Here is a 50,917-nt window from a genome sequence, read left to right on the forward strand (position 1 = left end):
TCAACAGTCAACAGTCAACAGTCAACAGTCAACAGTCAACAGTCAACAGTCAACAGTCAACAGTCAACAGTCAACAAATTATTGATATTGACCGCTGATTTCGTAAACGATCGCGCCCAAAGACGCTAAGCTAGCTAAAATTAGCATTCCGGCTGGCATGAATTTTTTAGTTTTAACAAGGCGCACAATAAAGACTATTACTAAAACAGCCGAGATGGCTGCTGCTAATGTTAAACCCCAACTTTGTCCCATAAGCTGTGCGGTGCCGGCAAAAATTAGCAGCGAACCGCTAATCAAGCCCGAAATGAGCGAGGCTTGGCTTTTGGCCTTGATATAACCCATGATGCCGCCAACCAGTGTTAAAATGCCGTAGCCGATCGCCGCTGCTGTACCTAAATTCATTTTTAATCCTCCCGATTTCACAAGTGCATCTAAATTTATACAGCGCAGCCTGCAATTAATGTCACGAATTGTTAGAAAATTTATTAAACCCAGTCAGGATATCTAACTGTTATACAATTGCCATTATGTCAGCCCTAACTTCTGGTGCGATCGCCCAAATCCGTTACCTCCAGCGCCTCGCAGCATCCCTGCTGCTGTATCAATCGGTTCTCAAAAGCCCCGCCGGCCAAGCCTTTCTCGATTTGCTGCAAGCCCTCCACCACAGCGAAGTCAGCGGTTTGGAATGTCAGATAGCTTACGGGAACTGGTTCAAACTTCAGGCTGCTAAAAATTTAAGCTGGAAAGATTCTCTGATTTGGGAAATTCTCAAAGACGAAAACCCCTTTTCTCGCCGAGCACAGCAAACAGATTTTGCAAGTTTGCCCCCCGCTTTGGTGGAGGCCGCCCGACATGATTTAGAAGTGCTGCAAAATATTTACGAATGCAGCAGCGAACAGTTGAGCAAGTGGGTGCGGGTAGCTGGTCAACTTGACGCAGTGCCTCCGATTTGGCATTCAGAAACTCGAGCAGAACAGGGAGAGTTGCCCCTGCACGGAAAACTGGAAAAATGGTCGAGCGCGGCAGAATCTTTGGCAGTTTATTACCGACAATTTGGCACGGGTTTGTTTGCCGAATATCGCGCTTTTGCGTGGCGGGGAGGGCAGTTGGCGACTATTTCGCATCCCGATCGCATAACTTTAAAAGAGTTGGTTTGCTGCGATTGGCAGCGGGATGCTCTGGTAAAAAATACGGAGTTTTTGCTGGCAGGTTATCCGGCTTTGCACGTTTTGCTGTACGGAAGCCGCGGTTCTGGCAAGTCTTCTTTGGTGAAGTCGCTGTTAAATGAATTTGGATCTCGCAATCTGCGCTTGATTGAAGTATCTAAATCGGATTTGCAAGATTTGCCGCTAATTGTCGAGCAGTTGCGGGGAGTTCCTCAAAAGTTTATTATTTTTGTGGATGACCTTTCCTTTGAGGAGGATGACGATGCTTTTAAAGCTCTGAAAGTTGTTTTGGAAGGAAATGTCACTGCTCGCTCTCAAAATGTGGTAGTTTACGCCACATCTAACAGACGGCATTTAATTCGAGAGTTTTTTGACGACAGGCCTCTCCCCCGCGACGGAGATGAAGTTCACGCTTGGGATACTGTGCAGGAAAAACTTTCATTTAGCGATCGATTTGGCTTGACTTTAACTTTTGAACCGGCCGATCAAAACACTTATTTAACTATAGTCCGACATCTGGCAGAACTCGCTGGAATTAAACTCGCTCCCGATGATTTGGAACACCGCGCTAAAGAATGGGCAACTCGCCGTAACGGGCGATCGGGCAGGACTGCGCGGCAGTTTGTTGATTTCCTGAAAGCAGAGTTAGCCCTTTTTGACAAATAGATGGTCTGCGCTGGGAAGGCGGGTTTTAACTGAGATGTTACATCATTCTCAATAAGTTTTTTATGAACAGGCTTTTCGGCCTGTTCCACAAAGAGTGAATTTTATTGTGGAACAGGCCGAAAAGCCTGTTGCTTACAATGGTGCAAGATGCCTGTTTTAGCCGATATATGGGAAGGCAATTCAGGATAGGAATCAACCAGCCATTGCAGCGCCGAAGGGCGAAATAAAAATTCTTAATTTTTTCATAATTTTCTTGATAATAAATAACTAACAAAATTTGATATAATTATCAAAATCTCCCAAGAAACCTCCAGAGCCAGAACCCATCCTGACTCCCTAAATCCACCACTAAATAATGAGGAAAATATCATGGGTTTATTTGATAAAGTATCGCAGACTCGCCAAGAAACGGAAGTAACGTTAGGGCCTGCCGAATCATTTGCGGCGATCGCGCTAATTGCCGTAGCAGCCGACGGTTACATCAATGACAGCGAAAGTAAAGCGATTAGCATGACGCTATCTCGGATGCAACTGTTCCGCAGCTATCCCGATGACGTGATGAGAAAAATGCTCGATCGCCTGCTGATGATTCTGCAACGGCAAGGAGTTGAGGTACTGTTTAATGCTGCTTTGGCAACGCTTCCCGACGAACTTAAAGAAACAGTTTTTGCTGTGACAACTGATATCGCTTTAGCAGATGGCGAGGTTTCAGAAGAAGAAGAACAACTTTTGAACGATCTTTACAGTGCATTGGGGCTTTCCGAAGATATTGCCCTCAAGATTATAGACGTGATGTTGATTAAGAACAAAGGTTAAGAAATCAGGGGAAGGAGTGAGGAGGGCGAGTTTGACAATATAAAAAATTAGCGCCTACTTACTTAGCTAATAACTTCTCCAAAAGTGCGGGTTTACGGATATGATGGTTGGTAAAATTCCGATCCAATTTGCGATCGCCAGCTACTACCTCAAATGCCTTTCACTTACACCCGCACTGTTCGCTTTCAAGATACCGATGCTGCTGGAGTCGTTTACTTTGCTAACGTTTTGGCGATGTGCCACGAAGCTTACGAGGCATCTCTAGCAGCCTCGGGAATCAATCTCAAAGCATTTTTCAGCAATTCCGAGGTTGCCTTTCCCATAATTCATGCTAGTGTAGATTTTTATCGCCCAATGTTTGCGGGCGATCGGCTGATAATTCAATTGACGCCCAAACAACTTACGGGCGATGAATTTGAAATTGCCTATCAAGTATTTTCTCAGGAAGTTGCAGGAAGAAGCGCTGCTAAAGCTCTGACTAAGCACGTCTGCATCGATGCCGTTAGCCGAACTCGAAAACAGCTATCTGAAGACTTGATGCAGTGGATGAGGAAATTTGAGATTGATATTTCAGATTAGTTTTCTCTTTAAATAATAGCAGGGAATGACAGTAAAATTTCTGTTTTGTTGATAATTATTTCTGAATTGTTGATAGTATGTCAAATCGCAATTATGCCATTGTGGGCACGGGAGCTTTAGGCGGATTCTACGGTGCTAGACTGCAACAAGCAGGTTTAGAAGTCAATTTTTTGCTACGCAGCGATTACGATCATGTCAAAAAACACGGTTTGATTGTCGAGTCTCCCGAAGGCGACTTCACCCTCCCCCACGTCCGCGCCTACCACGACGCGCACAAAATGCCTAAGTGCGACGTAGTAATTGTAGCGCTGAAAACAACTCAAAATCACTTATTGCCCAAAATTTTGCCTCATTTATTAAAGGATAACGGCGCGGTTTTAGTTTTGCAAAACGGATTGAATGCCGAACCGGAAGTAGCTAAAATTGTGGGTGCAGAACGAGTGCTTGGCGGGCTGTGTTTTCTCTGCTCTTATAAAGTTGGGCCCGGTCATATCTGCCACCTAGATTACGGCACTATCACCCTGGGAGAATATGCCCAGGACTACAAAGCAATCGGTATTACTGATAGATTGCACCAAATTGCTAAGGATTTTAAACGTGCTCATATTCCTATTAAGATGAGCGAAGATTTGCTATTGTCAAGGTGGAAAAAGCTGGTTTGGAATATTCCTTATAACGGGCTGTCTGTAGTGTTGGATGCGAGAACTGACGAACTGATGGCTAATCCCGATACTCTGATTTTAGTTAAGGAAATCATGGGGGAAGTGGTAGCGGCAGCCAAAAGTTGCGATCGCATTATTCCCGAGGACTTTATCCCACATATGCTCGACTACACTGAGAAAATGAAGCCTTACCGCACCAGCATGAAAATCGATTATGATGAATCGCGGCCCCTGGAAGTTGAGGCGATTTTTGGTAATCCGATACGGGTGGCCCTGCAAGCAGGTATTAAGTTGCGGCAAATAGAGGTACTTTACCGAATGTTAAAGTTTATGGATTTTCAAAGACAAGAAGCGGAGAGGACGAGGAGGCTGTTAGGTTTGTCGTAATTGGCAATTGGCAATTGGCAATTGGGCGGGGCGGGTTTGTGAGATTTCTCGCTGGTGTTGTAGATATTGGTGAACCCGCCCCTACAGGAATTACTGTCAAATCCGGTTAATTCTATCGATTCACCGGCGATGACACATCGCAATTTCTTGCAATTGTTCTCGATTGACTTTGCCTTGAGAATTGCGCGGCAATTGTTCGACGATTACCCAATATTTCGGCCGCTTAAACTTGCTCAACTTATCTTCTATTGCCGCTTGCAGATTTTTGACAGTAACTTCGGAATTAGCGGGAACGTAGATAGCCGTAACGACTTGACCCCAATCTTTGTCTGGCAAGCCAATTACAGCAATGTCCGCAACTAAATTAGTCGATCGCACAACGGCTTCGACTTCCGCCGGAAATACATTTTCTCCGCCTGTGATAATTTTGTCGCTGCTGCGTCCGACGATATTTAAGTAGTTATTTTTATCAAAAAATCCTAAATCGTCTAATTGAAAGTATTGGTCATCGGTAAAATTTTTAGGATAATAACCCAACGCCAAAGATTTAGCATTTACCACAATATTTCCGATTTGATTATCGCACAAAATCTCGCCATTGGCACTGCGAATAGTTATTTTAGCGTGCGGTAAAATCTTACCTGAACTGTTATTGCCAGCGAGAAAATCTTGGGGTTTTAGTGTAGCAATTTGCGAGGCGGTTTCTGTCATGCCATAACTGGGCGCTAATTTAATTTGATAGTTTCTAGCTGTTTCTAAAAGTTCCGGCCAAGCGGGAGCACCGCCCAAAAGTACGGCCCGAAACCGTCCCAGCCAATTAGCTGTATCTGGGTTTTGCAACAGCCGTTGCAGTTGAGTTGGGACTAAAGAAATGAAAAATTCTTCTGGTTCTATATCGCATTTTTTACCATTTTCTAATTCTTTAAATGGCTGAATTGCCAGTTTTCCTCCGGTAGTAAAGGAACGCATAAATTGCATTAAACCGCTGACGTGGTATAATGGTAAAATGCAGAATGAGTTGATTTTGTCAACTTGAAAATATTGTTGAAAACCTTGCACTGATGCTGTTAGCGTTTCCCAAGTGTGGATGGCAAAACGAATTTTTCCTGAAGAACCGCCGGTGGGAATCATGATTGTATCAAAACCGTTTTTAGTCGGCGAATAGAATTCGGGCGAATGGAATTCGCGGCTATACAAACGAAGTCCGCCTTCGCGGACTGGGAGATGGGGATTTTGGGGAAGCGGGTATTGTCCTAAAAATATGTCTGGTTGGACTAAATCAAAGACTTGTTGCCATTCTTGTTTTACCCAGTTGGGATTGCAGAGAAACAGGGGGCATTTGGCGGCACGGGCGGCGATGAAACTGGCCAGAAATTGCACGGGTTCTGGTTCGGCGAGGCAAATTTTTGGGGGTGTTTTTTGGGCGGGATTTTGGGTGAATTGTTGAAATAGCCGATCGACAATTCGGGCAAATTCGCGACTGTCGCAACCAATAAGCCAATCATCGGGCAAGCGATCCGCGATATCCCAGATATTTACTGTTAGATTTGTTGCCATAGATGCTTTCACCAAGTTTCTCGATTCAAAACAATTACAGGAGTTACGCTCTCCGACAAAGAAACCGGGTTTTTTACCGAATTTGTCGGCTGCAACGGGTCTTTTCGTAAAAAACCCGGTTTCTGAACCCCAGGAGTAATCTAAAATCTAAAATCTAAAATCCAAAATCGAATGGTTGTCATCGAACCAGGAATCGGTGCCGAAGCCGAGTGCTCTCTTATTTAAAGACAATTCGGTTGCTAAATTTAAGGCTGCTTGTCGGCCGATTTCGGTTTCAAATACTGATGAGAAAACGGCGTCTATATTGTGAGTTTGACAAAATTTTCGCAGTTGGGATGGAGAACCAGCAATCGCAGGTTTAATGACGAAAATGCCCCGCCAGCCTTGGCTGTAGCACTCTTGGATGCGATCGAGGTTGGCTGCGGATTCGTCTAGGGCGAGATCAGTTGCATAAATAGCATTCAATTCTACCATTTCCTGAAACTGTGTTACGGGCAGCGGCTGTTCCAAAAATTCAATGTCTGCGGAAAAGTCGGGAGTTGCTTTTACCTTGTCGCAAGCTTCCAGCCATGTTTTAGCCTGCGAGTAACTGAGTCCCCCGTTGGCATCTAACCGCAAAAATGCCGATTCTCGATCGCACAAATCGTGCATTGCTTGGATTAGCTGCTGAAAAATCTTTAATTCTTTTTCAATTGCAGCAACACCAATTTTCCATTTAAACGTGCGATATCCCTCTAACCAAAGCATTGGTAAAGCCTGCAAAGCTGTTTCACCTGCTGGCAATAAACCGCTGAACCGATTTTGCATTTTCTCCCCCTTTTGGGAAAGGTAAGTTAAATTTTCGCTTTTCTCCCCCCCTTGGCAAGGGGGGGCTGGGGGGGGTGAATTTTGTTCGTTTGATAGTGCTGACTCAAAGCCAAATTGACAAGCCGGCAATTCAGGGGAAATAGCAAAAATCATCTCTGATGAAATATTACCTGGCAACTGGTGACAAAAATCTAAAGCTTGCTCAAAACTTTCGGAACCAAACCAACTCAAAGGGGCAATTTCTCCCCAACCAATTCGACCATTCTCGCCAACAAGTCGCAGAATAATTCCTTCACGAATATCCCAGATGCCGTGACTTGTTCGCAAGGGGCGCTTAAATTTTCGCTGATAAGTACGAAACTCGAATTGATAAAGCATTAGTTTTTTAGTTAATCATAAAATTCTCTCACAACATATCCAAACTTATCAATATTTTCAAAATGGATATTGTGACCAGCTTTTGGTACAATTTCCAGACGGGCGGCCGGACACAAGCTGGCAATTTCGGTATTTATGGTTGTAAATTTATCATCATATTCTCCCGCTAGCAAGAGGAGAGGGATGGGATTTTGTGCGAGTTTTTCCCAGAGAGAGGGCTGGTTGCCGGTTCCCATATTGCGGAGTGATTTGGCTAACTCTACGGGATTGTTTGCTAAGCGGGTTTCTATGAGTTTGTCGAAGTTGGGAGAATTTTTTAAAGATTTGAATAAAGGGATCTCGTACCAATTTAATAAAAAATCTTTAATGTTGCTCTTTTCCAGCTTTTGTGCTAGTTGTAAATCTGCTTCCCGGCGGTGCGATCGCTCTTTTTCTGTTTTCAATCCCGGAGAAGCTGACTCTAACACTACTTTCTCGAATCTTTCAGGAAAATGTAATGTCATGTAAAGTGCCAATCGCCCGCCCATTGAATAGCCCAACAACAAACATTTGTCTATTTGTAAATCATCTAATAACTCGATCAATCCTTTGGCTGTATTTGACATATTGTAGCAACTTTCGTCGCCGATTACTCTGGTTTCTCCATGACCGGGAAGGTCAACTGCTAGACAGAAATAATTTTTAGATAGTAAGGAAATGACGCTGCTAAAATCTTGAAAGTTTCCAGTAAATCCATGCAAAAATAAAAGTTTTGGCGAGTTTTTATGAGCCGTTAACGAATAGTGAAAGTGATAATTATTAAAGTTGACCATTTTCGTTACAACATCACTGCTATGTTATCAGGTATCGAGCCAGTATACTCTATTGCGACAGATTTTCCATTCCTTAATGAAAGCTTACTATAAATTTCATCGCGTTCTGTTGCATGGGCTAAAACTTGACCCCGAATTACGTTTAATTCTTCATCTAATTCAGGATTGACGATGAGTACCCACTCATCAGGATATAGGCTAAAAATTTCTTCTAAACTCAATATTTTGTCAATTTCTGTTTGCGTACTCATGCTTTGATTCTCCTTTTTTACGATTCAATTTGAGGTACGGATTGCTAAATTAAAGAAGATTTTGAGAAGTCGCCCAACTCTGCCAACTCGCCCAACTCCCTCAGCTTAGCAAACCATACCTCCAGTTTACCGGAATTCTCGATCGCCCGAACTACAAGACAAACCCCAACGCCAGCAGCAATCCGCTCGAAAAATGCAGCGTAACTGCGATAAACTTAGAGTTGCTGACATGAGCAGGTTGGTCGTGATAGTCTGTGACATGGCGGCAAAGGTCGATCGCAAATGGCAAACTCCCAAAAATCAACAGCGTCCAAATTGGGAACATTCCCAAAGCCACAAATAGCACAGTCAAAGCATAAACGCTGCCGCACAACCACTGCAACAACTGGGCACCTTTCTTTGTACCGAGTCGCACAATCGGCGATTTTTTGCCTGCCGCCAAATCGTCATCAACTTGATGAAAGTGGGAACAAAATAAGATGATACTCGTAGTAATTCCCACGATTACCGACGCTGCAAAATTAGTTGCAGACCAAGTTTGAGTTTGACTGTAATAAGCAGCGGCTAAGGCTAGCGGCCCAAAGGTGAAAAAGCAGATGATTTCCCCCAAACCTTGATAGCCAAGACGAAACGGAGGCCCTTGATAAGTGTAGCCCAGAGCACAGCACAAAACTACCAGCAAAATGACTGTTGGGTCTTTTTGCCACCAGCTTATGGCGCAGATTCCCGACACTCCGACTGCTAAAAACAGATTTGCTAGCGCGAAAATTAAAGCTTTATTTCCGGTTAAGTTAACTAGGGAATGCGCTTTGTTTTTATCGATGCCTGTTTCCGAGTCAAATACATCATTGCTGAGATTCAGCCATGCTATAATCAAAATGGCTGACATTAAAAATGTCGAAAAAATTGACGAATTAATCGTTTGAGTTTCGGCAAAAGCAATTGCCGTTCCTACTGAAATAGGAATCACCGCAACGCTGTACATGGGCGGCTTGATTGCCGCCAGCCACAATTTACTATTTGGACGTTCAATTAACTTTGTTGTCATTACACAAACTTGATGCAATTGATAGCAGCGTAGTAATTTTACAATTTTATTGGTGAAGAAACTCTACTCTGTATCTGGTTGAGTGCGCGGGGGGCATCCGTTGAGAGGCTTTGCGGGCGATCGCGCGCCCGGTAATGCCCGTCTGCAAACCTCTGCGGGGTCGATCGCATAAGAGTCGAAATTGAGTCGCTCAATCTTAAAGTTTTATGTCTAAATGTTTCGATCGATCGCGCGTTGGCGAAAGCGTTGCGATCCGAAGGAAAGCCCGCCCCTACGGGGGCTACGCCAACGAAGAGGATCGTCTGTTTTCTGCCCGTCGCTGAACCCAAACTTTCCGGGAAACTCGAAAGGTCATGTTTTGCGATCGCCCTCCCGTGCTTAGATCGAAATAGGGGTTCTAGCGGAACAAAACCGCACTCTTTCTGACAAATCTGCTATTCTCGCTTTCATGACAGTAATACCGCACCGCGCTCATCTTTTACAAGACCGCAATCAACTGCATCAGTTTCTGTTAGATTGCCAGCAGTCTTTAACCGAAAAAGATCAAACAAAGATAGTTAGTATTTCTCAGGAGATTGCCCCCGTCGATCCGCTAGTTGTACTTCAAGAGATTTCCGAACCTTGCCAGCGGCACTTTTACTTTGAAAAAAGAGACCCGATTTCCGGCAACTGTTTTGCGATCGCCGCCCTAGATTCGGCCATCCATTTAACAGTAGCCGGAAGCGATCGATTTACCCTCGCTCAAAATTTTATTCAATCTTGTCTTGCCCGAACAATTACCATCGGTACAGAACGCTTGCCCTTCAGCGGGCCGCACTTTTTTTGTAGCTTTGCTTTTTTCGATGAGAATGTCGCCACCAATTCTTACTTTCCCCCTGGCACGCTATTTTTACCAAAATGGCAGATTACTCGCCTGAAGGATAGCTGCACCATTGTGGCAAATGCCATCATCAACCGAGACATAAATGTTAAATTTATTACGGATAATATTTGGCAAAATTTTGATAAAATTGCGTCTCCCCCTTACAAAAAAATAACTTCTCTTAGAAACAGCTCGATATTTTTAAAACAAATCCCTGTGAACGATGCCACTCACTTTAAAACATCAGTCAAATCGGCTTTAAAATTGATTGAGTCTAAATATTTCAGTAAGATTGTTTTGTCCCAAGCAATAAATGTCATTTCCCAAACCCCTTTCAGTTTAATAGATTCCTTAAATAACTTGCGCCTTACTTATCCCGGTTGCTACGTATTTTCCACCAGTAACGGCCAAGGTCAAAATTTTATCGGTGCCAGTCCAGAACGCTTAATCAGCATTCACAAAAATGAATTAGTAACAGATGCTTTAGCTGGTTCGGCACCGAGGGGGAAAAATGAAGCGGAAGATGCGAATTTAGGCAAAGGTTTACTCAACAGCGAAAAGGATATTCGAGAACATCGAGTTGTAATTGATTTTATAGTCGATCGCCTGTCGAGTCTCGGTATCAATCCCGACTTTTCTCAGGTTCCCAGGCTGCTGCAACTGTCAAACATTCAGCATTTGTGGACACCCATCAGGGCTAGAATTCCCCGTGATATTCATTTATTAAAGATTTTAGCTCAACTGCATCCAACGCCAGCGGTGGCGGGCGTACCGAGAGATATTGCCCTACAGCAAATTCGCGGCTGCGAAAGCTGCGATCGCTCTTTGTACGCAGCGCCCCTCGGCTGGATCGATCGCAGCGGCAACGGCGAATTTGCCGTGGGAATTCGATCGGCTTTAATCGATGGCGATCGGGCTATACTTTATGCTGGTGCTGGTATTGTTGCCGGTTCGGAACCAGAAAAAGAACTAGCAGAAATTCAGCTCAAATTGCAGGCACTTTTAAATGCTTTGGTTTAGCAATATATTAGAAAAATGATTGATTTTCGCAACACAAACACTCTCTGGTCTTCAATATTAGCAGAGACATTGCAGCGGTTGGGATTAACTACCGCCGTCATTTGTCCCGGTTCGCGATCGGCCCCGCTAACAATAGCCTTTGCCCTGAACAACAAGATAGAAACTATTCCCATACTCGACGAACGTTCAGCCAGCTTTTTTGCATTAGGAATTGCCAAGAAATCCGGTTTACCAACAGCACTAATTTGTACATCGGGAACCGCCGCAGCCAACTTTTATCCTGCGATAATAGAAGCAAGAGAAAGTCGAATTCCACTGCTAATATTCACCGCCGATCGACCTCCAGAACTGCGGGACTGTCACGCCGGACAAGCGATCGACCAAGTGAAAATATACGGCAATTATCCCAACTGGCAAGCCGAATTAGCGATACCTTCTGCGTCCAGAGGAATGCTAGAATATCTGCGGCAGACGATCGTGTATGCTTGGGAGCGATCGCAATTTCCAACACCCGGCCCCGTCCACCTCAACATCCCCTTTCGTGACCCGCTGGTACCCGTTCCAGACATAGCTGTAGAAGCTTTAGAAACACAATTCAATCCCGAACATTTCTTTGCAGGATTAGAACCAATTTTTGCCGGAGAAAGCTCTATTGTGGGGCAGGCATCTTGCCTGCCAATTTCAGGAGACGGGCAAGATGCCCGTACCACAACAAGAGACGGGCAAGATGCCCGTACCACAATACAAGTTATTGACTCCATAATTCAAAAATGGCAACAATGCAGCAGAGGGATAATTATTGCAGGCGTTGCACAGCCTCAATTTCCCGAAAAATACTGTAGTGCGATCGGCCAAATTTCCAAATCCTTAAACTGGCCAGTTTTAGCAGAAGGACTATCCCCAGTCAGAAACTACGCCCAACTAAACCCCCATCTAATTTCCACCTACGATTTAATCCTGCGAAACCGCGAACTAGCCGATAAATTAACCCCAGAAATCGCCATTCAAATCGGAGACTTACCCACAAGCAAAGAACTGCGAAACTGGCTAGAAAAAACCCAACCAAAACGCTACATAATCGACCCCAGCCACCACAACTTCGATCCCCTACACGGCCAAACAATTCACCTGCGAACCTCCCTAGAAAACCTCGCAACTAATCTCGCAACTATATTAACTCAAGTCCCCCCCCTAAACAAAGGCGAGTCAACTCTTGTCCCCCCCCTTATTAAGGGGGGGTTAGGGGGGGATCGAGCCACTGCTATCACTAATATCCCCCCTCAAATCCCCCCCCTAAACAAGGGGGAATCAACTCAAATCCCCCCCCTAAACAAGGACAAATCAACTCCAGTCCCCCCCCTTAGCAAGGGGGGGTTAGGGGGGGTTCAAACCTCTCCCTCAAGCGAATACCTCCAACTTTGGCACAACACCGAAATCCAAGTCAGACAAACAATAGACCAAAAAATATCAGCAATTAACCACATAATCGAGCCCAAAGTTTCCTGGCTGCTTTCCCAAATTTTGCCACCGGGAACACCGATATTTATTGCCAACAGTATGCCCGTCAGAGATGTAGAGTTTTTCTGGAAGCCGAACAACTTAGAAATAAAACCGTTTTTCAATCGCGGCGCTAACGGTATAGACGGCACATTATCAACAGCTTTGGGAGTTGCTCACCGCAATCAAAGCAGCATCATGCTAACAGGAGATTTAACACTTTTGCACGATACAAACGGTTTTTTAATTAAAAATAAATTTGTTGGTCATCTGACAATCCTATTAATTAATAACAACGGTGGCGGAATTTTTGAAATGTTGCCCGTTGCCAAATTTGACCCGCCCTTTGAAGAGTTTTTTGCCACGCCGCAGCAGATAAATTTTGCTCATTTGTGTGCAACTTATGGCGTGGAACACGAGGTAATTGAGGATTGGGAACAGTTCAAACAAAAATTAAATTTGCTGCCAAATAGCGGTATTCGCGTCTTAGAATTGCAAACAGACAGACGATCGGATGCTAAATGGCGGCAAGATAATTTAGGTAAATTTGCCAAAGATTTGTAGTCAGGACTTTTGTCAATAAGCCTTTCGCGGGCGGGCTTTCCGGCCCAACCCCTACTCCCCACAAGCCGAAAATTCACACTTTGTGGAACAGGCATCTTGCCTGTTCCGGGAAATGCTGCAATATCTCAGTTTAAACTGCTGGTTGAGCTAGCAGCGAATCTAACTCTCCATCTGCATCAAGTTTGTGAATGTCATCGCAGCCACCTACGTGTTGGTTATTAATGAAAATTTGGGGTACGCTGCGGCGTCCGTTAGCGCGATCGGCCATTGCCTTTCTAGCTGCTTCGTCGCCATCAATTTTGTATTCCGTGAAATTTACGCCTTTCCACCACAGCAAAGTTTTGGCGCGGATGCAGTAGGGACAGGTTTGCCAAGTATAGATTTCCACATTGGCTTTGATGCGATCGGGCTTGCGGCCCAAGATGGGATTGAGAAAATCAAGCATTTTCAGTACCGGGGTAAAAATTAAAGTGGTTGGGGGATTAACGATCATTTTAGCGAAATGCCATCAGCCCCACGTCCTACCCAACAATCGGCGCGGGATGGAATTGCCCGTGGCAACCTGTGGCCCTGTGACCCAAGTCACAACTTGACTCTACTCGGATCACTTGCTTTGACCCCTGACAATCACCTTCGCGGCCTCATTAATATCACCGATATTTTGAGGAAACCAGAAGATGATAAATATATCGAATTCAACCGCACTGCCATGAACCCCGTACAACTCCTCCCCGGCGCTATCTCTGAAATCCTCGCTTCTGTAACGGATACAGGCGTTTTGACTCTGGCGGATCGCTACGGTTTGATGGCCGCCACCTTCGACGACTCTCTGAATGACGAAGACAGAGGCTGTGTCAACCGCTTGTTGCGGGCGGTGCTCAGAGGCCGAGTCCAAGTAGTCAACGAACTTTCAGCAGCATTCTAATCGGGATTTGAAGTTTTGTTCTGAAGGCAAGGTGAGTCAGCGGTAGATAAAAATAGTGGAAACTCAGGCAGGAGTTGAAACAGCAGTAATTTGAATTCGATTTAAAGTTTTCTCCTCTAACTCAACAACGGTTTTTTTGTCAAAGCAGCCTTTACAGGCTGCTTTTTTTTTGATCTAATCGCGGATTTCCAGGTTGTACTGGCGGCAGAGGTCGATCAGTTCTTGTTGGAAGCGATCGCGCACATTCTGGGGCGAGACAATCACGCAGTCTTTGCCGTACCGAAACACCTCTCGGAACAGCCAGAATCGGCTGGATACCCGCTTCACTACATGGCGCACGTCTCCCACCATTTCATTTGCCACATCGTCCTCCTCTTTGGCTTCATAGTTTCCAGCCAATCCCCTTGAAAAGTGTAAGTGTACTTCCAGATAGTCTATGGTTTCGCGCCAATTTTCACTGGCAGGTAGCAAGTTAACAATCTTGTCCAAACGCAAACACCGATTGTGAGCTAATTCCGGGATTTCTCTGGGATCGGCATCGTCGCACCAGATTTCTAGGTACAGGCGCTTGTCGTAGAGGCGAATTTTGGCACTGCGGGCAGTAAATTCGCTCAATTTGTCTTTGCCTGACTGGTAAAACAGCCTGAACGGTTGGCGATCGTCAATCAGTTGATTGAGTCGAAGCCGCCACGCTTCGGCAGTTTGGTTGACTTGTTCGAGCAACTTTTGCCGGAAAGGGGTTTCCAGATTGGCTTTGTCCAAAAGTAATGCCATGACGATCTGGGCGGCTTCGACTTCGCCAGAGTCGTTGAGGAATTTGACGGCTTTGTTCAAGGATTGTACCTGCACTGAATTGAGGGTAAAGGGTTCGCCCACTTCGATTTTTTGTTGGGCGATCGCGACCAGTAACCCAGACACACTGGGACTTTTGCCCCATTTGATACCGAGGCGAAGGGCGATCGCCTCTAGCTGTTCCTTGGTTCCGGTCGGAATTGAAAGTGTAATTGTCTCTTTTTTGCGGGGCATTCAACAAATTGTAATTACACACTTGACAGATTGGGTTTTCAATGTAAATATAATTTTAGTGCAAGTACAAACATCCCAGAGATAACGAAGGCTATAAATTTCAGTCCTGGACGCATGGTAGTCAGAAACCGGGTTTTTTTACGAAAAGACGCGTTCTACCCGACAGTTCGAGTATAAAAACCCGGTTTCTTTGGTTTTATGCGTTCAGGACTGAATTTGAGAAACGTCGCCTGAGCCTGCAGTAGCACGAAACCGATTGTTGCTGAACGTCAATAATAGGGTGTAAGGCTATTTTGTCAGGGGATTGGAGGGAAGTTTTCTCCTTCTACCCCTGTAAAGATAGAGTGCTAGAGACAATTTATTATGACTAGAAAAATTTATCTGTCCTAGTCGTCGAATTTGTTTACCCTACAAAAGTTAACCATGCTCCAAATTTACCCAACGCTGACTGAACTTCAGGAAATTGCTTCACAACTTCCCGAACAAATTCCTTACCTCAAAATGCTCGTTCTCTTTGGTTCTCGTGCCAGAGGTGATACTCACGCAAAAAGTGATTGGGATTTTGCCGCACTTTACGATGAAAAGCTTAGGGAAGAATATTGCCAAGACCGGGGATTTTCTTGGTTTGAAGTTCCAGGAATTTTGGGTGAAGCTTTTAGAATAAATAGTGACGAGATTGATGTGGTGGAATTACATCGCTGTTCGTCGCTAATTGCTCATTTTGTAGCGCGAGATGGAATTTTACTGTACGAAACAGAATTAGGTAAATTTGAAGCTTTTAAACAACAATGTTTCATGACTGATGCAGAATTAGAAGTGCTGCGTCAGAATCTGCGACAAAAAATCGAGGTTGCGTTGCAAAGGAGGGGAGTATGAAGGAGATTGAGCCTGCCATCGTCCTAGCTAAGCTGGATTTTATGACAGACTATCTAGAGAGTTTAAGTTGTTTTGAGTCAATTTCTTTAGAAGAATATCTCACAAATCGAGGAAACCAGTTAATTGTAGAACGATTGTTGCAACTAATTATTCAAGTTGCAATTGATGTCAATCGATATTTGCTCAAGCGATTAGAAGTCCAGCAACCGAATAGCAACTTTGATGTTTTTATAGAAGTTAGCAACTGTGGCATTATAACAGCGGAGTTAGCTAGCATCTTATCTCAATCAGGTGTTTTGCGTAACCGTCTGGTACATCTGTATGACGAAATCGATCCTGTCAAAGTGCATCAAGCCATCGATATTGTATTGCAGAAATACCCGATTTATCAACGGCAAGTCACTAATTATCTAGATTCTCTTCGAGACAATAATAGATCGGGAATAGATTAAAAATGGCAAATTATTCTATAACTCTTAAACCCGTGTACTCATGTCCCGCCCAAACGCTTCCATCAGGCATTACCTTACCTCCGGGCTGGGACGGGCTCTCGCGGCATCAAGTCGAAACCTACGAAGCACTGCAAGACCCAAGCATTGATGTTGTCTTCAATACAGCAATGACAGGGGACGGTAAAAGTTTAGCAGCTTTTCTGGCAGCCGTGACCAATCGCACGTACACTTTAGCAATGTACCCCACAAACGAACTGGCGCGCGATCAGGAAAAACAGGTAAGAGGCTACAAAGCACTGTTTAAACCGGAAAACGACCCGCAAATTTATCGTTTGAATGCAGCGATTCTTGAGGATTTTATTGCAACAAATAAACTTTCTTCAAAATTAGCAGGATTGTGCGATCGCGCCGACAACTCAGAAATTTTGCTGACAAATCCCGACATCTTCCACTACATCCACGATTTCCGCTACTTGCGGCGAAACCAAAAAGGCCAAGGAGACAATGCCGATCGCCTGTTTGCCAAGATTGACGACACCTACAAACTCTTTGTTTTTGACGAATTCCACATCTTCTCATCTCCTCAAATTGCCAGCGTCATCAATGCCATCTTGCTAATTAAGCATACACTTCCTGGCAAAAAATTTTTATTCCTCTCTGCTACGCCAAACGAGTTGTTGGAAGAGGGGTTTTCCAAGGCTGGGTTAAAGTATCGCATAATCGATCCAGTCAAGCAGGGAGGTTATCAGTTTTCAGCAGGTGACAATTGGCGGCAGATTAGTTATCCGATTAACTTGAGTTTTCCCCAAAAGTTAGAACCAAATCTGCGTTCCAGCTATAATTGGATTGTCGAAAATGCCGAAACAACAATTTTCAAATTCTTTCAAGATAATCCTGGGAGTAAAGGTGCAATTATCCTTAACTCGATCGCCGCTGTAAAAACCTTAGTCCCCAAATTCAAGGCAATTTTTGAACCGCTGGGATTGAAAGTCCGAGAAAATACTGGATTGACTGGTGAGACAGAGAAGTCTAAATCTGTTGAAGACGCTGACTTACTTTTGGGAACATCGACAATTGATGTGGGGGTTGACTTTCGGATTAACTTTTTAGTATTTGAAGCGGCGGATGCGGGGAATTTTATTCAGCGTTTCGGCAGGTTGGGGAGACATCCAGGCTTTGAGATTTATCAAGCTTATGCTTTGCTGCCCCACTTTATTGTAGAGAGGCTGTTTGAAGCTGAAAACCATCCGCTGCAAGATGGCGAAACGCGCGATCGCATTAGTTTGTCCGACGCTATCCGCCAGCATTACGGCTATGTCAACGAGTTTCGACAGTATCCCAAACGGTGGGGCGGAATTCAGTCAGCTTGCGTGCATTTAGAGTTGGAAAAAAATTATCAGATGAAAACCAAGTATCCCGAAGCAGCGGATAATTTTGCAGCCGATATTGAGCAAGCTTTGGGAGTTACGATTAAACAGATGCGAGGGCAGCTTTTCCGCTGTATGGAAAAGGAGAAAAAGAAAATTATTGAGGAGGCTCGAAGTTTTCGGGGTATCAGCCAGCTAGATTGTGGGATTTATGACACGACTAATCCCGATGAGCCGGAGAAAGAACGGTTTAAAACTTACAATCTCCCCAGTTTGCTCAGTAACTTTCATTTTGATTTGATGACAAGCGCCGACTTTATGGAGAGAGCTAAAAAAGCTGGGTTAGCAGTCAGCCGTTTTGATAAAGCTTTGTGTTATTTGAAATTGACTGGATATCGGGAATTGCGAGAAGATTGGCAGTTTTATTGCTCGCGAGACGATTTGGATGAGATTGCTAAATCCGGCAAGGTGCAAATCCTGAAAGGTTTGGAAGTGACAGGGGGAACTAACGAGATTAGCGGCAAATTATCTAATCGAGGTTTAGTGTGCTTTGTTTCCGATCGCGATCGCGCTACTTTGCGAGCCAAGTGTGGATTGCCCGTGCATTTCCAAGCCTATGCTTTGAGCGATCGATTTGATGGTAAAGCAACTTACACCATCGCGTTTGGGCGATCGGCGCTGTTGCTGGAGACGCTGATTTGGCACTGGAAACCGCAGCAGGATGAAGGTTGGATTTGCTGAAAAGCTTGAGGAGAAAGGGTTTAGCCCGACATCAGAAGGCGACAGTGTTTCAATCCCTGATAGGTATTTAGGTATTTCTACTAATGCAGCACTGAACTGCGCCCTTTGCTCCTTACTCAATAATACGCGATGTTGTTCCTGGCGACTAACCATTAGTCTATAGTGACTCTTCATCAATAAGGCTACAGTAACTACTTGACATTCGCGAGGAGAGGATGGCACGATGAGAACAACCTCAACAGACTTCTTATGGATATTCATCTCAACGACAGCGATATCTCTCAGATGCCAGAACTGCTAAGAACTTCGTTTCTCGACTGGCTCCCCAAACGCCTAAATATCAATCCGTCACAGCCGCCCGATCGAACAGCCCTTCCCCAGCAGCCCAGTAAACCGGAGACACCACCGACTCAGTTAACTCTCGATTTGGCACTTGCCAGCCAGACTTCAGAGGAGAAAGCGGACAACTCCCATGTCAAGCTGACTCAGCTACTTGACGCGGGTATCACCAAGCGAGGAATGCCTGTGCGAGTCAAACTGAAGCGGGATGTTGCAAAAAAGTTAGGTCGGGACTATATCAATAGCCTGGAAATCTCCATGAAAGGAACCATTGTTTACGACGGACAAGATTTTGATAAACCGAGTCCCTTGGCAACAAAAATAAATCGCGGTTCAGCTAATGGCTGGGAGTACATCGAGGTTAAGAAGAATCACCAGTGGATTTGTTTAAATGAATTGCGCGAAACCTGGAGGAAGACCAATGACTAGAGATAATTTACTGTCCCGAATTTCGATCGATCCAAATATCTGTTTTGGAAAACCCTGCATTCGCGGCCACCGCATTTGGGTTTCCCTAATCCTTGACTACCTAGCTGGAGGCATGACTGTTGAGGAAATCCTAGAAGCATATCCAAGCATAGAAAGAGACGATGTATTCGCTTGTATTGCTTACGGTGCCGAAGTAACGCGAGATTATTATACCGACATTCCATTAGGAAAAAAGGAGGAAGCAACTACGTGAAGTTAAAGCTAGATGAAAATGTCGATCTTCGCGTTGTTACCTTTTTACGTTTGGCAGGGCATGACGTAGAAACAGTACCCAACCAAGGTTTGACTTCAGCACCCGATGTGGAACTGATTAATGTTTGTCGTCAAGAGGAAAGATGTTTAGTTACTGCCGATCGCGGTTTTGGCAATCGAATGCGGTTTAATCCATCTGATTATGCGGGGATTGTTGTAATTCGGCTAACATCTCGTGCGAATTTTACAGAGTGGAGAGAAGCAATAGAAACGTTAATCCTCGGATTAGAGCAAGCCGAAGTTTTTGGGAAATTGTGGATTATTCGACAGGGTACGATTCAGGAATATCAACCCACTCAACCAGAGGAAACATAATTATGAATGAAGATGAACTTTATAAATGGCTGCATTCTCCAGATGATGATGACAGTGAAACTCCTGCAAAATACGAACTTTTGACAGTTCGCTTATTTAAAGAAGCAATTCGAGAAACGGCAGGAAATCAGGGCGATCGCCTTTTAACATCTTTCGCCGAAAATGTCCTACCAAAACTGATTCAGCAGCTAGTTGGAGCCACAGCCAAAGGCGGTCAATTTACAGAAGATATGCGCGCAAAAGGCAACAACGTCGAGCGCAGCAAACACGATCAATCATTTACTTCTCACCTGCTTAACGGCTTATTCCCAACTTACCGAATTCTCAAGAAACTCAAGACAGATACACCTGAAACCAATCCTGTTAAACGCAACTGCGGTGAAACAGAAACAGCTTTGTTCGTAGCATCGTACATCCTGCACGACTTCGATAAGTTTCCAGATTATTGTAAATGGCTGAAAACTAACGATTTAGAGGGAAAATTTGCCAACCGAGACTGGCGAGACAAACCACCTCATAAAGACGAAGCCCCCAATTTTGGACGCGATTATGTTGCTCTCAAAATTCAACAACTTGGATTAGATAGTTTATTAGGCGAAAATTGGCGATCGCACATCGATGATCTCGTCTGGATGAGCAACAACGCCGGAGTCAAACATGATAGCGATCGGGGTCTGGAAATTCGCGGATTGCAGCCTAAACTCGATGGTAGAATCCGAGGAACTATAGCCAATTTAGTCAGACTCTCAGACTTATTCGCCTCAGTTATCAAACATCCCAGCGATGCAGAAGCTAACGGTTTATCTGAAGTTTTGACTTCCCTCAGCAACGGGCAACTTAAATTTAGCTATCACTCGCTCTCAGACAATCGCGGAGTATTGACAAATATCATTAACAATGCTCTGATGGATGCTCATCCCAGCGAGTTTTATACGCCACTGCTGTATTTGCCAGATGGTGCAGTTTATCTCGCTAAAACCGATGCACCGGCCATCGAAACTGCTGAAATTTCTAACCAAGTTATCGCAAAAATTCGCAAGCTTTGTGCCGAGAGATTGAAGCTCAAAACAATAGGATTTAGTCGAGACGGAAAAGGCTTTAAATTTGGTGAATTTTACTGGCTGTTTTTTGATATAATCGAACTCATGGGAGTTAGCATCGAAGCAGCTTGCAAACTCATTACCAGCACCAAAGCATCCTCTGCAAAAAAGCGCAGCGACAGCTTGCTAAGTTTCCAAAAAGATGGAGATTTGCCCGGTGAATTAACTCTTGAATTTCCAGAAGACTATCGGATTGATAGGCTAGCAGAATTTGGCGATATCCTGTGTCGGGGCATTTGGAATAAATGGCAGGAACGCTTGAGTGATTCTCAAAAAGAATTGCCCAAAGCTAAACGGCAAAGCCCGCCGGAATTAGATTTGACTCAAAAACTTGCGGAACATTTAGGTTTAGCCGACCAAATACCCGCTTTAAAAGCAATCCAATCTCTCAAAAAAACAGGCGGCGTTCCTCTGGATTGGTATTACTTAGCTGCACAGTATTTTGAACGAAAGAAAGGATTAGATGAAACTCAAGTGCGCGCCGTCTTAACCGATATGGTTGAATGTGCAGTCACTCTCATCAAACCCATCGCCGAAAAGTTTGAAATTCCCGACGGCTGGAACGATTTGCGGACTTATGTCAGCCGCATTGTTTCCTTGCCTACGGGGGCAGTTGTCAAACCAGAAACCGATCCGTTTTTACTAGAATTGGCGCGCTACAGTGCAGCCAAGATCACAGGGAGAGGACGCGAAAATGTTTGTGCGATGTCGAGTTCGGCTTACACTGTGACAGAACAAATGGAGGCGGCGACTTTATTTACTCCCCAAGTTTACAGCAACCGCCAAATTTTGTTTAACGCGCAAGCTGCCAAGCGTCAGATTTGCTCAATTTGGTCGATCGAGATTATGTTGAGACAAATTTTGATGAATCAAACCAATGCCACGGGAGGAGATTTTGAAGGGCGCAAATATCGGTATCTCTATCTTTACCCAGCTTACTTCTTTACTCCCGAAACCAACAAGTTTCTTCAGAAAGCTTACAGTTGGATTGCCAGAACGCGATTTGATGCTGATATCCGCAAGCATTTGATTACTGAGAAACAAATTGCTAATTTTACCCTTGACAATTATCAACAGGTTGATTCATTATTGATTCAGGAGAATTTGCAAGCCGAAGACGATCGCACTTTCAAGATCAGCTATCCAGACAATCAACCGCTGACCTTTTTCTTCCTAGCATTGCCACCAGGAAAAGATGCCACAGATACCGAATCTTGGGTAATGCCGGCTTGGTTAGCCTTTGCTTTACCGCTAATTCTCGATGTCAAAACAGTTGCATCCGAGTCGCCAGTACCGCCCTTTATTAGCGGTGCAGATTTTGAAAAAACCGTTGTGATTGATGGCGAACATCAAGCAATTCGTTCTCTGATTAAGCAAGATGAATATCGCTTAGACGGCATTTTGTCTCCGCCATCAAATCCGCCTAAATTTTCACCGCTAAATGCTCTAAGTGCTGCTTACTGCATTCACTTAGAAGTTAACCGCAAAAAAGATGGCAATCCCGACTGGGGGAAATTGTCAGATTTAGCACGCGATTTAGAAACCAGTCCTCTTTATGTCTTTCACTACCTGAATAAATGGCTGCGAAAACAAGACAAACTTGAGTCCGTACCCATTGCCAAAATCCGCCTGTACCTAAATTTTTACTACTACTTTGAACCCGAGGGAAAAACTGTGAATCAAATGCGAGAATTGACCGAACTGTACCGCCGCTTTTATCGGGCAAAAAGTCAATATGCGAAAGCTAATGCTGTGCTGAAACCTATTGACGAAGCTGCTGATGTTATTCTGAAATTTGATAAAGCTTTAGCCAACAATACTGAATCTTTAACAGATATTGTGGGGGGACGTTTATCAAAGCTGATGAATAACGTGCGGCGGCGGGCGGCGGAAGGAAAACCGACACTTGCTTTTGTTGATGGGAAGTGGAAACCTGCTTTGAATTCTGAGGAAGAACGGCAAGCAATTTATGATTTTGCTAAGTATTTTGTGGAGGTGATTTTTAATGGAAGTTTGAAGGGCGATCGCGCGCGTTTAGCAGGCACTCAACTCAACTTAATCCGGGATACTTGCGATTACCTTTATCGCTTAGAAGATGACAAAGAACGCAAGGAACGCAAGCAGGAAGAACCTGATGAAGTTCCCGAAACAGAAACAGAATCCGCCTAAATAGTCCCCATTTTTGCAATCAAATTGTACTGGAGAAACAACCATGAAATTTCTGAAAACCCTTGATTCTAAGTTTTTTCACGATGAAATTCCCGCAAAACCGATGGGAAAATACGCTCATTTTATCACCGTTCGCGTCACCGAATCTTATCCGCTGTTTCAGACAGACGGCGAATTGAATAAAGCCAGAGTAAGTGCTGGAATTGAAGACAAAACGCAGATCAGCCGTTTAGCAATGTTTAAGCGGAAACAGTCTACGCCCGAACGTTTAACAGGACGGGAGTTGCTGCGAAATTACAAAATTGGCGACTGGGAAAAGTGCGACTACAACGTCGATTTTAGCAAAACTACTCCTGATTGTATTTTGTACGGTTTTGCGATCGGCGATTCGGGTTCTGAGAAATCTAAAGTAGTCGTAGACACCGCTTATTCAATTACTCCCTTCGACGATTCTCATCTTAATTTTACCCTCAATGCACCGTTTGAGAGTGGAACAATGAGCCGCCAGGGAGAAGTTACCAGCCGCATTAACAGCCAAGACCACATTTTACCTCAAGTCTTTTTTCCCAGCATTGTAACGCTAAAAGATCCCACAGAAACAGGTTTTCTCTACGTTTTCAACAACATTCTCCGAACGCGGCACTACGGGGCGCAAACTACCCGCACAGGTCGAGTTCGCAATGAATTAATCGGGGTAATTTTTGCTGATGGCGAGATTGTTAGCAATCTGCGGTGGACGCAAAAAATCTATGACTTGATGAGTGCTGCGGGCAAAATTAATCCCCCAGATCCTCTCAATGAAGATGATGTTTTGACTCATGCGAATCGAGCAATTTCTGAACTAATGGATGGAGAGTGTATCTCACACCGTGATTTTCTCGGTGAATCTTTTAATCGCCTTTTGGCAGAGGTTAAATCGATTTCCAGCGATGAAACTCAATTACAAGCAATGCTGACTCAAGCTAATACCGAATCAACAGCTTATGCTCAGAAACATATCTTAAAAAGTTCTGAAAAAGGCAAGAAAGGTAAGAAAGCAGTTGCACCGACGGAGTAACAACAATGGCTTTTATTTACCGCTGTCAAATCGAGTTGCACGATAGCCTTTATTTTGCAACTCGCGAGATAGGGAGACTTTACGAAACAGAGCCGGTAATTCACAATTACGCGCTTTGTTACGCCCTCGGTTTGGTGGATAGCGAAATCTATTCCACCACCGTTTCTGAAGAACATTCCTATCGCTATTTCTGTCCCGAACAAGTTCCTAAATACGAGCCGCATTTAACGGCGCTCAACCAACAGGGGATTTATGTTACTCCGGGGCGATCTATTTCTCACTCCTCTACCCTCAACACTTGGAAATATGCCAACAACAACTATCACGTTGAGATGGAGAAAACTCAGAAAAATATCCCTAGTTTTGGCAGAACAAAAGAAATCGCGCCGGAAAGCAAATTTGAGTTTTTCATAATCTCAGAGAAGTCTCTGAAACTGGCAAAGTGGATACGGTTGGGAAAGTGGATGAGCAAAGCAGCAGTCGAAATCGTAGAACAGAAGGAAGTGAAGCGATCGACTTCTGAAGCTAACTTAAATTTTCCCTATCTGCTCAACCCTTTAGACGTGATGTTTTCCCATCAAGTGATTAGCTACGATGTGGTTAATATGCCTCCGGTTAGCCTCATCCAAAATGTCAAAATGCTAGGGCGATATTACGAGTTTGAGCCACTCAAAATTCCCGCTTGTATGGAATACCGCTTTCGGGCAGATTAATAGGAGGCAGAGCCTCTAGAAATGCGTTCCCAGGTAGAACCTGGGAACGAGCAATTTACCATAATTCCTGTAGGGGCGGGTTCACCAATATCTGTAATAAAAACGAGAGATTCTGTCAACCCGCCCCGATCTTCAATTATGGTCGATCGTTCCCATATCTTATCATATTATATCCCTTGGCTTGACCGTAATACCCCGACCGGGGCGGGTTTTTGAGATTGCCAATTATTGGCAGATATTGTTGGTAAACCCGCCCCTACAATATTATCGGTAATCGATCGCAAATCATATCATTTCCTGGTGGTCTGCAATGCTTTCAACAATCACCAACCATTAACCAAATATGCCACACAGCCTAGTCCTCAACATCCTGCCCCTGGCCCCAATTCCCCCCGGATACCTCACCGGAAGACACCTGCACGCCCTCTTCCTCACCCTCGTGAGCTCCGTTGACAAAAAACTCGGCGATCGCCTCCACGATGCCACCGCCCAAAAATCCTTCACTCTCAGCCCTTTGCAAACTAAAAAATGCCCTTTCAAAAAACACCATTTCCTCCAATGGGAACACACAGAACCGATTCCAGAACACACCCTCTGTTGGTGGCGAATTACTCTGCTTGATGACACTTTATTCGGCAAATTAACTAATCTTTGGCTGAATCTCAATCCCTCGAAGCCGTGGCATTTGGGGCCAGCCGATTTGATGATTACCAAGATTCTCGGAACGCCCCAAGTAGATCAGCCTTGGGCTAATGCTTGCGATTACTCTCAATTGTACGATCGCGCTTCTGAAACCAATCGTTTAATTGCCTTCAGCTTTGCGACTCCTACAACTTTTCGACAGGGAAAATTTGATTCCGTGATTCCTACTAGAGACTGCGTTTTTAATAGTCTCCTCAGTCGGTGGAATAAGTACAGCCCGATCGCAATTCCCGATCTTTCCTTCGATGCACTTTTTTCGAGCTTTGTCAATATCCGAAGTGAAAAATTGACAAACTATCAAAGCGATTTTGTTGGCATGGTTGGAGAGGTTAGTTATCGGATTTTGGGAGATGTCGAGCCCTTAGTGATTAAGCAAATTAATGCTTTGGCTGATTTTGCTGTTTACTGCGGGGTGGGGAGGAAAACTCCGATGGGGATGGGAATGACTAGGCGAATAGTTGTTAAAAAAGTTCTTGATAACTGAACGTAAAACCCATAGTCCGCCAGGGGTTGAAACCCCTGCCTAATAGCTAAAGTCCTCTGAAGAGGACTGCAACTATGAATGATTAAATTACTTCTTCAGTCGGTTTCAACCTTTGCGCTTACTGTTACCAATAAGCTCAAAATATCATCAATGATTAAATTACTTCTTCAGTCGGTTTCAACCGACTTTAGCTATGAGACAGGGGTTTCAACCCCTGGCGGACTGGCGGATCACTAATTCCTCAAATAACTGGTTCCTAGGCTCTGCCTGGGAACCGATATCCAGAGGCTCTGCCTCGCTTGCTCAGGGAGGAAAATTGGAGGCAGAGCCTCCGGATCTGTGTTCCCAGGCTCTGCCTGGGAACGAGTAGACTCTTGTGGAACAGGCATCTTGCCTGTTGCTAATTCCCAATTACCAATCTCTTACAAACCATCAAAAAAATGAACGATTCTGATTACATTTCGATCGCAACTCTCAACCAGTATTCTTACTGTCCTCATCGCTGTTGGCGAATGTCTTGTGCTGGAGAATTTACAGATAATCAGTATACCATAGAAGGGACAAGTTTGCACGATCGCGTTCACACGATGGGCGAGATTAATCGGGATGAAACTTGGCAGGTGCGGGCGATTTGGCTGAAATCCGAGCGCTACAAACTGATTGGTAAATCGGATTTGATTGAGTCGGCTGAGGGTGAGATTTACCCCGTGGAATACAAGCGGGGACGGAAGGGGGAATGGGATAATGATGAGTTGCAGGTTTGCGCTCAAGCGCTTTGTTTAGAGGAGATGACGGGGAAAACTATTGCGACTGGATATGTGTATTACGCGCAATCGCATCAGCGGCAATTAGTAGAGATTTCTGAGCAATTGAGACAGGATGCGATCGCCACCATCACCGCTATCCAATTTTTGCTGCAAACAGGCACAATGCCTAGACCTAATTATACCAAACGCTGTCAAGGTTGCAGCCTTTATCAGCAATGTTTGCCGCAAGCTGCTGATAAAGTCCTGCGCTATCAAGAAGCTAATTAATCCAAACTACAAATTTAGGAGTCAATCATGGGGACACTGTATATCAATCAAGATGATGTGTTTATTGGGAAAACAGATGAACGCCTCAATGTCAAGGCAAAAAATCAAATCTTACAGGATGTGCCTTTGATTCATTTAGATGGAGTGGTGATTTTGGGACGGGCGACTATTTCTCCGGCGGCGATCGCAGAATTGCTACAACGGAAAATTCCTCTGACTTTTATCACCGATACTGGTCACTATTTGGGTAAGCTAGAACCGGAATTAAGTAAAAACATTTTCGTTCGCAATGCTCAGTGGAAAGCGGCGGGGGAAACTTCCCAAGCTATTCATGTTGTCCGGGGTTTTATTCGCGGAAAATTGAAGAATTATCGCAGCAGTTTATCTCAAACTCAGCGGGAACATTCCGAACTAAATTTAGCATCGGCAATTATGCAGATTTCCAATGCGATCGCCAAACTTGACAAAACTGACAATATTGACTCTTTGCGCGGGCACGAGGGGGCTGGTAGTGCCGCGTATTTCGGAGTTTTTAACCAATTAATTCGCGCGGAAGGCTTTGTGTTTCAACCGCGACACCGCCCTGCTACCGATCCGGTGAATTCTTTGATGAATTTTGCTTACACGCTGCTGCGTCACGACGTGCAAAGTGCGATTAATATTGTGGGATTTGACCCTTATTTAGGATACCTTCATATGCAGCGCTACGGCCGCGTGGGTTTAGCATTTGATTTGATGGAAGAGTTCCGCCCTTTGGTAGCAGACAGTATCATTTTGAATGCGATTAACCGCCGGATTCTGACGCCGAATGATTTTACTGTGGAACCGCTGAGTAATGTGGTACGACTGTCGGAAACGGGACGTAAAGAGTTTCTGAAGTTGTATGAAAAGAAAAAGCAGTCTGAGTTTAAGCATCCTGTTTTGAAACGCAAGTGTACCTATCAAGAAGCTTTTGAAATTCAAGGGCGGCTGTTGGCGAAATATTTGATGGGCGAGATTGACAAATATCCACCTTTAGTTTTGTACTAGATATGCACATTCTGATTTCTTACGATATTTCGGAAGACAAGCGCCGGACAAAGATTCACAAAATGCTCAAGTCTTACGGGCAGTGGATGCAGTACAGTGTGTTTGAGTGTGCTGATTTGAGCGAGACTCAGTATGCAAAGTTGCGATCGCGCCTGAACAAAGTCATCAAACCCAACGAAGACAGTATTTTGTTTTTCCCGCTGTGCGCTTGCTGTCAGGGTAAAATCGAACGTATTGGTGGGGTAGTGCCTGCCGATCGCACAATATTTTTTGCTTAGTTTCCGTGAGTCGGTAGGTGTTAAAATAGGGGTATCAAATTTTTCGGCTCAAACTCATGTCCTGCAAGAGTTTGATGCCCCCAGTCTGAAAAAACCATTCACGGAAAGTCTGTAAGCTTTACAGGATAAGCTTTTGGAGGGAGTATGGAAAATTGGGTATTGACAAGCCGCAGGCTGGAATGGTACTTTTGTTTTAGATTCACGGAACTGCACCTTGAAAACCAAATACAGCAAGGCTTCTGGAACGGGCGGCCGAAAACAACCTAAAACCCTACCAGGGATTGAAACTCTGTTGGCGGAGATGTGGAAAAATCCACCGTGCTAGTAATGCCGAAAACAACCTAAAACCCTACCAGGGATTGAAACTCTACCAGTGCAACTAATTCCGTTAGTGGCATCTGCCGCCGAAAACAACCTAAAACCCTACCAGGGATTGAAACTGAGCTATTTCTACCCATTGCGGCTGTTGAGCTTGAAGCCGAAAACAACCTAAAACCCTACCAGGGATTGAAACTACATACCCAGTTACGAAATGGTACGGCAGCGGGCAGGCCGAAAACAACCTAAAACCCTACCAGGGATTGAAACTCCTCCTATTAGTCTTAGTTAAAAGTTATGCAGGTTGCCGAAAACAACCTAAAACCCTACCAGGGATTGAAACTGCGTGTTTGGCAAAACCCCATCCCACAACCTCCAGCCGAAAACAACCTAAAACCCTACCAGGGATTGAAACGTAGGTCTTTTCATTGACACCGTTGAGTTTGGCGAGCCGAAAACAACCTAAAACCCTACCAGGGATTGAAACATCAAGGCGGCAGTGTCTTGTGGCAACAACCTAATGCCGAAAACAACCTAAAACCCTACCAGGGATTGAAACGTTGAATAAGGATCTGGTGCAATAGCATTAAATTTTCTCGCCGAAAACAACCTAAAACCCTACCAGGGATTGAAACAACTACAACTGGAGTTCGTAGAATGTACGCACTAGCCGAAAACAACCTAAAACCCTACCAGGGATTGAAACCAGTGATTTGCAAGTAGTAATGCAGTGTCGCCGCCGCCGAAAACAACCTAAAACCCTACCAGGGATTGAAACCGGACTTGATTTGCTCAAGTAAAGCTGTACGCTGGCCGAAAACAACCTAAAACCCTACCAGGGATTGAAACAAATAAAATCGGTTGACAGCCCGGAAAGACGGGCAAAAGCCGAAAACAACCTAAAACCCTACCAGGGATTGAAACCTCCGAGGTATCGCTTTTTCGGTAGCGGAAATCCCTAAAGCCGAAAACAACCTAAAACCCTACCAGGGATTGAAACTAATTAACTCCCCGACTGGCGTGTTGAGTGTTTTCGGCCGAAAACAACCTAAAACCCTACCAGGGATTGAAACTTTGATTAACGACTGGGTAGCGGCTTGACCCGAAGGCCGAAAACAACCTAAAACCCTACCAGGGATTGAAACTTTGGTTGGGAATTTTAAGCTTTCCATTTGTGTTGCCGAAAACAACCTAAAACCCTACCAGGGATTGAAACTTTGGCTAGACCTAATTTCTCTTCTTTAATAATCGCGCCGAAAACAACCTAAAACCCTACCAGGGATTGAAACCCACGGCTTTTCCCCGCCGCCCTGAAGCTTCCAGCCGAAAACAACCTAAAACCCTACCAGGGATTGAAACACATTGAGTGCAGAAGCGATCGCCCAAACAGTCGGGCCGAAAACAACCTAAAACCCTACCAGGGATTGAAACAATCCTATGAAATTGCCCTCGATGGCAAGCGCTACTTAGGCCGAAAACAACCTAAAACCCTACCAGGGATTGAAACCAATCTCTTGACTGTTGGTTTGCGGAACTTTGCAGCCGAAAACAACCTAAAACCCTACCAGGGATTGAAACATCACCGAGACGGCAAGCTAAAGGGCAAGTGGCGCAAGGCCGAAAACAACCTAAAACCCTACCAGGGATTGAAACAGCGCTCATTATGATGTGAATGTCGTAGACCGTTGGAGCCGAAAACAACCTAAAACCCTACCAGGGATTGAAACGAGCCAAAAACTACGGACAGATTAATCCGCAATTTTGCCGAAAACAACCTAAAACCCTACCAGGGATTGAAACAATGTCACTACAACTCCGACTTTTTGGTGGCGGTAGCCGAAAACAACCTAAAACCCTACCAGGGATTGAAACTACAGCAAGTCAGCAGTTGCTCGGATGCTGAATAGCCGAAAACAACCTAAAACCCTACCAGGGATTGAAACTCTGAGTCTAGCATGGTCAGCGGTCTGCATTGTGCTGCCGAAAACAACCTAAAACCCTACCAGGGATTGAAACTAGCTTCACCAATCCCCGTCGCTTCCAAAATTCGATCGCGCCGAAAACAACCTAAAACCCTACCAGGGATTGAAACCCAAATATTGCTTCCCGACCAACTATTGCGATCGCAAGCCGAAAACAACCTAAAACCCTACCAGGGATTGAAACTAAAAAGTCGGTCGGTATCATACCGTTGAAATCGAGCCGAAAACAACCTAAAACCCTACCAGGGATTGAAACACCGCACCCGCTACCGCACTGATGCCACTTGTCACGCCGAAAACAACCTAAAACCCTACCAGGGATTGAAACCAAGCATTCATCACCCACTATCTAGGCAGTGAGTTGGGCCGAAAACAACCTAAAACCCTACCAGGGATTGAAACGCTCTGTTGGCTTAGTCAGCTCCGGCTTTGGTTTTGCTGCCGAAAACAACCTAAAACCCTACCAGGGATTGAAACTGGGTAGATAAGATGGCTGTGGTGCATCTACAAGCCGAAAACAACCTAAAACCCTACCAGGGATTGAAACAATATGGCTAACACAAAAACAGGAGTGCAAAAAGCCGAAAACAACCTAAAACCCTACCAGGGATTGAAACCGAGCTAGAATCCCCTAGAGGCAAGGAATGGCTGGGCCGAAAACAACCTAAAACCCTACCAGGGATTGAAACATTTTGATGCGACCCCCCCAGACGGCGCAGGAAGCCGAAAACAACCTAAAACCCTACCAGGGATTGAAACACGCAAAATACAGATGGTGCAATTAGTGGCAGTTTTGCCGAAAACAACCTAAAACCCTACCAGGGATTGAAACTGATGTTGCCGCAACCGATTACGGTAGCAAAGCAACGCGCCGAAAACAACCTAAAACCCTACCAGGGATTGAAACAAATTGTTTTCCGGCAAAAGGCTCGAACTTGAGGGCCGAAAACAACCTAAAACCCTACCAGGGATTGAAACTAATCAAACAACCGATAAGAACCCACGAATTACTACCGCCGAAAACAACCTAAAACCCTACCAGGGATTGAAACTAAGTAGCGTGTACTCATTGTCCTTAGCTCCCGGTGAAGCCGAAAACAACCTAAAACCCTACCAGGGATTGAAACAGTAGTAATTAGCTTACACTTATTACCTTCATGCCGAAAACAACCTAAAACCCTACCAGGGATTGAAACTATAAAGAAGAGATATGGGATAGTTGGGGATATTCGCCGAAAACAACCTAAAACCCTACCAGGGATTGAAACGGCGTGAGCGACAATTTCTTCTGCGGGTGCCGGTTCGGCCGAAGCCGAAAACAACCTAAAACCCTACCAGGGATTGAAACAAAGCAATTATTTTAGCTACGAAGAAGATCCAGAGCCGAAAACAACCTAAAACCCTACCAGGGATTGAAACCTCATACCCCTCAATGAAAGATGAAGAAATTCTGCCGAAAACAACCTAAAACCCTACCAGGGATTGAAACGTGCAAACTCTCGCCACTGACAGCATGATCGTATCGCCGAAAACAACCTAAAACCCTACCAGGGATTGAAACCCGGCCTCGTGATTCTAGATTACCTGCAACTACTCGCCGAAAACAACCTAAAACCCTACCAGGGATTGAAACTATTTTTATTATATTCCTTCTTCTTATGTAGCTCAGCCGAAAACAACCTAAAACCCTACCAGGGATTGAAACACATTCCCACCTTTCCCAAACCCACCACCAAGGAGGCAAAGCCGAAAACAACCTAAAACCCTACCAGGGATTGAAACTTTTCCATTCCTTGTAACTATACTCTCATTAAGGCCGAAAACAACCTAAAACCCTACCAGGGATTGAAACCTTTTTTGCCTCTAATGAGCAAGAATTTTTCATCTTGCGCCGAAAACAACCTAAAACCCTACCAGGGATTGAAACTGGTTGACAGTTTGTCAATCACATTGTAATCTTATGAGCCGAAAACAACCTAAAACCCTACCAGGGATTGAAACTCAGGTCGGCAAGCTCCGATCGCAACTGGGTAATTTCCTCCTCAGCCGAAAACAACCTAAAACCCTACCAGGGATTGAAACGACATTCGCAAGAAAATTTAGCTATCGTAGTGTACGAAGCCGAAAACAACCTAAAACCCTACCAGGGATTGAAACGGAGCTGATTTGGGAACCTGAAGACGAGGGTGGAGCCGAAAACAACCTAAAACCCTACCAGGGATTGAAACCCATCAGTTTGCCCCCGTCAGCTTGGCTTTAATCGCGTCAAGCCGAAAACAACCTAAAACCCTACCAGGGATTGAAACAAATGAAGAGCCTTATCGTCGTGTTAGCTTTACGCCGAAAACAACCTAAAACCCTACCAGGGATTGAAACCTCCCGATATCGACGACTTGAAACCCGAAACCGAGCCGAAAACAACCTAAAACCCTACCAGGGATTGAAACCTGGAACTCGACATCGAAAGTGCAGAGACTCAAGCCGAAAACAACCTAAAACCCTACCAGGGATTGAAACACTTTACTAGGGAGAAAGTTAGTATATGGGTAAGCCGAAAACAACCTAAAACCCTACCAGGGATTGAAACCTGATGCCAAGGAACGATAGACGCGAAAATTAGTTTTGCCGAAAACAACCTAAAACCCTACCAGGGATTGAAACTTGGCTTACGGGATACCGGGTGCTGGCAAAACTACTTTTAGCCGAAAACAACCTAAAACCCTACCAGGGATTGAAACCTGATAGTTGGCGGTTCTGTGGCCGGTTTTGTTAGGCCGAAAACAACCTAAAACCCTACCAGGGATTGAAACTGTAAACCTGAGATTGAATACCCTTTAATCCAAGGTAGGCCGAAAACAACCTAAAACCCTACCAGGGATTGAAACTCCGTCTATCTATATGGTCTTTTAGATCTTCAATCAGCCGAAAACAACCTAAAACCCTACCAGGGATTGAAACTTCGATGATGAGATAGACACCCATAAATAAAGGGCCGAAAACAACCTAAAACCCTACCAGGGATTGAAACGTGGTGTATTGGCTGCTTTCCTTGCGTAACAATTATCGCGCCGAAAACAACCTAAAACCCTACCAGGGATTGAAACATTAGGAATTGTATCGCCACATAAAAAGCCTTCATGCCGAAAACAACCTAAAACCCTACCAGGGATTGAAACAACTATTGCTAAAACGTTATTTGAAAAAGCTACTAAGCCGAAAACAACCTAAAACCCTACCAGGGATTGAAACTCCAAGTTTGCTTCAATCCATTGAGCGGTTTCGAGGCCGAAAACAACCTAAAACCCTACCAGGGATTGAAACCACCTTGCCAGTCGGGTGGGATTCTTGCCGGGATTATGCCGAAAACAACCTAAAACCCTACCAGGGATTGAAACAATACAACTTCTTAGTGTCTGAAACATCCTTTCTTTGCCGAAAACAACCTAAAACCCTACCAGGGATTGAAACACTGGCAAAAATCTCGACATGGAAAGCCTCGTATCGCCGAAAACAACCTAAAACCCTACCAGGGATTGAAACAATTGGTGACACTTACTACGTGGTTGATGTTATTGCGCCGAAAACAACCTAAAACCCTACCAGGGATTGAAACCAAACCAATGGAACAGAGAAGCTAAAGCTAGCAACGAGCGAGCCGAAAACAACCTAAAACCCTACCAGGGATTGAAACTGATGGGTTTATTGCTCCAACGCAATCTAGCTAGTCTGCCGAAAACAACCTAAAACCCTACCAGGGATTGAAACTTTGATGTATTCGGAAAGCTTGCACATTCCCAGCGCCGAAAACAACCTAAAACCCTACCAGGGATTGAAACTGAGGCAAATTCTCCCTCTAACTTTTGCTGAAGAAGAGCCGAAAACAACCTAAAACCCTACCAGGGATTGAAACTTAATTTCGTACTCGGACACCCACTCTTCAATATCGCCGAAAACAACCTAAAACCCTACCAGGGATTGAAACACAGACTCAATAGGTTTCCTAATTGCAAAAAGTTCTAACGCCGAAAACAACCTAAAACCCTACCAGGGATTGAAACCCCACAGAAAAACCAGAGCCGGAACAAAAATCGGGCCGAAAACAACCTAAAACCCTACCAGGGATTGAAACGGATTCCCGATAGTTTTCTCGCTAATTGTGATAGGGCCGAAAACAACCTAAAACCCTACCAGGGATTGAAACCCGCAAATTAACATCAACTTGGGCAAAAATGCCTCACGCCGAAAACAACCTAAAACCCTACCAGGGATTGAAACGGATTTTTCTTTTTTCTGCTTCAGTGTCTACCAGTAGCGCCGAAAACAACCTAAAACCCTACCAGGGATTGAAACCAACAGAAACAGCTTGACCAAGCTCGCAGCGCTGCCGAGCCGAAAACAACCTAAAACCCTACCAGGGATTGAAACCTCACACGGGTTAGGTGTGCGATGACGATTGGCGGGGTCGCCGAAAACAACCTAAAACCCTACCAGGGATTGAAACTTGGTTTTCCTACACCACCAAACACAAACGGTGAGCCGAAAACAACCTAAAACCCTACCAGGGATTGAAACACATATAATCGTAGGTAACGGGTAGGTAACTTATGCCGAAAACAACCTAAAACCCTACCAGGGATTGAAACATCATCGGTAAGCTGACAGTCGTATGCCAATTGCTTCAAGCAATCAATGCGCCGAAAACAACCTAAAACCCTACCAGGGATTGAAACTAGGCGATCGTGACGCTCTTGATCCGGCTCGTAAGCCGAAAACAACCTAAAACCCTACCAGGGATTGAAACGAAACTCGCAACGATTTGAATTTTAAGCAATTGGCCGAAAACAACCTAAAACCCTACCAGGGATTGAAACAAAAGTGTCTCTATCCCTCGAAAAGCTTCGTTTAGCCGAAAACAACCTAAAACCCTACCAGGGATTGAAACTTTGTGGCCAGCGATCGCGGCTACCTGTGGAATTGTGCCGAAAACAACCTAAAACCCTACCAGGGATTGAAACTTCGGGACTGCTGGCGGAAATTTTGGAAGAGACTGGCCGAAAACAACCTAAAACCCTACCAGGGATTGAAACCTCAAACCACATCGAACCCTGATCAGTTTTGGATTAATGCCGAAAACAACCTAAAACCCTACCAGGGATTGAAACTAGAAGCAAAAGCTTTTAAAAACTTTGCCATCCATTTTGGCCGAAAACAACCTAAAACCCTACCAGGGATTGAAACGAGTTGGCTGTTGTCTACGGCAGAAGTCGAGCAACTTATCAAAACGCCGAAAACAACCTAAAACCCTACCAGAAATTGAAACTTGATACACATATCTTTGTGGTGGTGAGTAGCTGCCGAAAACAACCTAAAACCCTACCAGGGATTGAAACGATAAAGATTTAAGCCTTCATCAAAAATTGCGTCATGCCGAAAACAACCTAAAACCCTACCAGGGATTGAAACTTACATTGCAGGTTAAAACTGTTTACGCTCCAGAGCCGCCGAAAACAACCTAAAACCCTACCAGGGATTGAAACTTGTGAGTCAGACCCTCCCATTTTTCCGGCGGCACCGACAGGCCGAAAACAACCTAAAACCCTACCAGGGATTGAAACGAATCTAAATGCGTTCACTTTGCAATCCTCCGAAACGCCGAAAACAACCTAAAACCCTACCAGGGATTGAAACAGAATATTGCAAGCTGTGGTAGGCGTAAAGCTTCGCCGAAAACAACCTAAAACCCTACCAGGGATTGAAACTCAGCAACCGCTTTAACGATTGGATTATTGTCAACATGCCGAAAACAACCTAAAACCCTACCAGGGATTGAAACTACCTTACACGCGAAATCGAGCAAGCGCTAATTGCCGAAAACAACCTAAAACCCTACCAGGGATTGAAACCTTGTTGATGATGTTCCCATTCTTTTTTTATTGCGCCGAAAACAACCTAAAACCCTACCAGGGATTGAAACGAGTGCTTCTCGCAAGATTTGGTAGCTCAAGCTGTGCCGAAAACAACCTAAAACCCTACCAGGGATTGAAACGTCGCCATTATCCGCGCCAACAACGAAGCCAGCGTCAAAGCCGAAAACAACCTAAAACCCTACCAGGGATTGAAACATCGCACGACGATATTTTCATCATTGTTGCTGTTGAGCCGAAAACAACCTAAAACCCTACCAGGGATTGAAACGCACGTCAGTAAGCGGACTCCCTAACGCTTCGCTTATGCCGAAAACAACCTAAAACCCTACCAGGGATTGAAACTGGAAAAAGGCATTAGGTTGTGATTATGATCCAAGCCGAAAACAACCTAAAACCCTACCAGGGATTGAAACTTGCAGGTTTCTGAATCCGTAGTAATTATTTAATGCCGAAAACAACCTAAAACCCTACCAGGGATTGAAACTGCGAACTCTCAGGGCTGCTACTGCCACAGACGAAGGCCGAAAACAACCTAAAACCCTACCAGGGATTGAAACAGAAGAAAATAATGTACAGAAAGTTCTTTGCAGGATAGCCGAAAACAACCTAAAACCCTACCAGGGATTGAAACGCAACTCAGTTACTGGCGGCCATGCTTGCATCGGGAGCCGAAAACAACCTAAAACCCTACCAGGGATTGAAACTCAAGCTTCCGTTTTGATGGTTTTCTTTTTAAGAGCCGAAAACAACCTAAAACCCTACCAGGGATTGAAACCACAGCTACGGGAACTTGCTTTGATAAGTCAACAGCCGAAAACAACCTAAAACCCTACCAGGGATTGAAACCAGTATCTGCAGGTAATATCGCCCGCCAGTTGGCGGACGAGGGAGGCCGAAAACAACCTAAAACCCTACCAGGGATTGAAACTGGTACGCACCACAGCCAACGGTGAAGAGCAAGGCTCGCCGAAAACAACCTAAAACCCTACCAGGGATTGAAACTTTCGGTAATTCCCGGTGAATAACAAACTCCGGGGCCGAAAACAACCTAAAACCCTACCAGGGATTGAAACTTGAAAAATAAAGCATAGTAAGAATTTAATATAAAGGCCGAAAACAACCTAAAACCCTACCAGGGATTGAAACTAAGGTAGAGTGAACTTATTAAACTGTTTAGCTACTTGCGCCGAAAACAACCTAAAACCCTACCAGGGATTGAAACTAGCTTTAAGCTCATTCAATAAAATAGCAGAATCGGGCAAGCCGAAAACAACCTAAAACCCTACCAGGGATTGAAACCTGAGGCTCTCCATTCCTGGAAACAGCGCATCCTTGAGCCGAAAACAACCTAAAACCCTACCAGGGATTGAAACCGGAAATCGCGCAACATCAAGTTAACCGCAGCATCAAGCCGAAAACAACCTAAAACCCTACCAGGGATTGAAACATCCTACCAGCCCTCCGGGGGCAACCAAGGGTACGCCGAAAACAACCTAAAACCCTACCAGGGATTGAAACTTGTTCGCTCAAGCTCTGACTTCCCCGGAAGATGAAGGCCGAAAACAACCTAAAACCCTACCAGGGATTGAAACTACGGTATCGAAGATGATGCAATCGGCGGCCAACGTTAACGACGCCGAAAACAACCTAAAACCCTACCAGGGATTGAAACGCCAGTAACTTCGGCTGGTTGCCCTATAGCAGTTGTAATCTGCGAGCCGAAAACAACCTAAAACCCTACCAGGGATTGAAACGCCAGTAACTTAGCCAGTCACCTGAAATTAGTTTGCCGAAAACAACCTAAAACCCTACCAGGGATTGAAACTTTGCTACGAAAGTAGCTACGGTAACCGTTACAAGCCGAAAACAACCTAAAACCCTACCAGGGATTGAAACCACCGTGCTGACAACTCCGACGTGACGATCGAAGTCCGCCGAAAACAACCTAAAACCCTACCAGGGATTGAAACAAACAGAGCAAAATTCGATCGATACTCCTGATCAAGCCGAAAACAACCTAAAACCCTACCAGGGATTGAAACCTCGACAACTCTGGCAATACCTGTATAGTGCAAATAGCCGAAAACAACCTAAAACCCTACCAGGGATTGAAACTAAAGACCCGAATGCCAGACTATGCTTGTGTTTCGGCCGAAAACAACCTAAAACCCTACCAGGGATTGAAACCACCGGGTTTACCCCACCATTTATACTCATCCATCGCCGAAAACAACCTAAAACCCTACCAGGGATTGAAACTGATATTAACATCAATGCTGATCATGCTCATCGTATAGGTAGCCGAAAACAACCTAAAACCCTACCAGGGATTGAAACCATTTTATGCCTGTGCATTAAGAGCAGTTTTAAGCCGAAAACAACCTAAAACCCTACCAGGGATTGAAACCGCTAAAAGCAGCTTCATCAAATAAAAAATCAATTATGCCGAAAACAACCTAAAACCCTACCAGGGATTGAAACAAGTTCTTTGAATTCGGAGAACTTCTTGACCGTAGCGCCGAAAACAACCTAAAACCCTACCAGGGATTGAAACAAGAAAGCGACGAACATTATCGCACTTGCAACACTGAGCCGAAAACAACCTAAAACCCTACCAGGGATTGAAACGTATAGAAGCGCTTGAGACTCAAGTGAGGGAGATGCGCGCCGAAAACAACCTAAAACCCTACCAGGGATTGAAACTCTTTCTACTATTTCTCTAGCAGCCATGCCTTTTTGCCGAAAACAACCTAAAACCCTACCAGGGATTGAAACGTGTTTACTCAAGCCCACCTCTCACCAGCAAGGCGCTTGCCGAAAACAACCTAAAACCCTACCAGGGATTGAAACTTGCACTCTGCCTAGAGCCAAACAAGAAGGGATAGCCGAAAACAACCTAAAACCCTACCAGGGATTGAAACTAAGCCAAGATTGGTGGATGACCCACAGTTTATTTTTAGCCGAAAACAACCTAAAACCCTACCAGGGATTGAAACTCATCAAGATTGACCTCAAACTTGCTTTGTTATCTCTAGCCGAAAACAACCTAAAACCCTACCAGGGATTGAAACAAAAAGTTTGCCAATAGTGCCGAAACTTTTGGCTATGGTGCGCCGAAAACAACCTAAAACCCTACCAGGGATTGAAACGGGTAACTTCCATTGTTCGGAGCCAACCCATTACGCCGAAAACAACCTAAAACCCTACCAGGGATTGAAACATGTCAAGGGGTTTGAAAAAATAAATGACAAAATCTAGCCGAAAACAACCTAAAACCCTACCAGGGATTGAAACAACTTGCCAGGGGGAAATTCAAAAATGATTACTTCCACGCCGAAAACAACCTAAAACCCTACCAGGGATTGAAACGTGGTGAGTATCACAGAGTTTTTTGCTAAAGAAGCCTCGAGCCGAAAACAACCTAAAACCCTACCAGGGATTGAAACATGGAGCAGGAGGCTGAAAATTGTGGATTAAATGCCGAAAACAACCTAAAACCCTACCAGGGATTGAAACTAATTAAATTGCCTTGCATGACACCAATTTTATTTTCGCCGAAAACAACCTAAAACCCTACCAGGGATTGAAACATGTAGGGGAGGGTGGAATGGAAAACGGGGAAAATTCAGCCGAAAACAACCTAAAACCCTACCAGGGATTGAAACAACTTCGGGGCTTTCTGGGATTTAATTCTTAATGCCGAAAACAACCTAAAACCCTACCAGGGATTGAAACGTTTTTTTGTCGTCTATCAGGACTTTCATAAATCTAGTCGCCGAAAACAACCTAAAACCCTACCAGGGATTGAAACGTTCGCCGTGTTTCAAATGTTGCCAAACAGATGTATCGGCCGAAAACAACCTAAAACCCTACCAGGGATTGAAACTTCGTAAAGTCGGACAGGTCGTTTTCGCCTGCTAAGGCCGAAAACAACCTAAAACCCTACCAGGGATTGAAACTTTCGGAAGTATTCAGCAGTATTCAGCAGAGGAGGAGACAGGAGGAAAGAGGGTATTCTTCTCCTGACTCCTGACTCCTGACTCCTGACTCCTTCTTCGCCGGAAACAAGTTTACTTCCAACACTCACAGCAGAGGTGGTGCTCATCGCTAATCTCACATTTGATAAAAGTGCTCCGATTCAGGAATTGATTCAAACAACACGGTGTAGACTATTATATTTACCGCCATACTCTCCAGAGTTTAACAAAATTGAACAAAGAAGAGTCTTGGCTAAAAAGTCAAATTCGTAAACAGCTTGATGAGTTTGATTGCTTACATTTTGGCGACCCTTGGATGTCTTGCGCCTGGGAGCATAACACCGGCCGTTGCTAAATGTAATTTCCCAGATTCTTCAGTTGACAAAACCTCAAAATTATGACCACTCAAACAACTTCTCCACTCCTACTCAGTCCCTTCAAAATCGGAGATTTATCCTTAAAAAACCGGGTACTCATGGCACCCATGACGAGAGCCAGAGCCGGTGAAGCGCGGATGCCCAACGCCTTGATGGCAGAGTATTACACTCAGCGAGCCTCCGCTGGTTTAATCATTACAGAAGCCACAGTGGTTTCTACTCAAGCTAATGGTTGGCTCAATACCCCCGGTATTTATTCAGACGAGCAAGGCGAAGCTTGGAAACAAGTTGTGACTGCGGTTCAGGCCCGCGAAACGCCGATTTTCATGCAGCTTTGGCACTGCGGACGAGCTTCCCACAGCAGTTTTCATCAAAACAATCAATTGCCAGTTGCAGCATCTGCCATCAAAATCAACGGAGAAGGCATTCATACCCCTCTAGGCAAACAACCCTACGAAACTCCCCGTGCTCTAGAAACCGATGAAATCTCCCTGGTTGTAGAAGATTATCGCAAGGCGGCGGAACGGGCAAAAATGGCAGGTTTTGACGGTGTAGAAATTCACGCGGCAAACGGCTATCTCATTGACACATTCCTGCAAACCAAAACCAATCACCGCACAGATTCCTATGGCGGATCAGTTGAAAATCGCTACCGTTTTCTTAAGGAAATTGTCGAGGCAATAATCACAGTATATCCGGCAAACCGAGTGGGAGTTAGACTTTCTCCCAACGGTGTTTACAATGACATGGGTTCTCCAGAATATCGAGAAGATTTTCTGTATTTCGCGAAGCAGTTAAATGCCTATGATTTAGCTTACCTTCACTTGGTGGACGGTTTGGCATTGGGCTTTCACGAATTGGGAACGCCGATGATGATAGGAGAGTTTCGCGATGTGTTTACAGGTGTGCTCGTCGGCAACTGCGGATATACTCAAGAACAGGCTGAAACGGCCCTGAACAGCCAAGTTGCGGATTTAATTGCTTTTGGTCGGGATTTTATCAGCAATCCTGACTTGGTAGAGCGTTTTACTAATGGTTGGCCGCTCAATCCGCCTGCTGAAGTCGGCGTCTGGTATTCTTTTGGGCCTGAAGGTTATATCGATTTCCCTACCTATCAGGAACCAGCAGCTATTTCTTAGTTGATTTTGTTGGGGCGGGTTTATCAATAAATACCGAGTATGTGCATCATAGATACAGCATATTCCATGTATATGCGGTACACACAACCTTGTCGTAAGTAAGGTGCGTCGCCACCAGTCAATCTGCAAGTTTCATTAAACATGAGCAGCGACGCACCCTACATAACAATGTACCAACAATAGAGCTTTATAGTGTACTTCACGAACCACCGAATATGCTGTAATTGTCAACCCGCCCCTAATATCATGTCCGGTCAATTAACCATGATTCCTGTAGGGGCCCGTGAGCCAAGATATTGAATAGAAACGGGAAAATCTGTAAACCCGCCCCGGCCTTTAATCGCGGTCAATCGATTGGACATGATATAAAAGATGTATGGTTAATTTCTCCAAATAAGAGTCGAAGTTGGACTCATATTTAATTTTCATCCCCCGTTGAAAACGAGTATTTATTATTTGTAAAAACACTTCTTATGGCTCCTGCCTCCCGTCCCCTGCCTCCTGCCCCCTGCCTCCCCTCTCCTGCCTCCAATTTCTAGCTTGCCGGCAAAAGTGAGAGGCTCCCAGTTGAGATCGAGAACGTTTCCTCATATCCTAATAACCATAGGGTACTTCAAAACATCCAAGCTGCTAGCTCAGGGTTTGAGTGCCTGAAAAAAATCCATAGCGGAAGCGCTTTTAACAAGATGGCACAAAATCACAAATCAACGGTTATCATTACCGGCGCTTCCTCCGGCGTCGGTTTGTACGGCGCAAAAGCTCTCGCAGACAAAGGATGGCACGTAGTCATGGCCTGTCGGGACGTGCGGAAAGCCGGAGACGCCGCGCGAGAGTTGGGTATACCTGAAGGCAGTTTCTCCATCATGGAGATTGACTTGGGCGATTTGGAGAGCGTGCGTAGGTTTGCCCGCGCATTTAAAGCCAGCGGCAGGCCTCTGGACGCTTTGGTGTGCAACGCGGCCATTTATATGCCTTTGATTAAGGAACCGCTGCGGAGCCCGGAGGGTTACGAGTTGACGATGACTACCAATCACCTGGGTCATTTCCTGCTGTGCAACCTGATGATGGAAAATATGAAGCCTTCCTATTATTCCGATGCCAGAATCGTGATTTTGGGAACCGTGACTCACAATCCAGACGAGTTGGGCGGGAAGATTCCGCCGCGCCCGGATTTGGGCAAGTTTGAGGGTTTTGAAGCGGGTTTCAAAGACCCGATTTCGATGGTTGATGGCAAGAAGTTTGAACCGGTCAAGGCTTACAAAGATAGCAAAGTTTGCAATGTGCTGACGATGCGGGAGTTGCACCGCCGCTTTCACGAATCCACGGGGATTACTTTCACTTCGCTGTATCCGGGATGCGTCGCGGATACGCCGCTTTTCCGCAATCACTATCCTTTGTTTCAGAAGCTGTTCCCGCTGTTTCAGAAGAATATCACGGGGGGTTACGTGTCGCAGGAGTTGGCGGGCGAAAGGCTGGCGATGGTGGTTGCTGATCCAGAATACAAGCAATCTGGGGCTTATTGGAGTTGGGGAAATCGCCAGAAAAAAGATGGTAAGTCTTTTGTGCAAAAGGTTTCTCCCCAGGCCCGCGATGATGAAAAAGGCGAGCGGATGTGGGAGTTGAGCGCTAAGTTGGTGGGATTGACTGACGGGGCTCAAATGGGTGCTGCGGCTGGTGCGGGCCGGTCTGCATAATTCAGAGTTACCAATCCCCTTTATCGGGCTTGGCGGTTGAAACGGCGTCTACGCACAGGATGTGGGTAGACGCTGACTCAATAATAAAGGGGGTATTACAGTCGGATTTGGGATGATGCACCACAATCAAAGAAACCGGCTTTTTTAGTGGCTATGCGGGCTGTAACTCATATCTTGCACCAATATCAATAAGAGGATTTTTCGTGGGGTCGGGCGGGTTTATAGAACCTATTTGCAAGCTTTAAGGCTGTTGGCGAACCCGCCCCTACGGCTAATTGAGAATGGTGCAATATCTCAGTTGTAACTCACATCTGGCACCATTCTCAAGAACGGGCTCTCCGGCCCGTTCCACAAGAGATGAATTTTCTTCTTGTGGAACAGGCATCTTGCCTGTTCATAAAAAGATTATTGAGAATGGTGCAATATCTCAGTTGTAGCGCGTTTCTGGTTTACCCTGGCGTCCAGGACTGTTCTGGTCGCTGCATTACCATGAAAGCGTAGGTTTTGCAAATAAAAAATTTTGGTTTTTTTTACGGTTTACGATCGACTTACAGGATATTTTTTCGGATAAGAACCCGGTTGATGCGTAAGTGTTGGGAAATGAACAGCCGTCGATCGACCTTTTGGTTTGTAGCCGTCGCCGAAACTGTTGGCTGGGACGGCTGTTTCCTTTTTTTGCTGTTAAGATTGATTTTTACTTGAGGGTGCTCTATTGCGGAAAATATTTTCACCCAATTATTCGAGATAATTAGATTCTATGGCTTGTCGCTCGCAAAAACTATTTTTATTCGCTGGTATTTTGGGGTTAGTTGTGTTGGCAAAACCAGCGAAAACATCCGCTAGCACAGTTGAAATTTTGACCTCAAATGTTGAGGATTTGGCCGCAGTTAGCAGCAGAGGCGATCGAGCTTTCCTTCCCGATACTAATCTTGACAAACGCGAAGACTTGCCCGTAAAAGACGAGGGAACCCAGTTACCCGCTGAATCAGAACACTCGGTGGCGGCGGAAACTCCCGACTTACCCCCTTCCTCGGCAAATTTAGTCGATGTGACATCTTACACCATTCTCAAGAACAGGCAAGATGCCTGTTCCACAACGAGTGAGTTTGATTGTGGGGTGGGCATAGAGCCCGCCGGTAACAGGCTTATTGACAAGGGTGCAACATCTCAGGCCGTTAGCGAAGCCCTCGGAGAGGATCGCACATTCAGCGCAAAAACTCCAGAAACCGAGATTTTTAACTCATATCAAAAGCTAGAAGAAAATATTGACAGAAAAAAAATTGAATTGGGTATCGATCGAGCCTCGCAACTCAGTCAACTGCCCAACCCAATTCTGCCCAGAGAGCCGGAATTACCTGCACCAACAGCACCGCAACCTCCCCCGCCGTCTCCCCTCCCACCAACCCCGCTAACACCTGTTCCCGGCGATAATAGACCGGGGATTATCGGTACAATTAGGGTCGATCGCTTTGAATTTGAGGGCAACACGGCTTTTAGCGATCGCGAACTCGCAGAAGTTACGCAACAGTTTGCGGGCCGCGAAATCACCTTTGCTGAACTGATCGCAGCCGAAGCAGCAGTAACTCAAAAATATGTAGCTGCAGGATACATCAATTCCGGCGCTGTAATTACCGCCAACCAAACCTTTCCGAGAGAAGGAGGTGTGGTGAAAATTCGCATTGTAGAAGGCGGATTAGATGAAATTGTGATTACTGGAAACAGACGCTTAAATTCTAATTACGTGCGATCGCGCCTAGAACGCGCTACCAGACGGCCCCTCAACCGATCTCGCTTGCTGGAAGCCTTGCAAATGCTGCAACTCGACCCCTTAATTGGCAATATTTCCGCCGAACTCCAAGCCGGAAGCCGCCCGGAAAACAGCCGCTTAGAAGTGCGGGTAAAAGAAGCAGACAGCTTTAGCGCTGAAGTGTTCGTAGACAACAATCGATCGCCCAGCGTCGGCAGTTTTCGGCGCGGTGTTCGCATCAATCAAGCAAATTTGCTCGGTTTGGGCGACGGATTAGAGGTATCTTATGCTAACACCGACGGCAGCAACGAATTCAACGGCAGCTACACAGTCCCCGTCAACGCGCGCAACGGCACGATAGGGTTCGCTGCGAGTGCTGCTAGCACCAATATCATCGAGGAACCCTTTGATGCTGCACAAATTGAGGGGAAATCGCGGACTTACGAGTTAACTTACCGCCAGCCGATTGTCGAAAAGCCCGATCGCACTTTGGCTTTGGGACTGAGTTTTTCGCGGCAAGAAAGCGATACATTCCTGTCAGGGGAACGATTTGCGCTGTCGGCGGGCGCAAACGATCGCGGCGAAACGCGGGTTTCGGCTGTGCGCTTTTTTCAAGAATACGTGCAGCGGAGTTCCAACCAAGTGTTCGCGGCGCGATCGCAGTTTTCCCTCGGCACTAATCTGTTCGGCGCTACTGCGAACGATAGCGGGCCCGACAGCCGCTTTCTGGCGTGGCGAGGCCAAGCCCAGTACGTGCGGCTGTTAGCCCCAGAAACCTTGCTGATTGTGCGTTCCGACATTCAATTAGCCGATCGCCCCCTGCTTTCCCTCGAACAAATTGGCATCGGTGGCGTTCAAAGCGTGCGCGGATACCGCCAAGATTTGCTGTTAACTGATAGCGGCGCGATCGCATCTGCTGAAGTGCGAATTCCGGTTTGGCGTGTCCCGGAAGTCCAAGGATTGTTGCAAGTGGCTCCGTTTATCGATTTTGGGGTAGGATGGAACCATTCAGGAGAAAAGCCGAATCCTGACTCTGACAAACTGCTGGGTGCAGGTTTGGGGCTTATTTGGCAGATGGGCGATCGGTTGAATGTGCGTCTCGACTATGGTATTCCTTTGATAAATGCTCGATCGGGCGATCGAACTTTGCAGGAAAAAGGCATCTACTTTCGGATTAATTACTTTGCTTTCTAGCTAGTTCTGGCTGGGGTTGAAACCCCTGTATCCTAGCGGAATTCCACCGCTAGAACGATTAAATATAGTTCAGCTAATTCCATGCTCTACTTCAATCTAATATTAATTCCGGTTAGCTTGGAATGATTTAACCGCAGAGAACGCAGAGAACGCAGAGGAAGGGAAGAGAGATGAATAATTCCGATAAAGTGCGGATTTGATATTATATCTAATCCGCACTTCATCGGAATAGTAAATTCCAGTTCACTGTTCACGGCGTCAACAGTTAACCGTCAACAGTCAACATCATTCCGGTGTTACCGGAAATGATATAAAATCTCAACTCTCAAATCTCAAATCTCAAGTCTCAATTGTATAACTTAGTTAACACAAGAGGGCTGGTTTTATGGTTCAGACAAAAACTAAACTAACATTTGCAGAGTTTCTCGAAAAGTACCCAGACGGATCGGGCATCTACGAACTTGTAAATGGAGAGATTGTCAAAGTGGAAGCAACCAGGGCTCATAAAAATGTGGCACGATTTCTTGTTAAGTCTTTCGACAGAGAAAGCGAACGCTTGGGGCTTGACTATATAGTTGACAAAGATATAGTTTTGAGAACAATAACAGCTTCAGGACAAGAACAAGGCAGAAATCCTGATGTCGGCGTGGTTAAGGCATCAGTATGGAACAGTAATGTACGTGGCTACGGAGCCCTTACCGAACCTATCCAATTAGCAGTTGAAGTTACCTCAACTAACTGGGAAGACGACTATGTGGATAAGCTAGATGAGTATCAACGCCTCGGCATTTGTGAGTATTGGATTGTGGACTATTTAGCGATCGCTTCTAGGGCTTATCTAGGAAATCCCAAAATTCCCACAGTTTTCGTTTACTCTTTGGAAAATGGCAGTTATGTAGTTCAAAGTTTTAGAGGTAATGAGCGCATTATGTCTAAAAGTTTTCCCGAACTAGAAATCACAGTCGAGCAACTTGTACTCAGCAGCCAAATTCAAAAGATTTAGAGCAACGAGATGAGATTACACCGATAAACTTTATCCTGGAAAGAGTGTTTTTATGTCTCCCTTGCATTACTCGTTACTATTTGCACCATTCTCAAGAACAGGCAAGATGGCTGTTCCACAAAGAGTAGATTTTCTTATGGGGAGTAGGGGTTGGGCATCTAGCCGGGCCGTAAGTTACTCCCTACTGTTTGCCTTCCTGTTGCTATTTCCCACTTCCGCGATCGCCCAAATCATTCCCGATAATACCCTGGGCCCGGAAAGTTCCCGCACAGTTCCCGATACTATCAATAACATACCCTCAGATAGAATCACTGGCGGAGCAACACGCGGCGTTAATTTATTTCACAGCTTGCGGGAATTCAACGTTGGTGAAGGGCGGGGAGCTTATTTTGAAAATCCCAGCGGAATTTCTAATATTTTTACCCGCGTTACGGGCCCCAACTCCTCAAATATTTTAGGGACTCTAGGAGTTTTGGGAAACGGCAATTTATTCTTAATTAATCCGAAAGGAATTGTATTCGGGCCGAACGCTCGGTTAGATGTGCGCGGTTCTTTTCTGGCTGGAACGGCTGACAGCATTGTATTTAATAACGGCTTTGAATTTAGCAGCGCCAATCCCCAAGCAGCGCCGCTATTGACGGTTAATATTCCGGTGGGTTTGAGATTTCGAGAGAATCCCGGCGCAATTGTCAACACTTCCAGTGTCACCCAAGTTATTCAAGACAAAACAATTCCCGTCGGTTTGGCAGTTCCTCCCGGTCAAACCTTAGCACTGGTAGGAGGAGATTTAATCTTTAACAATGGTTTTGCCAGCGCTTTTAGTGGTAATATTCAATTAGGAAGTGTGGCAAGTCCAGGTTTGGTAAGCTTCAACATCACGCCCATAGGATTAGGTTTAGATTATACAAATGTTGCCAATTTGGGCAACATTGAATTATCAGGTTTATCGGCGGTGACGGCGAGCGGGCCCGGTGGGGGCGCGATCGCACTCCGGGGAGGAAATGTGATTTTGCGCGATCGATCGAGCCTAGTATCCGATACCTTGGGAAACATTGACGGCCGCGGCATCAATATCGAAGCAGCACGATTTAGCCTATTAGATCGAGCCTTTGTCGGCTCCACCACTACCGGAAGCGGAGCCGGAGGCCCGATCAATGTCCGAACCGCCGAAAATATAGAACTTAAGGGAATAGGATTTGAGAACTTTCGGCAACGAATTCTCGATCCGGGTGCAGCACAAGAGCCACCAGATATCGCCTCCCGCGAAAGCAGCATCATTACCGGAACCCTCGGTGCCGGCAGAGCGGGGGATATCGCGCTCGACACCAAACGATTAACTATCCGAGACGGATCGGTAATACTCAACCCTACAGTCGGTACGGGAGACGGCTCTGGCGTGACAATTAGAGCCTCTGAATCGGTAGAAATCAACGCATCCGGGCTGTTCACCACAACTTTTAACAGCGGAAATGCAGGCAGTATCGCTATCGAAACCGGTCAACTGAGTGTCACCGACGGAGCCATCGTCTCGCCCTCGACTTTTGGTGTCGGGAACAGCGGAAATCTGATCGTGAGAGCTTCTGACTCGGTAATAGTAGCGAGAGAGCGAGCTGATAGCCCCCTGAGTACGGCTCTAGCCGCTAACAGTATAGGCGGCACGGGAAGGGCAGGAAACATCGAAATTAACACCCGCTCCCTGCGCGTAGAAGCAGGGGCTAGCATCTCTTCTTCGAGCGGGCTGAGCACAGGAGAAAGACTGATTCCTGTGGGCGGGCCCGGCGGAAACATCACCGTCAACGCCTCAGACTCGGTGGAAGTGATCGGCACCGCACCGGGCGCTCGCCCTTCCCGAAGTCTGATCGCTGCGGGAACGGTTGGGAGCGGCAAAGGCGGGGATGTGACATTGAACGCCAGACGGTTGAGTGTCCGAGACGGAGGAGCTATCGGAGCATCAACTCTGGGTACGGGACAAGGGGGAAATTTGACTCTGGCGGCTTCGGAATCGATGGAAATAGCCGGAACTACCAGAGACGGGAGCTTTCCCAGCACCATCGGCACAGCTTCGGGAGATTTGCTGTACCAGACTTTGTTGGGGCTGCAACCTCCATCCGGTGCGGCGGGAAGCTTGAGCATTGCAACGGGCAGGTTGAGTGTCCGAGACGGGGCGACGGTTAGCGTCCAAAGTTATGGAACGGGGGCGGCTGGCAGCATCAATGTTGTCACAGATTCGATCGCCCTCAACAACAAAGGCAGTATTGACGGCACGACTGTATCGGGTATCGGGGCTAATATTAACTTGCGATCGCGAGACATCCAATTGCGCCGCAACAGCCGAGTTACCACCGATGCGGGTGCTGCAGACGGCGGCAACATCACCCTCAACAGCGATATCCTAGTGGGGCAAAACAATAGCGACATCACCGCCAACGCTCGCAGTGCAGCAGGCGGCCGCGTTAATGTCAATGTCCCGAATATCTTGGGCTTTGCAGCAGCGGGCCGCGAACAGGTGAGAGACAGGTTGGGGCTGAGCGACGCTCAATTTGCAGCTTTGCAAGTAACTCCTACATCTGAGCTTTCCACCAGCGACATCGCCGCCATTTCCCAAAGTAGCGGCCCGGCTTTGCAAGGTACTGTTACATTTAGTGCTTCTGGCGTCAATCCCGCTCAAGGTTTAGTGGAACTGCCGCAAAATGTTGTCGATCCGACTGCTTTAATTGCGGCAAATCCCTGCACGCAAGGGGTCGAGAGCGCATTTACTGTCACTGGGAAAGGAGGAGTGCCACCGAGTCCTAATGATGCCCTCAGCAGCGCTCCATCGCCGCTTCCGTGGGTGGAAGAGGCAGGAAGTTCGACAACGGGCAATGTACGGGATGTAACCGATCGAGCGAAGACGGAATTGGGCCCAATCCAGGATGGGGAAGTTGTTCCGGCTCGCGGTTGGGTGATGAATGCTCAAGGAGAAGTTATGCTTGTGGCGAATCAAGTTGCGGGTCAATTGGACGATCGCACGAGGGATTCTGTATCGGTTTGTCCGCCCCGATGACCCCTTGGTTACAACTCACATCTTGCACCATTCTCAATTAGCCGTAGGGGCGGGTTCGCCAACAGCCTTAAAGCTTGCAAATAGGTTCTATAAACC

Annotated in this window: 34 protein-coding genes and 1 CRISPR repeat array; of the genes, 26 read left to right on the forward strand and 8 right to left on the reverse strand. The window is 45.6% G+C overall.

The genetic code is table 11. The features are described 5' to 3' along the window. Window positions 1-78 precede the first annotated feature (78 nt). The gene (locus QUA16_RS14505; protein ID WP_333103981.1) at window positions 79-402 is read right to left on the reverse strand and encodes a TMEM14 family protein; all 324 of its coding nucleotides are present in this window, start codon (window positions 400-402) and stop codon (window positions 79-81) included. A 125-nt stretch (window positions 403-527) separates the two neighbouring features. Here QUA16_RS14505 and QUA16_RS14510 point away from each other — a divergent pair, with 125 nt between their 5' ends. The 4 genes from QUA16_RS14510 to QUA16_RS14525 all read left to right on the forward strand — a co-directional run bounded on the left by QUA16_RS14510 (window position 528) and on the right by QUA16_RS14525 (window position 4,276). Beyond that, window positions 528-1,832 (forward strand): ATP-binding protein, encoded by a 1,305-nt coding sequence (locus QUA16_RS14510; RefSeq protein WP_333103982.1) that lies wholly within the window; start codon window positions 528-530, stop codon window positions 1,830-1,832. 369 nt (window positions 1,833-2,201) lie between these two features. Further along, window positions 2,202-2,648: a tellurite resistance TerB family protein gene (locus QUA16_RS14515; RefSeq protein ID WP_333103984.1), complete on the forward strand. Its 447-nt coding sequence runs from the start codon at window positions 2,202-2,204 to the stop codon at window positions 2,646-2,648. Window positions 2,649-2,801: 153 nt separating this feature from the next. Continuing rightward, window positions 2,802-3,227 carry a thioesterase family protein gene (locus QUA16_RS14520; protein ID WP_333103986.1) on the forward strand — a complete coding sequence of 142 codons (426 nt, stop codon included), beginning with the start codon at window positions 2,802-2,804 and terminating at the stop codon, window positions 3,225-3,227. Window positions 3,228-3,304: 77 nt separating this feature from the next. Beyond that, a complete protein-coding gene (locus tag QUA16_RS14525; protein ID WP_333103987.1) occupies window positions 3,305-4,276 on the forward strand; it encodes a putative 2-dehydropantoate 2-reductase in 972 nt (323 codons plus the stop codon). A 120-nt stretch (window positions 4,277-4,396) separates the two neighbouring features. Here QUA16_RS14525 and QUA16_RS14530 read toward each other — a convergent pair whose 3' ends face one another. The 5 genes from QUA16_RS14530 to menA form a co-directional block, all read right to left on the reverse strand. After that, a complete protein-coding gene (locus QUA16_RS14530; RefSeq protein ID WP_333103988.1) occupies window positions 4,397-5,833 on the reverse strand; it encodes a 2-succinylbenzoate--CoA ligase in 1,437 nt (478 codons plus the stop codon). 147 nt (window positions 5,834-5,980) lie between these two features. Then, the gene (locus tag QUA16_RS14535) at window positions 5,981-7,018 is read right to left on the reverse strand and encodes an o-succinylbenzoate synthase (RefSeq protein WP_333103989.1); all 1,038 of its coding nucleotides are present in this window, start codon (window positions 7,016-7,018) and stop codon (window positions 5,981-5,983) included. An 11-nt stretch (window positions 7,019-7,029) separates the two neighbouring features. Beyond that, window positions 7,030-7,830, reverse strand: a complete 801-nt coding sequence (gene menH, locus QUA16_RS14540; RefSeq protein WP_333103990.1) for a 2-succinyl-6-hydroxy-2,4-cyclohexadiene-1-carboxylate synthase — start codon at window positions 7,828-7,830, stop codon at window positions 7,030-7,032. Between the two features lie 5 nt (window positions 7,831-7,835). Then, window positions 7,836-8,081 carry a hypothetical protein gene (locus QUA16_RS14545; RefSeq protein ID WP_333103991.1) on the reverse strand — a complete coding sequence of 82 codons (246 nt, stop codon included), beginning with the start codon at window positions 8,079-8,081 and terminating at the stop codon, window positions 7,836-7,838. A 151-nt stretch (window positions 8,082-8,232) separates the two neighbouring features. After that, window positions 8,233-9,129, reverse strand: a complete 897-nt coding sequence (gene menA / locus QUA16_RS14550; protein ID WP_333103992.1) for a 2-carboxy-1,4-naphthoquinone phytyltransferase — start codon at window positions 9,127-9,129, stop codon at window positions 8,233-8,235. Between the two features lie 448 nt (window positions 9,130-9,577). On the opposite strand from menA, the gene QUA16_RS14555 reads away from it, so the two are divergent. Both QUA16_RS14555 and menD read left to right on the forward strand, forming a co-directional pair. Continuing rightward, window positions 9,578-11,011 (forward strand): isochorismate synthase, encoded by a 1,434-nt coding sequence (locus QUA16_RS14555; RefSeq protein WP_333103993.1) that lies wholly within the window; start codon window positions 9,578-9,580, stop codon window positions 11,009-11,011. A 15-nt stretch (window positions 11,012-11,026) separates the two neighbouring features. Next, window positions 11,027-13,072: a 2-succinyl-5-enolpyruvyl-6-hydroxy-3-cyclohexene-1-carboxylic-acid synthase gene (gene menD, locus QUA16_RS14560; protein WP_333103994.1), complete on the forward strand. Its 2,046-nt coding sequence runs from the start codon at window positions 11,027-11,029 to the stop codon at window positions 13,070-13,072. Between the two features lie 130 nt (window positions 13,073-13,202). On the opposite strand, the gene grxC is transcribed toward menD, so the two are convergent. Continuing rightward, window positions 13,203-13,517 carry a glutaredoxin 3 gene (gene grxC, locus QUA16_RS14565; RefSeq protein WP_333100208.1) on the reverse strand — a complete coding sequence of 105 codons (315 nt, stop codon included), beginning with the start codon at window positions 13,515-13,517 and terminating at the stop codon, window positions 13,203-13,205. Between the two features lie 264 nt (window positions 13,518-13,781). Here grxC and QUA16_RS14570 point away from each other — a divergent pair, with 264 nt between their 5' ends. Continuing rightward, complete coding sequence (locus QUA16_RS14570) at window positions 13,782-13,997, forward strand: hypothetical protein (RefSeq protein WP_333052699.1); 216 nt, start codon at window positions 13,782-13,784, stop codon at window positions 13,995-13,997. A gap of 174 nt (window positions 13,998-14,171) precedes the next feature. Here the strand turns inward: QUA16_RS14570 and QUA16_RS14575 are convergent, their stop codons facing one another. Continuing rightward, window positions 14,172-15,023 carry a WYL domain-containing protein gene (locus QUA16_RS14575; RefSeq protein ID WP_333103995.1) on the reverse strand — a complete coding sequence of 284 codons (852 nt, stop codon included), beginning with the start codon at window positions 15,021-15,023 and terminating at the stop codon, window positions 14,172-14,174. A gap of 423 nt (window positions 15,024-15,446) precedes the next feature. Here QUA16_RS14575 and mntA point away from each other — a divergent pair, with 423 nt between their 5' ends. The 19 genes from mntA (at window position 15,447) to QUA16_RS14665 (ending at window position 50,821) form a co-directional block, all read left to right on the forward strand. Continuing rightward, window positions 15,447-15,899 carry a type VII toxin-antitoxin system MntA family adenylyltransferase antitoxin gene (mntA, locus tag QUA16_RS14580; RefSeq protein ID WP_333103997.1) on the forward strand — a complete coding sequence of 151 codons (453 nt, stop codon included), beginning with the start codon at window positions 15,447-15,449 and terminating at the stop codon, window positions 15,897-15,899. Continuing rightward, the gene (hepT, locus tag QUA16_RS14585) at window positions 15,896-16,351 is read left to right on the forward strand and encodes a type VII toxin-antitoxin system HepT family RNase toxin (protein ID WP_333103998.1); all 456 of its coding nucleotides are present in this window, start codon (window positions 15,896-15,898) and stop codon (window positions 16,349-16,351) included. Before mntA ends, hepT begins: the two co-directional genes overlap by 4 nt. 2 nt (window positions 16,352-16,353) lie before the next feature. Then, the gene (gene cas3 / locus QUA16_RS14590; RefSeq protein WP_333103999.1) at window positions 16,354-18,459 is read left to right on the forward strand and encodes a type I-D CRISPR-associated helicase Cas3'; all 2,106 of its coding nucleotides are present in this window, start codon (window positions 16,354-16,356) and stop codon (window positions 18,457-18,459) included. 249 nt (window positions 18,460-18,708) lie between these two features. Continuing rightward, window positions 18,709-19,227, forward strand: coding sequence for a hypothetical protein (locus QUA16_RS14595; protein WP_333104000.1), 519 nt, complete (start codon window positions 18,709-18,711; stop codon window positions 19,225-19,227). After that, window positions 19,220-19,480, forward strand: coding sequence for a DUF433 domain-containing protein (locus QUA16_RS14600; RefSeq protein ID WP_333104001.1), 261 nt, complete (start codon window positions 19,220-19,222; stop codon window positions 19,478-19,480). Before QUA16_RS14595 ends, QUA16_RS14600 begins: the two co-directional genes overlap by 8 nt. Beyond that, window positions 19,477-19,854 carry a DUF5615 family PIN-like protein gene (locus tag QUA16_RS14605; protein WP_333104002.1) on the forward strand — a complete coding sequence of 126 codons (378 nt, stop codon included), beginning with the start codon at window positions 19,477-19,479 and terminating at the stop codon, window positions 19,852-19,854. Before QUA16_RS14600 ends, QUA16_RS14605 begins: the two co-directional genes overlap by 4 nt. Window positions 19,855-19,856: 2 nt before the next feature. After that, entirely contained in the window at window positions 19,857-23,123 is a 3,267-nt protein-coding gene (cas10d, locus tag QUA16_RS14610) for a type I-D CRISPR-associated protein Cas10d/Csc3 (RefSeq protein ID WP_333104003.1), read from the forward strand. A gap of 43 nt (window positions 23,124-23,166) precedes the next feature. Next, window positions 23,167-24,180, forward strand: coding sequence for a type I-D CRISPR-associated protein Cas7/Csc2 (cas7d, locus tag QUA16_RS14615; protein WP_333104005.1), 1,014 nt, complete (start codon window positions 23,167-23,169; stop codon window positions 24,178-24,180). A gap of 5 nt (window positions 24,181-24,185) precedes the next feature. After that, window positions 24,186-24,893: a type I-D CRISPR-associated protein Cas5/Csc1 gene (cas5d, locus tag QUA16_RS14620; RefSeq protein WP_333104006.1), complete on the forward strand. Its 708-nt coding sequence runs from the start codon at window positions 24,186-24,188 to the stop codon at window positions 24,891-24,893. Window positions 24,894-25,236: 343 nt separating this feature from the next. Continuing rightward, the gene (gene cas6 / locus QUA16_RS14625) at window positions 25,237-26,079 is read left to right on the forward strand and encodes a CRISPR-associated endoribonuclease Cas6 (protein ID WP_333104008.1); all 843 of its coding nucleotides are present in this window, start codon (window positions 25,237-25,239) and stop codon (window positions 26,077-26,079) included. 440 nt (window positions 26,080-26,519) lie between these two features. Then, entirely contained in the window at window positions 26,520-27,113 is a 594-nt protein-coding gene (gene cas4 / locus QUA16_RS14630; RefSeq protein WP_333104009.1) for a CRISPR-associated protein Cas4, read from the forward strand. Window positions 27,114-27,140: 27 nt separating this feature from the next. Beyond that, window positions 27,141-28,142, forward strand: a complete 1,002-nt coding sequence (cas1d, locus tag QUA16_RS14635; RefSeq protein WP_333104010.1) for a type I-D CRISPR-associated endonuclease Cas1d — start codon at window positions 27,141-27,143, stop codon at window positions 28,140-28,142. 2 nt (window positions 28,143-28,144) lie between these two features. Then, window positions 28,145-28,420, forward strand: a complete 276-nt coding sequence (gene cas2 / locus QUA16_RS14640) for a CRISPR-associated endonuclease Cas2 (RefSeq protein WP_172188456.1) — start codon at window positions 28,145-28,147, stop codon at window positions 28,418-28,420. Window positions 28,421-28,671: 251 nt separating this feature from the next. Further along, window positions 28,672-40,606: a CRISPR direct-repeat array (repeat unit 37 nt; unit sequence GCCGAAAACAACCTAAAACCCTACCAGGGATTGAAAC). A gap of 138 nt (window positions 40,607-40,744) precedes the next feature. After that, entirely contained in the window at window positions 40,745-40,897 is a 153-nt protein-coding gene (locus QUA16_RS36915) for a transposase (RefSeq protein ID WP_445305408.1), read from the forward strand. Between the two features lie 124 nt (window positions 40,898-41,021). Continuing rightward, window positions 41,022-42,140 (forward strand): alkene reductase, encoded by a 1,119-nt coding sequence (locus tag QUA16_RS14645; protein WP_333104012.1) that lies wholly within the window; start codon window positions 41,022-41,024, stop codon window positions 42,138-42,140. Window positions 42,141-42,826: 686 nt separating this feature from the next. Continuing rightward, a complete protein-coding gene (locus QUA16_RS14650; protein ID WP_333099251.1) occupies window positions 42,827-43,834 on the forward strand; it encodes a protochlorophyllide reductase in 1,008 nt (335 codons plus the stop codon). A gap of 757 nt (window positions 43,835-44,591) precedes the next feature. Beyond that, window positions 44,592-46,775 (forward strand): ShlB/FhaC/HecB family hemolysin secretion/activation protein, encoded by a 2,184-nt coding sequence (locus QUA16_RS14655; protein WP_333104013.1) that lies wholly within the window; start codon window positions 44,592-44,594, stop codon window positions 46,773-46,775. A 385-nt stretch (window positions 46,776-47,160) separates the two neighbouring features. Further along, window positions 47,161-47,778, forward strand: a complete 618-nt coding sequence (locus QUA16_RS14660) for a Uma2 family endonuclease (RefSeq protein ID WP_333104014.1) — start codon at window positions 47,161-47,163, stop codon at window positions 47,776-47,778. A 106-nt stretch (window positions 47,779-47,884) separates the two neighbouring features. Continuing rightward, window positions 47,885-50,821, forward strand: a complete 2,937-nt coding sequence (locus QUA16_RS14665; RefSeq protein ID WP_333104015.1) for a two-partner secretion domain-containing protein — start codon at window positions 47,885-47,887, stop codon at window positions 50,819-50,821. The last annotated feature ends 96 nt before the right edge of the window (window positions 50,822-50,917 follow it).

This window comes from Microcoleus sp. S13_C3 (assembly GCF_036700905.1).
Taxonomy (GTDB): Bacteria; Cyanobacteriota; Cyanobacteriia; order Cyanobacteriales; family Microcoleaceae; genus Microcoleus.

Coding starts and splice junctions, on each gene's coding strand:
- QUA16_RS14505 (WP_333103981.1), bottom strand. CDS start 402: ATGAATTTAGGTACAGCAGCGGCGATCGGCTACGGCATTTTAACACTG.
- QUA16_RS14510 (WP_333103982.1), top strand. CDS start 528: ATGTCAGCCCTAACTTCTGGTGCGATCGCCCAAATCCGTTACCTCCAG.
- QUA16_RS14515 (WP_333103984.1), top strand. CDS start 2,202: ATGGGTTTATTTGATAAAGTATCGCAGACTCGCCAAGAAACGGAAGTA.
- QUA16_RS14520 (WP_333103986.1), top strand. CDS start 2,802: ATGCCTTTCACTTACACCCGCACTGTTCGCTTTCAAGATACCGATGCT.
- QUA16_RS14525 (WP_333103987.1), top strand. CDS start 3,305: ATGTCAAATCGCAATTATGCCATTGTGGGCACGGGAGCTTTAGGCGGA.
- QUA16_RS14530 (WP_333103988.1), bottom strand. CDS start 5,833: ATGGCAACAAATCTAACAGTAAATATCTGGGATATCGCGGATCGCTTG.
- QUA16_RS14535 (WP_333103989.1), bottom strand. CDS start 7,018: ATGCTTTATCAATTCGAGTTTCGTACTTATCAGCGAAAATTTAAGCGC.
- menH (WP_333103990.1), bottom strand. CDS start 7,830: ATGGTCAACTTTAATAATTATCACTTTCACTATTCGTTAACGGCTCAT.
- QUA16_RS14545 (WP_333103991.1), bottom strand. CDS start 8,081: ATGAGTACGCAAACAGAAATTGACAAAATATTGAGTTTAGAAGAAATT.
- menA (WP_333103992.1), bottom strand. CDS start 9,129: ATGACAACAAAGTTAATTGAACGTCCAAATAGTAAATTGTGGCTGGCG.
- QUA16_RS14555 (WP_333103993.1), top strand. CDS start 9,578: ATGACAGTAATACCGCACCGCGCTCATCTTTTACAAGACCGCAATCAA.
- menD (WP_333103994.1), top strand. CDS start 11,027: ATGATTGATTTTCGCAACACAAACACTCTCTGGTCTTCAATATTAGCA.
- grxC (WP_333100208.1), bottom strand. CDS start 13,517: ATGCTTGATTTTCTCAATCCCATCTTGGGCCGCAAGCCCGATCGCATC.
- QUA16_RS14570 (WP_333052699.1), top strand. CDS start 13,782: ATGAACCCCGTACAACTCCTCCCCGGCGCTATCTCTGAAATCCTCGCT.
- QUA16_RS14575 (WP_333103995.1), bottom strand. CDS start 15,023: ATGCCCCGCAAAAAAGAGACAATTACACTTTCAATTCCGACCGGAACC.
- mntA (WP_333103997.1), top strand. CDS start 15,447: ATGCTCCAAATTTACCCAACGCTGACTGAACTTCAGGAAATTGCTTCA.
- hepT (WP_333103998.1), top strand. CDS start 15,896: ATGAAGGAGATTGAGCCTGCCATCGTCCTAGCTAAGCTGGATTTTATG.
- cas3 (WP_333103999.1), top strand. CDS start 16,354: ATGGCAAATTATTCTATAACTCTTAAACCCGTGTACTCATGTCCCGCC.
- QUA16_RS14595 (WP_333104000.1), top strand. CDS start 18,709: ATGGATATTCATCTCAACGACAGCGATATCTCTCAGATGCCAGAACTG.
- QUA16_RS14600 (WP_333104001.1), top strand. CDS start 19,220: ATGACTAGAGATAATTTACTGTCCCGAATTTCGATCGATCCAAATATC.
- cas10d (WP_333104003.1), top strand. CDS start 19,857: ATGAATGAAGATGAACTTTATAAATGGCTGCATTCTCCAGATGATGAT.
- cas7d (WP_333104005.1), top strand. CDS start 23,167: ATGAAATTTCTGAAAACCCTTGATTCTAAGTTTTTTCACGATGAAATT.
- cas5d (WP_333104006.1), top strand. CDS start 24,186: ATGGCTTTTATTTACCGCTGTCAAATCGAGTTGCACGATAGCCTTTAT.
- cas6 (WP_333104008.1), top strand. CDS start 25,237: ATGCCACACAGCCTAGTCCTCAACATCCTGCCCCTGGCCCCAATTCCC.
- cas4 (WP_333104009.1), top strand. CDS start 26,520: ATGAACGATTCTGATTACATTTCGATCGCAACTCTCAACCAGTATTCT.
- cas1d (WP_333104010.1), top strand. CDS start 27,141: ATGGGGACACTGTATATCAATCAAGATGATGTGTTTATTGGGAAAACA.
- cas2 (WP_172188456.1), top strand. CDS start 28,145: ATGCACATTCTGATTTCTTACGATATTTCGGAAGACAAGCGCCGGACA.
- QUA16_RS14645 (WP_333104012.1), top strand. CDS start 41,022: ATGACCACTCAAACAACTTCTCCACTCCTACTCAGTCCCTTCAAAATC.
- QUA16_RS14650 (WP_333099251.1), top strand. CDS start 42,827: ATGGCACAAAATCACAAATCAACGGTTATCATTACCGGCGCTTCCTCC.
- QUA16_RS14655 (WP_333104013.1), top strand. CDS start 44,592: ATGGCTTGTCGCTCGCAAAAACTATTTTTATTCGCTGGTATTTTGGGG.
- QUA16_RS14660 (WP_333104014.1), top strand. CDS start 47,161: ATGGTTCAGACAAAAACTAAACTAACATTTGCAGAGTTTCTCGAAAAG.
- QUA16_RS14665 (WP_333104015.1), top strand. CDS start 47,885: ATGGCTGTTCCACAAAGAGTAGATTTTCTTATGGGGAGTAGGGGTTGG.